This window comes from Nitrospira sp. CR1.1, assembly GCA_014055465.1.
In the GTDB taxonomy this organism is placed as follows: Bacteria; Nitrospirota; Nitrospiria; order Nitrospirales; family Nitrospiraceae; genus Nitrospira_A.
In genome coordinates this window covers 286,447-344,117 of sequence record WIAF01000002.1, presented here as the reverse complement: position 1 = coordinate 344,117, position 57,671 = coordinate 286,447, and the positions used below count along the sequence as shown (strand labels likewise).

The 57,671-nt window shown below is 56.5% G+C and carries 49 protein-coding genes, 1 tRNA gene and 1 pseudogene (2 of these 51 only partly in view); 41 read left to right on the top strand and 10 right to left on the bottom strand.

All coding sequences use genetic code 11. The annotated features are described in order from the left end of the window. A protein-coding gene (locus GDA65_06215) for a methionine adenosyltransferase (protein ID MBA5862284.1) crosses the window boundary here: on the bottom strand, nt 1-76 show its start. The gene continues 1,073 nt to the left of window position 1, outside the view; 76 of the gene's 1,149 nt are visible here — the first part of the coding sequence; it begins with the start codon at nt 74-76; the stop codon falls past the left edge of the window. A 397-nt stretch (nt 77-473) separates the two neighbouring features. Between GDA65_06215 and GDA65_06210 the strand changes: the two genes are divergently transcribed. The 6 genes from GDA65_06210 to GDA65_06185 all read left to right on the top strand — a co-directional run bounded on the left by GDA65_06210 (nt 474) and on the right by GDA65_06185 (nt 6,361). Then, complete coding sequence (locus GDA65_06210; GenBank protein MBA5862283.1) at nt 474-1,910, top strand: hypothetical protein; 1,437 nt, start codon at nt 474-476, stop codon at nt 1,908-1,910. 73 nt (nt 1,911-1,983) lie between these two features. After that, entirely contained in the window at nt 1,984-2,898 is a 915-nt protein-coding gene (gene ccsB, locus GDA65_06205; protein MBA5862282.1) for a c-type cytochrome biogenesis protein CcsB, read from the top strand. Between the two features lie 102 nt (nt 2,899-3,000). Continuing rightward, nucleotides 3,001-3,525, top strand: coding sequence for a redoxin domain-containing protein (locus GDA65_06200; GenBank protein MBA5862281.1), 525 nt, complete (start codon nt 3,001-3,003; stop codon nt 3,523-3,525). A gap of 31 nt (nt 3,526-3,556) precedes the next feature. Beyond that, nucleotides 3,557-4,093 carry a redoxin domain-containing protein gene (locus tag GDA65_06195; GenBank protein ID MBA5862280.1) on the top strand — a complete coding sequence of 179 codons (537 nt, stop codon included), beginning with the start codon at nt 3,557-3,559 and terminating at the stop codon, nt 4,091-4,093. A gap of 1 nt (nt 4,094) precedes the next feature. Then, on the top strand, nt 4,095-4,841 hold the full coding sequence (locus tag GDA65_06190) for a cytochrome c biogenesis protein CcdA (protein MBA5862279.1): 747 nt from the start codon (nt 4,095-4,097) through the stop codon (nt 4,839-4,841). 314 nt (nt 4,842-5,155) lie between these two features. Further along, nucleotides 5,156-6,361 (top strand): geranylgeranyl reductase family protein, encoded by a 1,206-nt coding sequence (locus GDA65_06185; protein ID MBA5862278.1) that lies wholly within the window; start codon nt 5,156-5,158, stop codon nt 6,359-6,361. Between the two features lie 24 nt (nt 6,362-6,385). Here the strand turns inward: GDA65_06185 and bamD are convergent, their stop codons facing one another. Continuing rightward, nucleotides 6,386-7,288 (bottom strand): outer membrane protein assembly factor BamD, encoded by a 903-nt coding sequence (gene bamD, locus GDA65_06180; GenBank protein MBA5862277.1) that lies wholly within the window; start codon nt 7,286-7,288, stop codon nt 6,386-6,388. Nucleotides 7,289-7,494: 206 nt separating this feature from the next. Between bamD and fabH the strand changes: the two genes are divergently transcribed. The 3 genes from fabH (at nt 7,495) to GDA65_06165 (ending at nt 10,339) form a co-directional block, all read left to right on the top strand. Next, nucleotides 7,495-8,487 (top strand): beta-ketoacyl-ACP synthase III, encoded by a 993-nt coding sequence (gene fabH / locus GDA65_06175; protein MBA5862276.1) that lies wholly within the window; start codon nt 7,495-7,497, stop codon nt 8,485-8,487. 177 nt (nt 8,488-8,664) lie between these two features. Next, nucleotides 8,665-9,282, top strand: coding sequence for a DUF47 family protein (locus GDA65_06170; protein ID MBA5862275.1), 618 nt, complete (start codon nt 8,665-8,667; stop codon nt 9,280-9,282). A gap of 64 nt (nt 9,283-9,346) precedes the next feature. Continuing rightward, entirely contained in the window at nt 9,347-10,339 is a 993-nt protein-coding gene (locus GDA65_06165; protein ID MBA5862274.1) for an inorganic phosphate transporter, read from the top strand. On the opposite strand, the gene GDA65_06160 is transcribed toward GDA65_06165, so the two are convergent. Then, the gene (locus GDA65_06160) at nt 10,305-12,164 is read right to left on the bottom strand and encodes a HAMP domain-containing protein (GenBank protein MBA5862273.1); all 1,860 of its coding nucleotides are present in this window, start codon (nt 12,162-12,164) and stop codon (nt 10,305-10,307) included. The two genes, GDA65_06165 and GDA65_06160, sit on opposite strands and share 35 nt — an antisense overlap. Continuing rightward, nucleotides 12,161-12,877: a response regulator gene (locus GDA65_06155; GenBank protein MBA5862272.1), complete on the bottom strand. Its 717-nt coding sequence runs from the start codon at nt 12,875-12,877 to the stop codon at nt 12,161-12,163. Before GDA65_06155 ends, GDA65_06160 begins: the two co-directional genes overlap by 4 nt. 172 nt (nt 12,878-13,049) lie before the next feature. Here GDA65_06155 and ispH point away from each other — a divergent pair, with 172 nt between their 5' ends. The 13 genes from ispH to GDA65_06090 all read left to right on the top strand — a co-directional run bounded on the left by ispH (nt 13,050) and on the right by GDA65_06090 (nt 29,748). After that, the gene (ispH, locus tag GDA65_06150; protein MBA5862271.1) at nt 13,050-14,012 is read left to right on the top strand and encodes a 4-hydroxy-3-methylbut-2-enyl diphosphate reductase; all 963 of its coding nucleotides are present in this window, start codon (nt 13,050-13,052) and stop codon (nt 14,010-14,012) included. Between the two features lie 191 nt (nt 14,013-14,203). Further along, on the top strand, nt 14,204-17,887 hold the full coding sequence (smc, locus tag GDA65_06145) for a chromosome segregation protein SMC (GenBank protein ID MBA5862270.1): 3,684 nt from the start codon (nt 14,204-14,206) through the stop codon (nt 17,885-17,887). Nucleotides 17,888-18,112: 225 nt separating this feature from the next. Continuing rightward, the gene (shc, locus tag GDA65_06140) at nt 18,113-20,284 is read left to right on the top strand and encodes a squalene--hopene cyclase (protein MBA5862269.1); all 2,172 of its coding nucleotides are present in this window, start codon (nt 18,113-18,115) and stop codon (nt 20,282-20,284) included. Nucleotides 20,285-20,290: 6 nt separating this feature from the next. Further along, nucleotides 20,291-21,094, top strand: coding sequence for a hypothetical protein (locus tag GDA65_06135; GenBank protein MBA5862268.1), 804 nt, complete (start codon nt 20,291-20,293; stop codon nt 21,092-21,094). 53 nt (nt 21,095-21,147) lie between these two features. Then, entirely contained in the window at nt 21,148-21,915 is a 768-nt protein-coding gene (locus GDA65_06130; protein MBA5862267.1) for an MlaE family lipid ABC transporter permease subunit, read from the top strand. 83 nt (nt 21,916-21,998) lie between these two features. Further along, a complete protein-coding gene (locus tag GDA65_06125) occupies nt 21,999-22,760 on the top strand; it encodes an ATP-binding cassette domain-containing protein (GenBank protein MBA5862266.1) in 762 nt (253 codons plus the stop codon). 11 nt (nt 22,761-22,771) lie between these two features. Next, nucleotides 22,772-23,215 carry an outer membrane lipid asymmetry maintenance protein MlaD gene (mlaD, locus tag GDA65_06120; protein MBA5862265.1) on the top strand — a complete coding sequence of 148 codons (444 nt, stop codon included), beginning with the start codon at nt 22,772-22,774 and terminating at the stop codon, nt 23,213-23,215. An 87-nt stretch (nt 23,216-23,302) separates the two neighbouring features. Then, the gene (locus GDA65_06115) at nt 23,303-23,917 is read left to right on the top strand and encodes an ABC transporter substrate-binding protein (GenBank protein MBA5862264.1); all 615 of its coding nucleotides are present in this window, start codon (nt 23,303-23,305) and stop codon (nt 23,915-23,917) included. A gap of 33 nt (nt 23,918-23,950) precedes the next feature. Continuing rightward, nucleotides 23,951-25,156: a BamA/TamA family outer membrane protein gene (locus tag GDA65_06110; protein ID MBA5862263.1), complete on the top strand. Its 1,206-nt coding sequence runs from the start codon at nt 23,951-23,953 to the stop codon at nt 25,154-25,156. Between the two features lie 37 nt (nt 25,157-25,193). Next, nucleotides 25,194-26,192: a DUF3187 family protein gene (locus tag GDA65_06105; GenBank protein ID MBA5862262.1), complete on the top strand. Its 999-nt coding sequence runs from the start codon at nt 25,194-25,196 to the stop codon at nt 26,190-26,192. Nucleotides 26,193-26,375: 183 nt separating this feature from the next. Then, nucleotides 26,376-28,319: a 1-deoxy-D-xylulose-5-phosphate synthase gene (gene dxs, locus GDA65_06100; protein ID MBA5862261.1), complete on the top strand. Its 1,944-nt coding sequence runs from the start codon at nt 26,376-26,378 to the stop codon at nt 28,317-28,319. A 51-nt stretch (nt 28,320-28,370) separates the two neighbouring features. Further along, on the top strand, nt 28,371-29,570 hold the full coding sequence (gene ispG / locus GDA65_06095) for a flavodoxin-dependent (E)-4-hydroxy-3-methylbut-2-enyl-diphosphate synthase (protein ID MBA5862260.1): 1,200 nt from the start codon (nt 28,371-28,373) through the stop codon (nt 29,568-29,570). Nucleotides 29,571-29,672: 102 nt separating this feature from the next. Continuing rightward, nucleotides 29,673-29,748: transfer RNA gene (locus GDA65_06090), tRNA-Cys, on the top strand. Between the two features lie 161 nt (nt 29,749-29,909). Here the strand turns inward: GDA65_06090 and GDA65_06085 are convergent. Together GDA65_06085 and GDA65_06080 are read right to left on the bottom strand one after the other, a co-directional pair. Beyond that, nucleotides 29,910-30,893 (bottom strand): annotated as a pseudogene (locus tag GDA65_06085) (tyrosine-type recombinase/integrase). Then, on the bottom strand, nt 30,874-31,590 hold the full coding sequence (locus GDA65_06080; protein ID MBA5862259.1) for a hypothetical protein: 717 nt from the start codon (nt 31,588-31,590) through the stop codon (nt 30,874-30,876). Before GDA65_06080 ends, GDA65_06085 begins: the two are co-directional and overlap by 20 nt. 121 nt (nt 31,591-31,711) lie before the next feature. Here GDA65_06080 and GDA65_06075 point away from each other — a divergent pair, with 121 nt between their 5' ends. From GDA65_06075 to GDA65_06035, 9 genes are all read left to right on the top strand, one after another. Then, nucleotides 31,712-32,005, top strand: coding sequence for a helix-turn-helix domain-containing protein (locus tag GDA65_06075; GenBank protein ID MBA5862258.1), 294 nt, complete (start codon nt 31,712-31,714; stop codon nt 32,003-32,005). Beyond that, the gene (locus GDA65_06070) at nt 32,002-32,715 is read left to right on the top strand and encodes a hypothetical protein (protein ID MBA5862257.1); all 714 of its coding nucleotides are present in this window, start codon (nt 32,002-32,004) and stop codon (nt 32,713-32,715) included. Before GDA65_06075 ends, GDA65_06070 begins: the two co-directional genes overlap by 4 nt. A gap of 2 nt (nt 32,716-32,717) precedes the next feature. Next, nucleotides 32,718-32,969 carry a hypothetical protein gene (locus GDA65_06065; protein MBA5862256.1) on the top strand — a complete coding sequence of 84 codons (252 nt, stop codon included), beginning with the start codon at nt 32,718-32,720 and terminating at the stop codon, nt 32,967-32,969. Nucleotides 32,970-33,139: 170 nt separating this feature from the next. Continuing rightward, the gene (locus GDA65_06060) at nt 33,140-33,868 is read left to right on the top strand and encodes a response regulator (GenBank protein ID MBA5862255.1); all 729 of its coding nucleotides are present in this window, start codon (nt 33,140-33,142) and stop codon (nt 33,866-33,868) included. Nucleotides 33,869-33,870: 2 nt separating this feature from the next. Next, a complete protein-coding gene (locus tag GDA65_06055; GenBank protein ID MBA5862254.1) occupies nt 33,871-35,349 on the top strand; it encodes a HAMP domain-containing protein in 1,479 nt (492 codons plus the stop codon). Nucleotides 35,350-35,452: 103 nt separating this feature from the next. Then, a complete protein-coding gene (locus GDA65_06050) occupies nt 35,453-36,295 on the top strand; it encodes a chlorite dismutase (GenBank protein MBA5862253.1) in 843 nt (280 codons plus the stop codon). A gap of 600 nt (nt 36,296-36,895) precedes the next feature. After that, nucleotides 36,896-38,056, top strand: coding sequence for an AAA family ATPase (locus tag GDA65_06045; GenBank protein MBA5862252.1), 1,161 nt, complete (start codon nt 36,896-36,898; stop codon nt 38,054-38,056). Then, nucleotides 38,016-38,756, top strand: coding sequence for a DUF4276 family protein (locus GDA65_06040; protein ID MBA5862251.1), 741 nt, complete (start codon nt 38,016-38,018; stop codon nt 38,754-38,756). The genes GDA65_06045 and GDA65_06040 overlap by 41 nt, the downstream gene beginning before the upstream one ends. A 1,042-nt stretch (nt 38,757-39,798) precedes the next feature. Then, entirely contained in the window at nt 39,799-41,508 is a 1,710-nt protein-coding gene (locus GDA65_06035; GenBank protein ID MBA5862250.1) for a hypothetical protein, read from the top strand. Nucleotides 41,509-41,646: 138 nt separating this feature from the next. Here the strand turns inward: GDA65_06035 and GDA65_06030 are convergent, their stop codons facing one another. From GDA65_06030 to GDA65_06020, 3 genes are all read right to left on the bottom strand, one after another. Then, entirely contained in the window at nt 41,647-41,958 is a 312-nt protein-coding gene (locus GDA65_06030) for a hypothetical protein (protein MBA5862249.1), read from the bottom strand. Nucleotides 41,959-42,040: 82 nt separating this feature from the next. Continuing rightward, a complete protein-coding gene (locus tag GDA65_06025; GenBank protein ID MBA5862248.1) occupies nt 42,041-42,664 on the bottom strand; it encodes an outer membrane beta-barrel protein in 624 nt (207 codons plus the stop codon). 93 nt (nt 42,665-42,757) lie between these two features. Beyond that, nucleotides 42,758-45,031 (bottom strand): hypothetical protein, encoded by a 2,274-nt coding sequence (locus GDA65_06020; GenBank protein MBA5862247.1) that lies wholly within the window; start codon nt 45,029-45,031, stop codon nt 42,758-42,760. 122 nt (nt 45,032-45,153) lie between these two features. Here GDA65_06020 and GDA65_06015 point away from each other — a divergent pair, with 122 nt between their 5' ends. Genes GDA65_06015 through GDA65_06000 form a run of 4 tightly spaced genes read left to right on the top strand, consistent with a single transcriptional unit; the run spans nt 45,154 to nt 50,200 of the window. Beyond that, complete coding sequence (locus GDA65_06015; protein ID MBA5862246.1) at nt 45,154-46,701, top strand: hypothetical protein; 1,548 nt, start codon at nt 45,154-45,156, stop codon at nt 46,699-46,701. 58 nt (nt 46,702-46,759) lie between these two features. After that, entirely contained in the window at nt 46,760-48,100 is a 1,341-nt protein-coding gene (locus GDA65_06010) for an oligosaccharide repeat unit polymerase (protein MBA5862245.1), read from the top strand. Beyond that, nucleotides 48,101-48,988, top strand: a complete 888-nt coding sequence (locus tag GDA65_06005; GenBank protein ID MBA5862244.1) for a hypothetical protein — start codon at nt 48,101-48,103, stop codon at nt 48,986-48,988. It abuts the gene before it with no gap. A gap of 39 nt (nt 48,989-49,027) precedes the next feature. Continuing rightward, a complete protein-coding gene (locus GDA65_06000; GenBank protein MBA5862243.1) occupies nt 49,028-50,200 on the top strand; it encodes a glycosyltransferase in 1,173 nt (390 codons plus the stop codon). Nucleotides 50,201-50,243: 43 nt separating this feature from the next. Here GDA65_06000 and GDA65_05995 read toward each other — a convergent pair whose 3' ends face one another. Further along, complete coding sequence (locus GDA65_05995; protein MBA5862242.1) at nt 50,244-50,966, bottom strand: methyltransferase domain-containing protein; 723 nt, start codon at nt 50,964-50,966, stop codon at nt 50,244-50,246. Between the two features lie 430 nt (nt 50,967-51,396). On the opposite strand from GDA65_05995, the gene GDA65_05990 reads away from it, so the two are divergent. The 6 genes from GDA65_05990 to GDA65_05965 all read left to right on the top strand — a co-directional run. After that, nucleotides 51,397-52,026, top strand: coding sequence for a sugar transferase (locus GDA65_05990; GenBank protein ID MBA5862241.1), 630 nt, complete (start codon nt 51,397-51,399; stop codon nt 52,024-52,026). Further along, the gene (locus GDA65_05985) at nt 52,023-53,024 is read left to right on the top strand and encodes a hypothetical protein (GenBank protein MBA5862240.1); all 1,002 of its coding nucleotides are present in this window, start codon (nt 52,023-52,025) and stop codon (nt 53,022-53,024) included. The genes GDA65_05990 and GDA65_05985 overlap by 4 nt, the downstream gene beginning before the upstream one ends. Next, a complete protein-coding gene (locus tag GDA65_05980; GenBank protein MBA5862239.1) occupies nt 52,978-54,018 on the top strand; it encodes an alpha-ketoacid dehydrogenase subunit beta in 1,041 nt (346 codons plus the stop codon). The genes GDA65_05985 and GDA65_05980 overlap by 47 nt, the downstream gene beginning before the upstream one ends. 2 nt (nt 54,019-54,020) lie before the next feature. Beyond that, nucleotides 54,021-55,133: a DegT/DnrJ/EryC1/StrS family aminotransferase gene (locus GDA65_05975; protein ID MBA5862238.1), complete on the top strand. Its 1,113-nt coding sequence runs from the start codon at nt 54,021-54,023 to the stop codon at nt 55,131-55,133. Further along, nucleotides 55,130-55,906 (top strand): methyltransferase domain-containing protein, encoded by a 777-nt coding sequence (locus GDA65_05970; GenBank protein ID MBA5862237.1) that lies wholly within the window; start codon nt 55,130-55,132, stop codon nt 55,904-55,906. Before GDA65_05975 ends, GDA65_05970 begins: the two co-directional genes overlap by 4 nt. A gap of 329 nt (nt 55,907-56,235) precedes the next feature. Beyond that, nucleotides 56,236-57,671, top strand: partial view of a hypothetical protein gene (locus GDA65_05965; GenBank protein MBA5862236.1) — the 5' portion only. Its footprint extends 199 nt past the window's final position; only the first 1,436 of its 1,635 coding nucleotides appear in the window; it begins with the start codon at nt 56,236-56,238; the stop codon falls past the right edge of the window.

Sequence of the window (57,671 nt, the reverse complement as noted above, 5' to 3'; positions counted from 1 at the left end):
CCGAAATTTGATCCGCAATCTTGTCCGGGTGTCCTTCAGTGACCGACTCAGACGTAAACAGGTAGTTATGTCTCATTGTTCCCCCTGGAAGTGAAGTGATTCGAGGATGCGGCGGTTAGAGTTAGGCGGCACAACGACCGAGCGTGGAAGATGTTGCACGGACACTGATAAGACAACCCCGCAAAAACGCTACGGCAATAGTAGCTGACCGAGTGGTTTTTGTCTACCGTTCTGACAGAATGGATTGCGTCTTTCGTGAGACCCGCGTCTTGCTTGACAGTCCTTCGAGACGACTTGTAAGATAGCTTACTTTTCGCGTATTTGGAACATTTTTCATCAAGCGCTCTGCCCCGGCACTTCCAACCTCGTGGTATCGGCCTGCGTTGATGCAGGTTCCCACACGCAGCTCGTCATTCGTTATGATGATGGGATCTGTATGACGGCCAGGTCGAAGCAGCGAGGTCTGTTGATTCATGAACGATAAACCCGACGCAGCATCAGAGATGAGCGCATCTGGCCCTTCCACATCCGGCCTCGGGTGGGATGAGTTTTCGCGCGAGGTCGTGGACTTTTTCGCGTCCATTAAACTGGCGATGTTCCTGTTTATTGTGCTCGCCATGACCGCCACCATTGGCACGGTGATCCAGCAAGGCGAGCGACCGGAAACATATGTGCAGGAATATGGGGAAGAGGCCTATCGCTGGTTTCTTCGCCTGGGATTTACGGACGTCTATCACACCTGGTGGTTTACCAGTCTCCTGGGCCTGCTCTGCGTCAACTCGCTCACCTGTTTTCACAAACGGTTTCCCAGCGTCTGGCGCTCCATGCGTCAGGATAAGGTCAGTGTCTCGTTGGCATTCATCCAAGGGATGAAACAGCAGACCACTCTGTCGCTCAATCAACCGAAAGAAACGGTGGCGGAGTCGTTGGTGAGGCTGTTTGCGGAAAAAGGCTACAAGGTATTAGCCAAAAGCGACCCCGGCGAGGTGACCGTCTATGCCACCAAAGGAATCATGGGCCGGGTCGGCGCCCATGTCGCCCACCTCAGTGCGACGGTGATTGTACTTGGAGGCCTGCTCGGCAGCTATTACGGATTTTCAGAGTTCGGGGTGTGCCTCGAGGGTCAGACGTATCATATCCCGAGAGGGAACTTTGACCTGCGCGTCGACAAGTTTTGGATCGATTATCATGAAAATGGTTCAGTGAAATCCTACAACAGTACCTTGACGGTGATTGATCAAGGCGCGCCGACCATGACCAAGACGATCACGGTCAATGATCCGTTGGTCTACAAAGGGATCTGGTTCTACCAATCCAGTTACGGAGATGCCTGGGATCAAATCGAAGCAGCGCGGATCAATATCAAAGACAAGAAGGCGGATAAAGTCGTTGCGACGGTCGATTTGGAGTGGAACAAGGAAAAAGCGGTCGAGGGTCTTCCATTGAAAATGAAGATGACCGATTTCGTGGCCGACTTCGCCTTCAACTCCACCGAAAAGAAAGTGTTTTCCAAAACCGCCGAGCATGCCAATCCCGCCATTCGCCTGGCGGTCGATGAGCGCAGCACCGTGCAATCCACCCCCTGGGTGTTTTATCATTACCCCGACCTGTTTGAGATTAAGGACTCTGCGTATCAGTTCGAGTTTATCGGGTATCAACCCAAGAAGTTTACCGGTCTACAGATCGCCAGAAATCCGGGCATCATGATGGTGTGGATCGGGTGTACGATGTTGGTGGTGGGGATGACGCTGTCATCACTCATTTATCATCGGCGGCTGTGGGCGAAGATCCTGCCCGGTGAATCGGGCGTGACAGTTCATCTCGGTGGAACCACGCACAAAAGTCAGATCGACTTTCAAAAAGAGTTCAAGAAATTGACGGAGAAAATTCAAGCCAAGACTTCATCCTGAAGCCCGTTTCAGCGCTGTGAGGAACTCTTTCATTTCAGGGCGGCGCTGCACAATACGATAGACGGAGGCCCGTATGATGCGATCATTGTTTCTGTTCGATATGACGTTCTGGCTCTATCTGGCTGCACTAGGGCTCTACGTGGCGTATCTGTTCGCGAAGCGTCCCGCGATGCAGATGGCTGCGGCCGGGCATCCCATCGATAACCTTGAAGATCGCGATGGGGCCTGGGCGACTCAACTGGGACAGGTGGCTACCCTGGTGACCGTGTTTGGATGGGTGCTCAATACTATGGCCTTGATGACCAGGGCCTTCGAGCGGATGGAGCATTCCGGAACCTTCGCCCCCTGGTCCAATCAATTCGAGGCCATGGCGTATGTGTCATGGGCGATCATCCTCGGCTATGTGCTCTTGGAGTTTCGTTACCGGATCAAGGCTGTCGGCGCGTTTGTGGTCGGGATCGGATTTATTGCGATGGGGGCAGCCTCTCTTCTGCCCTATCGCTACCAGACGGCAGAACCGCTGGTGCCGGCCTTAAATAGCTATTGGATTTACATCCATGTGTCCGTCACCTTGACCAGCTACGCGGCATTTGCCATGGCCGGAGGGTTGGGTCTGATGTATCTCTTCAAGGAGAGGGCGGTGAATCGGGGCAGCCAGTCCCGGTTTTATGCGGCATTCCCTGATCTCGAAACTATTGATGAACTGGGGTACAAGGCGATCATGTTGGGCTTCCCATTGCTGGCCTTTGGCATCATTCTCGGAGCCATGTGGGCGAATTATGCCTGGGGTGGTTATTGGAGTTGGGATCCAAAAGAAACCTGGTCGTTGATCGTCTGGCTGATCTACGGGGCGTATATTCATGCTCGCATGACGCGTGGATGGGAAGGGCATAAGGCTGCCATTTATGCGATCTTCGGATTTTTGATGGTTATTTTCTGCTTCTGGGGAGTGAATTTTCTGCTCTCTGGTCTGCATGCGTACGCATAGGCCATGAGTGATCACGTGAATCAGAGTTCAGGCGGCCCCGCAGTACGAAGTGGCCCCTCTCGAACGGTGGTTGTGCTTGCCGCCGCAGCCATTCTTGGTGTGATGTTTCTCGTTGTCTGGCTGCAGAGCTCAAAGTATGAGCCGTTGATCGTCGGAAAAGAGGCCCCGGACTTTCAACTGCCTGACTTAAACGACAAGCCCTTACGCTTGTCTGATTACCGAGGGAAAGTCGTCTTTTTAAATTTTTGGGCCACCTGGTGCAAACCCTGCCGGGAAGAAATGCCTTCTATGGAAGTGTTGTACAAGAATTTTGAAAAAGACGGACTCGTGATTCTGGCAGTCAGCATCGACCGGGTCACGACAAAAAAAGAGATTCCACCCTTTGTCAAAGGCCTGAATCTGACCTTTCCCGTCTTGGTCGACTCCTGGGGGCAAACGGATAAACGCTACAAATTGATGGGAGTTCCCGAGACCTACATCATCGATCAGCAAGGTGTGCTGCGCGAAAAAGTGATCGGGCCCAGGGACTGGACGCGATTGGATAACCTCAAAGTGCTGACGCAACTCCTGAAGCCTGCGGACAAGGCGGCGAGTGCAGCCTCTTCCAAAGCGGCTCCGGTATTATAAACGTATGATGAACCGTTGGTCGTTCTTATCGATGATCGGCGTGGGATTAGTGTCCGGCGGAGTCCTTTTTGCCGACGTCTACGGAGCTTCGTCCAATTCGAACCCTGCTCCCCTCACGGTAGTGAGTCGTGCGCCGCAGGTCGATGACGAGGCGCCGAACTTTCTCTTGAAGGATTCCGAAGGATTCAATGTCACCTTGGATCAGTTTCGCGGGAAGGTTGTGCTTCTGAATTTTTGGGCCACGTGGTGTGGTCCCTGCAAAATCGAAATGCCGGCAATGGAACAGCTGTATCGATCCTTCAGCCGCAAGGAATTTGAAATTCTGGCGGTTTCAACCGATGCCCAGGGCACGGCTGTCACCCGGCCTTTTCAGCAGGAGGTCGGCTTCACATTTCCCGTGCTCCATGACGCCGATTTCAGGATCGGGCTTCAGTACGGTGCTCGCCAGCTGCCGATGACATTTCTGATCGACCGCAAAGGCATCATTCGCAACCGGATTCCCGGGGCTCGCGACTGGAGCACGCCGGCAGGGAAACGGTTAGTCGAAGCGTTGTTGCAAGGGTCTTAGCATGACCGACTCTGTGCAATCGATTTCACTGGTGGCTGCGTTTTCTGCCGGGTTGTTGTCTTTTGTTTCCCCCTGCGTCCTGCCGCTGGTGCCGTCTTACATTTCGTACATCACAGGCCTTTCGATCGAACAGCTGACCGATGTTTCTGAACGAAGCCGGTTTCGCAAGGCGATCATTGTGAACTCGCTGCTGTTTATCGCCGGGTTTTCAACGGTGTTCGTGGCGTTCGGGGCTTCAGCGAGCTTGCTGGGCCAGGCCTTGATGACCTATCAAGAACATTTGCGACGGTTTGGCGGAATCGTCGTGATCGTGTTCGGGCTCTATCTCTTGGGAATCCTGAATCTGAATTTCCTCAAAATGGAACACCGGTACCAGTTTCGGAATCGTCCGGCCGGTTTTCTTGGCTCGTTCTTGATCGGGATCGCATTTGCAGCTGGATGGACCCCCTGCGTCGGGCCTGTTCTTGGGACGATCCTCCTCTATGCAAGCACGACTGAGTCGATGTTCAGTGGAGTGGTCTTACTTACATTCTACTCCCTGGGATTGGCCCTGCCCTTGTTCCTCACGGCGTTGGGAGTCGATCGATTCCTCAGTTACTTCAAGGAAGTGCGCGCCTATCTCTGGGGCGTCTCTACGGTGAGCGGGGTATTGCTCATTGTCGTGGGCGTGATGATCTATGCGAACTCGTTGACCATGATCACGAGCTTTCTCGAACGATACGGAATTGGCTGGTACCTCGGGCAGTAGTCAGGATCTCTGGCCCGCCTTATTCATGAGCACTTCTGCTGCGCTCGCCGATCCGCTGCTGCGACAGGCCTTCGGCCGGCGGGCTCGCTCCTCGGCCCCTCGACGTCCTGCAGGAGGACGCCCCGGGTCCTCCCGGCTCCGCGCGCCGGTCTCGCAACGTGACGCGGCGATTGCACGACGACCCGGCATGAATAAGGCGGGCTAGGCTCTTCCCCGTCCGGCTCCTTCTGGCCCCCCCTGCGTAGCAGTCTCGTCTCACTTCGGTTAGATTGGACTTGCTCGGGGAGCGGCATTCCTCAACTGGTGTGCAGCACATGGCTGATGGGCACGGACACACAACCTACGACGTGATCATTGTCGGGATGGGACCGGCGGGGGCGGCCGCTGCGGCGGTCCTTAGTCGCGGTGGGCTAGCGGTACTCGGCTTGGATAAGGAGTCGCATCCCCGATACAAAGTATGCGGTGGTGGCTTATCGGCGCGCATCGACCACGTGCTGGAACCTGGTTTTCAATCCGTGGTCGAGCAGTCTGTGAACGGCGTCAGATTTGTCTACCGTGGACAGGATCCTCTGCTCATCCAATCAACCCATCCGATTGCCTACATGGTCATGCGGGACCGTTTCGACCACTATCTCGTGCAGGAAGCGATTCAGGCCGGGACCCATATCCGAACCGGTCACGGCGTGCTGGAGATTCAGCAGGACCCACAGGGCGTGGAGGTGGCCACCGGCCAGGGGCGCTATCGGGCAAAGATCGTCATTGGTGCAGACGGGGCCAATAGTCTGGTTGCGCGCCGCTTCTTTCCGCAAAGATCGCAGTACCGGGCTCCGGCGTTGGAGAGTGAGGTGTCGATCAGAGGTGATCACCACTTTCCCGCCGCTACAACGATTCTTGTAGATGTGGGGGCCGCTCGTCAGGGATACGGTTGGATCTTTCCAAAGCAAACAGGCCTTTCCGTGGGAATCGGGGAATTCCGTCGCAAAGCGACAAGCCTGCGCGCGACCTTCGACCGTTTTGTCACAGAAGAACGAGGCTTGACCGGCTGGACGGTGCCGCGCCCGGCAGGGCATCCGATTCCTGTCTATACAGAATCCGAAGGGCGGGGTCAGGGAGGGGATTCCCGCTTTGCCGCAGGCCGTGCGGTGCTCGTCGGGGATGCCGCCCATTTGGTGGACCCGTTGTTCGGCGAGGGCATTTATTATGCGATCCGTTCAGGCCAACTGGCGGCCCATGCGATACTGGCGCATCAGAACAATTACAGCGAGTCGCTGGCGGCGTACGAGACGGCGCTAGAACGGGAAATCCTTCCGGATTTCCGTGTGACGGCCAGAATGGCCCGGGTCATCTATGCCTTTCCTCGCCTCGCATTCAAGCTCCTGCGCCGTTACCAGGACGTCGTGCAGGATTATTTCGAAGTCCTGCAGGGACGTACGACGGCCCAGGCATTCCTCCCGAACGCGAAGATACGCCTGAAGGCATCAGTCAACGACCTCCTCCTCGAAGCATTACATTTGCGGTAAGCAGGTGAGCTGTCTTGGGGCGTGTTAGCACCAGGCGCCAAGCCGGCACGAAACGAACGGCTGAGATAGGGCAGCGCTTGGAGCGCGTTTGAGGTCAGGCACGGCCGGCGCAGTAAACGCTGATGGGACCGAGGCCGCGAGCAGCGTGTCGTGCGGTTGGCTCTGCGGCGCCGGCGCTTCCTTGGTGGACGCGATGGCCGGCGGCGGCGATTGTTTCCCCAGTTTGGCCAGCAGCCGGCGGCCACTTCCTGCCACGTCGCTGTTCGGATATTTTTCCGCTAATAGCTGGAGTTTTTCCAACGCCCAATCGTTCGCCCCGAGTTCCTGATAGGTCAAGGCCAGATAGTACAAGGCGTCCGGAGCCACCTTCTTGTCCGGATAATCCTTCACGATCATGTCGAATCGGTGGGCGGCCGCCAGGTACGACGAGCGGCGATAGTAAAACTGCCCGACAAACAGGTGAGTCTGAGCAAGCCAATCATGGCAGTCGGCCAGGCGCTGGAGCGCTTGGGCTTCATATTTACTGTTGGGGAATTCCTTCCGCAATTTCTCAAACGCTGCGATGGCTTTCTGAATCGGTTCCGGATCGCGGTCGATCGATTTTCCCATCCGAAGATGGCTTTCAGCTAAACGGAACTGAGCATACACGGCCAGCTGGTGGCTGCGATGCAATTCCAGAAAATGCTGGTATTCCACGATGGCCTCGGCGAATTCTTCCTTGTCGAAGAAGGCCTCGCCGCGTTTCATGATCACATTGGGATCATAGTTCTTTTCAATGGTGTCACCGAGGAAGATCTGCTCGTCTGTCCCGCTCACCGGTTTGCCTTGAGCGGTGGTTTTCGGTTTGCTGGAACATCCGGACGCAAAACACAGCAGTCCCACCACGACGGCCAGGCGCACATACCAACCCCTCGAATGCCGATGCATTCAGTGACTCCTTCGCACAGAAAGAATTGACGGTGAACAGAACGTAACTACACAATTTTTCTAGCAGATCATGAACCGAAAAGCAACGAATTCAATGTCCGGAGTTGACCCTCCCGGAGCCGGGTCCTATAATCGCGCCGCACTTCTGAGTATGGGTGCGACCCATTGTTAACGACCAATTCCCAGTTTGCTCCAGTAGGAATTCCGTGAAGCGCAGTCGGATTGTCGGGACCGGTTCCTTTGTGCCTCCTCGAGTGGTCCACAACGAGGAGGTGGGGGGGCCGCTTGGGCTGAATTCAGATCACATCATAGCCCTGACCGGTATTCGCACGAGACATTGGGCCGAACCGGGGCAGGCATCCTCGGACCTGGCGGTAGAGGCGGGGCAGCGCGCCTGCGAGGCTGCCGGATTGGCGCCCCGGTCCCTGGACGCGATTCTCGTTTCGACCACCTCGCCGGATAGCGCCTTTCCTTCCACGGCTTGTCACGTGCAGCGGGCCCTAGACGCCGGTTCAGTGATGGCATTTGACCTGTCGGCGTCCTGTTCAGGATTTCTGTATGGATTGTCGATGGCCGATGCCATGATCCGGAGCGGTCACATCCGATCCTGCTTGGTCGTTGCCGCCGAAGTGAAGTCTTGCTCGCTGGACGCGACAGACAGAGAAACAGCCGTGCTGTTCGGTGATGGCGCCGGTGCCGTTGTGGTTGTGCAGGATGAGTCGGTTCGGCCGGAGGCTGCCGGCATTCTTGGTGTGCGCCTGTATGCGGAAGGGGCGGGGCATGGCCTCATCACGATTCCCGCAGGAGGGTCGCGGAAGCCAAGTGGGATGGAAACCGTCCGTGCGAAGGAGCACCTGCTGCGGATGCGGGGGAGCGCCGTGTTTCGCGCTGCGGTCCGTCATCTGGAGCAGGCGATGGTCGAACTGCTGAAGGAATTTGGGCTCTCGGCCGCTGATGTCACCCGGGTCATTGCCCACCAGGCCAACGCCAGAATTTTAGAGCAGCTCCGTCGCCGCCTCGGGCTATCTCGGGAGGTGGTCCATTCGGTGATCGAACGTTATGGGAATACCTCGTCTGCATCCCTTCCGATCGCTTTGGACGATGCGGTCCGGGAACAGCGGGTCGTGGCAGGAGATCTCGTGGTACTAGGGGCATTTGGCGGAGGCTTAACCTGGGCCACAGCATTGATGCGCTGGTAACCACCCTCGGCAAGCAAGTTGACGACGGCATGGCACCGGTCATGTCGGCTCCCGAAGGTGTGTTGGCGCAGGGAATAGCCATCGCAAGGAGTTCAGAAAGGCTGTCCAGCAAGGTCGCATAGGGGCGTGCGATGGAGATACGCCAGGCTTGGTCAACAGCCTGATAGAAAGGACGTTATGTTCGGTCTCATACCTCGGGAAGAAGCGTTTTTCGACCTGTTCAAGAATGCGGCGCATAACATGATCGAAGGGAGCCGTCTATTGAAGGATATGACGGAGGACTTTCGGAATCCGGTTGAGAAAGCGAAGCGCATCAAGGACGTCGAGCATGTCGGGGACGGCATTACTCATGAGATTGCCCGGAAACTGAATCAGACCTTCATTACGCCCATTGATCGGGAAGACATTCACGATCTGGCGAGCGCCTTGGATGACATCCTGGATGTGGTCGAGGCGATTGCCGATCGATTTGTGCTGTATAAGGTGGTGGCTCCCACGGAAGCGGCGATCAGGCTGGCAAATGTGCTGTATCAAGCGGCTGTTGAAGTCGGGGCGACAGTTGATTTGCTCGGCAAGTCCCATCAAGCGGTCACGGAGTGCAGCGTGCGAGTGAATAGCTTGGAAAATGAGGCCGATCGCATCTCTCGCGATGCCATCTCGTCATTGTTTGAGAAGGAGACGGACCCGATCGCCGTCATCAAATGGAAAGAGATCTACGAAAATTTCGAGGCGGGAACCGATCGGTGTGAAGATGTCGCCAACATTCTCGAGCGCATCGCCTTGAAGCACACGTGAGCGACTCCCACATGGTCCTCGAGACTCATCCTGACCAATACTCTAGGGGTAGGAAGCGGCAGTCATGGCTGAACTGAGCGGATTATTGTTAGTCGTGGTGATTCTGGCGTTGCTCTTTGACTTTTCCAACGGCTGGCATGACAGCGCCAATGCCATCGCGACGGTGGTCTCGACCCGTGTGGTCAGTCCCTCCACGGCGGTTCTTGTCGCCGGTGGTCTCAACGTGGCCGGCGCGTTCATGTCCACTGCGGTGGCCAAAATGGTGGGCACCGGGATCGTCGATCCTCAGTCGGTGACCCAGACTGTGGTGGCCTCGGCCCTGGCGGGCGCCATTGTGTGGAATTTCATGACCCTCTTGCTGGGGCTGCCGACCAGTTCATCCCATGCACTCATTGGCGGGTTGGTGGGGGCCGCGCTGACCCATGGTGGAATGGGAGCCGTCAAATTTTCCGGACTACGGTCGGTACTTGAGGCGATGGTCCTCTCCCCGTTTTTCGGGTTTGCGATCGGGCTGGTGTTGATGGTTGTGCTGAGCTGGCTCTTTTTTCGAGTGCCGCGAGCCCTGGCCCTGAGGTTGTTTTCCCGGCTGCAACTCGTGTCCGCGAGTTTTATGGCCTTCAGTCACGGAGCGAACGATGCGCAGAAGGCCATGGGGATTATCACGTTGGCACTCGTCTCGGCCGGGGTGCTTCCTACTGCGGAAGTGCCGACCTGGGTGATCGGGTCCTGCGCTGTTGCGATGGGGCTCGGGACGGCGGTGGGAGGATGGCGAATCGTACGGACCCTGGGCATGCGGATTGTAAAACTCGAGCCGGTCCATGGATTTGCGGCCGAGACCGGAGCCGCAATCGTGTTGATGGCCACGGCCCATATCGGGCTTCCGGTCAGCACGACGCATACCATCACCTCGACCGTGATGGGTGTCGGAGCCGTCAAGCGGTTATCGGCCGTGCGGTGGGGCGTGACCCGTCGCATCCTGTCGGCGTGGCTCTTCACCCTACCGGGAGCGGCGCTCCTCTCGACTATGTGTTACCTGCTCCTGTCGAAATTGTTGTAGGCGATTCCTGCGCCACGGGGAGGTGAACCACAAAACGGCTGCCTCTCGGCGCATTGCCTTCCACCCAGACATGCCCGTTATGAGCCTCGACAATATGTTTGACGATGGCGAGCCCCAGGCCGGTTCCACCCAGTTCGCGCGAGCGGGCCTTATCGACTCTGTAGAATCGTTCGAACACTCGCGGCCGGTCCGCTTCGGGAATGCCGATTCCCGAGTCTGCCACGAGGACCTCAATCATCGGGCGGGCTGAAACCGACCGGCTTTGAGTCGCATGCCGGATGGTCATGGAGATTCGTCCCTGATCCGGGGTGTATTTCACGGCGTTTTCCAGCAGGTTGATAAAGACCTGGGCCAGGCGCTCTTCGTCCCCTTCCACCACGACATACTCCTCCGGAAGCGACAACTCGATCGTATGGTGCTTCTTGTCCGCTAACGGTTTGATGACTGCAACCGTTCGTTCCAGCAAGGCCCGCAATTCCACCGGTTCCCGGCGAAACAGCACCTGTCCGGACTCGATTTGCGATAACTGCAGCAGGTCGTCGAGGATGAGGTTCAGGCGATTGCTTTGCCGCATGATGATTTCCAAAAACGCGGCGGCCGTCGCAGGATCATCCTTGCCTCCGTCCAGCAGGGCCTCCACGTATCCCTTGATGGATGTGAGCGGTGTGCGAAGCTCATGGGACACGTTCGCGACGAAATCTTTGCGGATTTTCTCCAGCCGGCGCAGCTCGGTGATGTCGTGGAAGACGAACACGGCACAGGCTTCCTGCTCGCGACTGCCCCCGGCGATCGACGCTTCCACACGCAGGCAGCGGCCGCTGGGGGAGAGGATAATTTCACCGCCTTGGCCGGAACGCGTCTGCAGCACGCCAGAGACGAGCGTGGTCAGTCCTTCGTGCCGGATGAGTTCGGCATAGTGGCGGCCGCGCGATTCCGTCAGTTCCAAGGCGAACATGCGCTCCAACGCCGGATTGACCTGGACCACCGTTCCTCGATAATCCAACACCATGACGCCCTCGACCATCGCGATGAGCATGGCCAGGAGTTGCGCGCGGTCGTCGGAGACCTCCTTGATTTTCGTTTCCAGCTGATCGGTCATCTGGTTGAGGGTCTGCGCCAGCAAACCGACCTCGTCCGATGAGGAGACAATGAGGCGGATCCCCGGCGTTCCCGTCGCGAGTTGGTGGGCGGCAGCGGCCATCTCAGACAGGGGCTTCGTCAGATTACGCGAGACCCAGAGACTGAGGGCCATGGCGAGGAGAAAGGCGGCGCCGAACGCCGTCACCAGATCTTGCTGAATGTGCCGCACTCGCTCATCAATGGAGGTCAACGACAGGCCGAGGCGGATGACCGGAACGCCCGGTTGCAGGGGCACCTGTTCTGAAAGGAGTCGCGCGACATAATAGGTGCGTTCTCCGGTGGTCTGGCTGGCTCGAATATCCATGCCTCGCCCTGATGCCAGGGCTTGTGCCACTTCTGGACGAGCAAGATGATTGTCGACGTGTGTCAGGCCCCCGGCGGGGACGGCGCTATCCGAAAGCACAGTGCCGTCCTGCTTGATGACGGTGATGCGAAGGTGAGCCTGGTGGCTCAGTTCGTGGACGGTGGCATGAAGCAGCGGTACTGAAACGGCTTGTCCGGGGTGGTCAAAGAGCGGCCGGAGGGTCATGGCGGCCAGGCCGCTGCGCGTCTCCAGCATCTCGGCCATGCGGCTGAGTTCGGTCTGTTCGACCGAGCGGATCACGAGCCAGCCCGCGACCACGAGGCCGACGAGGACGGCGGCGAGCGTGCCCAGGGCGACTTTCCACCGGATGCCGAGGTTCATGCCGGAATGTCGGACTCGCGCAATTTATATCCGAGTGATTTGATCGACACGATGGCGTCATCCAGAAGCGGGAGTTTCTGTTTGAGCCGGCGCACGTGCACATCCACCGTGCGCGTGGTCCCGTAGTAGTCATACCCCCACACGGCGCTGAGTAAGACGTCGCGCGTGAGCACCCGCCCGACATTGCGCAGTAGGTGTTCCAAGAGACCGAATTCTTTCGCGGTGAGCGTGATTTCTTCACCCTCTAGCCGGACTTCATGCCGGGAGAGATCCACGGTCAAGGGGCCGTAATGATATTGGGTTTGAGGACTGTTCGCGTTGCGGTCTAGCCGGCGCAGCAAAGCCTTGACCCGCGCCACCAGGGCTTTGGGGCTGAAGGGTTTGGTCACGTAATCATCGGCTCCCAGTTCTAGGCCAATGACCGTATCGGACTCTTCCGCCTTGGCGGTCAACATGAGAATGGGAAGCAGCGCGGTCTCCTGATTCAGGCGGATCCGCTTGCAAACCTCCAGGCCGTCCAGTTCAGGCAACATGAGATCGAGAATAATCAGGTCGGGATGTTCGGCTTTGACCTGCCGAAGGCCCTCTGTGCCGGTCATGGCGGCAACTGTCCGGAACCCCTCTTTCTCGAGGTAGAGTTTGACGAGTTGCAGAATATCTTTCTCATCTTCAACGATCAGAATTTTTTTATGCGTGCTGGAAGGAGCCGGCATGGCGGGATTGTTGCACAATAGGTCAACAGCCTCAACTGCTTTTCGGCCGGAACGGGCTGGATAACGCGGTTGACGTCACGAGCGGGTCTGACGTAAGGTGACTGGTTAGTGAGATGCCGCGCGTTTCCCGGCGGCCGGGCGGCCCTTCATGAGTGTGAGAGGGAACCAGCAGATGAAGATTTATTTAGCCAATCCTCGCGGATTCTGCGCGGGCGTCGACCGCGCTATCGATATTGTCGATTTGTCCCTGAAAAAATACGGCGCACCGATTTACGTGCGCCATGAGATCGTCCATAGCCGGCACGTGGTGAATTCGCTCCGGCACAAGGGCGCCGTATTTGTGGAAGAGTTAAACGAGGTGCCGGAAGGTTCCGTGGTGATCTTCAGCGCCCACGGTGTGGCGAAGTCGGTGTGGGAAGAGGCGCAGAGCCGCCGCCTGCATGTGATCGACGCCACCTGCCCGCTGGTGATCAAAGTGCATAACGAAGTTAACCGCGATTACACGCAAGGCTACGAATTGATTCTGATCGGCCATGCGGGGCACCCCGAGGTCATCGGGACGCTGGGCCAGATCCCGGACAAGTTTCACCTGGTGTCCTCGGTGCAGGATGTGGAAACGCTCCACGTTGAAAAAACTCAGAATCTTTCCTACGTCACCCAGACGACCCTCAGCGTGGATGAATGCCGCGATATCGTTGAAGCCCTGCATCGGCGTTTTCCGAATATCAAAGGCCCGCATCAGGAAGATATTTGTTACGCCACGCAGAACCGCCAGAATGCGGTCAAGTCGTTGTCGAAGCTGGTCGATGTCATTCTCGTCATCGGGTCGCCGAACAGTTCCAACTCGAACCGGTTGCGTGAATTGGGCGAGCATTGCGGCATTCCCTCCTATCTGATCGATGCCGCATCGGATATCAATCCGGATTGGTTGAAGGATGCGAAGAGCGTGGGCCTATCGGCCGGCGCCTCCGCTCCTGAAGTTCTCGTCACGGAAGTGGTGGCCTATCTGAAGCGCCTGGGCTCTTCGGAAGAGGTCGAGGAATTGACCGTCATCGAAGAGGACGTGGAATTTCTCCTTCCAAAGGAATTGGTCACCATCGAGTCTGCGTCACGCACTGCGGCTTCCGCGAACTAAACTCGTCGGAAGTGCTCATAATTTCCTACAGGTAGATCCGGCCATTCCTCCATATATTGGGGGAGTGGCCTCTTTATTCCCCCATATCAAGGGCTTTTTCTTTGCATTGAATCTATCGCTGTGATAGAAAGTTTTCCGTTTTCTTCCTCACAAGATGTCCCATCTCAACCTTCTTGCTCTGGAGGTCGCCGGTGTATCTGAAGTCCTTGGAAATGCTCGGCTTCAAGTCATTCGCGGAAGCGAAAATACAATTTCCGAAAGGCATCACGGCGATCGTGGGTCCGAACGGCAGCGGCAAAAGTAATGTCGTGGATTCCATCCTCTGGGTCCTGGGCGAGCAAAGCACTAAAACGCTTCGAAGCGAGAAGATGGAAGACGTGATCTTCAACGGAACAGAGGTACGGAAACCGCTCGGATTAGTGGAAGTCTCGCTGGTCATCGGCGGACTGGGCGAGTTGCGGTTGGATGCGATTTCAGGGTTGCCGAGTCAATTGAGCGAATATCAGGAACTGATGATCACGCGGCGTCTTTATCGCAATGGCGACAGCGAGTATCTCATCAACAAGACGCCCTGCCGGCTCAAAGATATTCGCGATGTGCTGATAGAAACCCGAGCCGGGTCGAAGGGCCATACCGTCATTGAGCAGGGCCGAATCGAACAGATTTTGCAAGCCTCACCGCAGGACCGCCGGGAGTTGATCGAGGAAACCGCGGGCATCGTCCGATATAAGAAGCAAAAGGCCGAAGCGCTTCGTAAGCTGGAATCGACACAACAAAACCTCTTGCGGGTGCGCGACATTGTGGCGGAAGTCAAAAAACAGCTGAATTCACTGGAGCGCCAGGCTCGCCAGGCCCGGACGTACCAAACTTTGCAGCAGGAAGCCAAAGGTCTCGAGATCGAGCTGTTGTCCCGTGACTATCGCACGATGCATGCAGACCTGGAATCTGTGGACCACGAAGCGCGGGAAGTAGAAGCGCTGGAGGCTGAGCAGGTGGCGGAGCAGGCTCGCCTGGATTCGGAACAGGAAGCGATCCGGCTCCGGATGAACGACGCGGCCGAGGCCATCTCGCGCGTGCGGGACGCCTTGGCGGGTACTGAGCAGCGCCAGTCGCAGGCATTGACGGCCGCGGAGGTCGAGCGGAACCGGACGGAATTGTTCGAGCGGCAACGAGTCCAGGCATCGCAGGAAATGGAACGGCTGGCCGCGGATCAGGAGCAGGCCCGGGGGGAGATCGAAGAACTTCGCGCGACATTGCTCCAGTTGGAAGGCGACATTGTCGAACAGGACGCGCAGTGGCAGCAGGCGGATGCCGAAGCCAAGGCCTTGGCCGGGCATCGGGCTGCAGCAGTCGGCGAAGAGGAGCGCGCCCGCAAAGATGTTCTGAATCTCGCCGTGCTCGTCGCCAACACGGAGCAGAGTCTCGCGCAGGTGACCGCGCGCCAGCAGGAAACCTCGGCCCGGGCAGAACGGGTCGCTCGCGAGCAGGAGGAAATGGTCGCGCAAGTGGCGGGGTTGGATGAGCAGCGAGAACTTCTTGCGGCGCAGCGGGAGGAGGCGAGTCAGCGGATTCAAGGACTCATGGCTGAACGTCAGGCCGCGATCGAGCGCATTGAAGGGCTGGGCGGGCAGATCACGGGATTGGATCGCGAGATCGTCCGGTTCTCCGAAGATGTGGCCGCGGTAGAGTCACGTCTGGGCGCGCTGCAAGGGGTCGTGCGGGAGGAAATGGGATACGGTCGCGAAGGGGAGGAAGAAGGCACCGCGCTGAAAACCTGCGACGGCGTGCGGGAGGCACTCGCAGAGTGGCTCGTGATTCCGCCGGGCCTTGATCGTGCCGTGGAGACCATCCTGGGTGAACGGGTGCGTGGTTGGTTGGTCGATCAGCCCTCAGCCGCCAGCCGCGCAGTGGAGTTTTTGAAGGACAAAGAGCTTGGTCGCGGAGCGTTTATCCCGCAGCATATCCGGTGGTCGCCCGACCAGACGTCAACGGATTCCTCAGCCTCCTGGTGGCCTGCGCTCAATGGCCAGCCGGGAGTGGTGGGGCGCGCCGCGGACGTCATCCGCGCGGAAGGCGCGTCCGCTCCCACCTTGAGTTATTTGTTTGACGGCATCGTGATTGTCGAATCGCTCGCTGTGGCTCTGCAGCTGTGGGAGCAGCATCAATGGCCGGCACCTGCAGGCCCGACCTATGTGACGTTATCGGGTGAAACACTGGATGCGGCAGGCGTGATCACCGGCGGTGGCTCCAGTGTCGGTGCGGGGCTCCTGCAGCGCCGGCGAGAAGTGCTGGAGTTGGAAGCCCGACGGACGGAGGCGGTGCAGGCGCTGGAACTGGCTCGCGTTGCGCGTGAGGAGGCGGCGTCGGCATTGGGCTTGGGTCGGGAGGAAGAACAGCAGCTTGGCAGGGCCATCCGCGAGGCGGAGATGTTGGAGTTGTCGCTGCAAAAAGACGATGCAAACATTGAACGCCAGCGCGGCGAGTTGCACCGGCGCATGGACATGTTGGGTGAAGAACTGCAGCGTGGGTTAGCTGAACAGGCGCGGTTGCAGGAACAGTTTCAATCCGGTCAGGCCCAACTTGCCCAATGGGTAGCGGAAAAACTCGGGCAGGAAAACGGGCTGCTTCAGGTGCGTGAACGGCTGGTGGTGATCGAGAGCCAAGGACTGGCGATTCAGCAGCGGCTGACCGAAGTCCGTTTGTCGCTCGAAAGCATGCGTGGACGCCGAGAGCATGCCAACAGCGATATTGCGCGTTTCACGCAACGGCTGGACGCCGCGCAGCGACGGGCGACCGACCTTGAAGAGCAGGTGACCGGGTTGGCGCAGTCGACGGAGAGCAGCCGGGAAGAGCAGACCAGGCAGGAGGCGCTCTGCCGCGAACTCGGCGCCGAGGTTGACGGGATCAAGTCGGAACTCATTGCGGCTCAGGAGCGTCAGGCGCAGGAAATGACCGGATTGCATGCGGTGGAGGAAACCCTCACCACGGTGCGGCAGAGTCTGTCGGCGTTGCACGATCGCCGCATGACGGCCGAGGTGCGCAAGGCCGAAGTCAAGGCGCACCTGTCCACCATCGAAAGCACGCTGGCCGGCACCTATCAAATCGATCCGGCGACTCTGCTGGCATCACCAACAGAGGAGCAGCCCCTATCGGAAGGGGAAGGGCTGGCCGCACCCGTGTCTCTGCTCGAGACGCCGCAGTTGCGGGAACAGATTCAGAAGATTCGCGAACGGTTGGACCGCATGGGCGCGATCAATCTGGCGGCGATTGATGAACATCGTGAGCTGGAAGAACGGTATCTGTTTCTAACGACCCAGGAGCAGGATCTGTCCACCTCCATTGCGTCGCTCAAGGAAATTATTCAGCGGATCAACCGCACGACCAAAGACATGTTCGTGGAGACCTTCAACGAACTGCAGCAGAAGTTTCGTGATGTGTTTGCGCAATTTTTCCCCGGCGGCCGCGCGGAACTGCAGTTGGTCGAAGAGCCGTTGGAGGAAGGTGCGGAGGACAATGGCGCCCGAGAACCGGGCGTGGAAATCGTGGCTCAGCCGCCGGGGAAACGGTTGAAGAGCATTACGATGCTGTCCGGCGGCGAAAAGACCCTGACGGCGATGGCATTGCTGATCGCCAGCTTCTTGATCCGTCCGACCCCGTTCTGCATCCTGGACGAAATCGATGCGCCGCTTGATGAAGAAAATATCGGGCGATTCACGGCGGTGCTGCGTAGCCTGTCGGCGACGGCACAATTCCTCGTCATCACGCACAACAAGCGCACGATGGCGATGGCCGATTCGCTCTTCGGCGTGACCATGGAAGAGCCCGGCGTGTCGACCTTGATCTCCGTCAAGCTCGGCGACCTTCAGCCGGCCTGACGGAGGAAGGTTTGCGGATAACTAGAGACGCTCTGTCTTCAGTTCAAACGCGCACTTAGACTCCAAATCGGCGCTGCTTCCCTTGACTGGCTTTCAGCAGTTTGTTATACAGTCCTGCTAATGATTATGCGTGGTACTGCGCGGTTTCATATGATCGCTGCTTGATCGATGGAACCGTCTCGACTATCGATCCCGCCGTCTCTGTCTGATTCACGGCAACAAGCTATGCGACTTCTCAAGAATCTATTCAATCGTCTGTCCGATAGTCTTCTGGTGTCGGTGCCCAGCCGGATCAGGGCGGCGCGCGATTTTGCCTCCGCTCCGGTGCTGCGCCTCGTCTCCAGCAAGCCTGACGCTCCGGCCGGTGAGAGCACCAAGCGGGCTCCTTCACATACGACAGGTCAGTTAGAAGCTCTGGAAGAGGCGATTCGGAAGAGTCAGGCCTGGTTTCTGGCCAGGCAGGATGCGGCGGAAGGCTTTTGGGTCGCCGAACTGGAAGCCGATACGACGCTGAGTTCCGAATACCTGATGTTGCGCCGGTTCATGAACTGCGTCGACCCGGAGCGTGAGCGCAAGGTCATCCGTTATCTGAAGTCCGCGCAACTCCCGTGCGGGGGCTGGCCCATTTATCATGGGGGGCCGGCGGATATCAGCGCCTCCGTGAAGGCGTACTTTGCCTTGAAGCTTTCCGGCGTTTCGGCCGCTGAACCATTCATGGTCAACGCGCGAACCTGCATCCTCGACAAGGGCGGGGTGGTGGCGGCGAACGTCTTCACAAAAATCGCCCTGGCCTTGTTCGGCCAGTACGATTGGCGCGGCGTCCCCAGCATGCCGCCGGAAATCATGCTGTTGCCGAAGCGGTTCTATTTCAGCATCTACGCGATTTCCTACTGGTCGCGCGCGGTCTTGATTCCGCTGTTGATCATTTTCGCCAAACGGCCCCAGTGCTACGTTCCACCGGAACAGGGTATCGACGAGCTGTATACGCATCCCCCGGCGGAGATCGATTACAGCACGGTACCGCCTTTCAAGAAGGACCGGACCTGGTTTACGGCCCGAAACTTTTTCATCAATCTCGATGCGCTGCTCAAAATCTACGATCGCTCGCCTGTCGAGTGGGTCCGTCAGAAAGCGCTCAAGTGCGCCGAGAACTGGATGCTCGATCATATGAAGGGGAGCGGTGGACTCGGCGCCATTTATCCCGCCATGGCCAATTCGGTGATGGCCCTGAATTGCCTGGGGTTTAAAAATGACGATCCTCTGGTCATGAAAGCGATGCGGGAGATCGAGGAACTGGAAATTCACGATACCGTGATGGAGAGCGGGCAATGCGTCGATGCGTTGCATCTGCAACCCTGCCATTCCCCGATCTGGGACACCGCCTTGCTCATCAATGCGCTGTCCGAGGCAGGTATGTCGCAGGATCATCCGGCGTTGCAAAAAGCGGCCACTTGGCTGCTATCCAAACAGACAAAGACCGTCGGCGACTGGATTATTTCGTCCCCCGGCGCAGAACCGGGCGGCTGGTACTTTCAGTTTGAGAACGAGCTGTTCCCCGACGTAGACGATTCGGCGGTGGTGCTCATGGCCTTGGCTAAAGTGCGCCTGCCCGATGAAGACCAGCAGCGGCTGGCTATTCGCCGGGGGTGCCGGTGGGTCACCGCCATGCAAGGGTCCGACGGCGGGTGGGGCGCATACGATGTCGACAATAATCGAATCGTGTTCAACTACATTCCGTTCGCCGACCATCGCGCGTTATTGGATCCCAGTACGGCCGATCTGGCCGGACGTTGTCTCGAAATGCTCGCGACCCTGGGCTATGACTGGACGCACCCGTCAGTGGCGTCGGCGCTGGCCTTTGTCAAAAACGACCAGGAGCAGGACGGCAGTTGGTATGGGCGTTGGGGCGTGAATTACATTTACGGCACCTGGTCGGTCCTGTCCGGGCTGCGCGCCATCGGCGAAGATCTCTCTTCTCCGTATATCCGCCGCGCGGTCAGTTGGATCGAATCGAAGCAAAATCCAGACGGCGGATGGGGTGAGTCCTGCCTCTCCTATGCGGATGTTGCGGAGAGTGGTTGTGGCGAAAGTACGCCGTCGCAAACCGCCTGGGCGCTGTTAGCCCTCATGGCCGGCGGAGTCACCGACTCCTTCAGCCTGGCCAGAGGTATTCATTACCTCATTCGGAATCAGCGGAAGGACGGGTCATGGGAAGAGGTACGCCATACCGGAACCGGTTTCCCTCGCGTGTTCTACCTCCGTTATCATTGGTATTGCCAATACTTCCCCCTCTGGGCGCTGGCCATGTACCGCAATCTGAAGACTCGTGGAACGACGAGGGCAGATGAATTGCGACAGTTGGCCTATCAATCAGGACAGTTCCGGTCGCCCCGCTGACCGTGGATGTTCATCGAGTCCATTTTCCCTTGTCAGCCGTCATCGGGAGCAGCTGTGACCACGATCGGTGTTTTTGTCGCCACCCGATGGGAGTTGGCCGCCGTGCGGCAGGCCTTTTCCGCGAGGGAAGTCCGGGTCGTCGGCGGAGTCCGGTGTGTGGTGGCACGCCAAGCGTCAGTCGAGTGGTGGATGATTCCTATGGGGGTCGGTCTGGAGCGGGCTGCAGCAACCGCCCGACGCGTGCTCGCGGCGCAGCGTTTGACGGCCATCTGGTCCACAGGATTTGCCTGTGCTCTGGGACCGGCCGGCATCGGGGATGTGTTGATCGGCACTGAGGCGACCCTGGAAAACAGCGCACAAGCGGGACGTCCTGTTCCGTGCGCACCCGCGATGGTCGAGTGGGTGAAGCAGGCAGTTCGCACGCAGGTTCTGCCTATGCAAAGTGGAAGGTTTGTCACGGTTCCGCGGGTGCTCTGCCTGGCGGAGGAAAAGCGGGAGATCGCCGGACGGGTTGGAGGCATCGGCCTCGACATGGAAAGCGCGGCCTTGGGGCGGGTGGCTTTGGAGCAGGGGATTCCATTTGCGATCGTGCGTACGGTGTCGGATCTCGTGGATGAGAGCCTGCCGCTTGACTTCAACCTGTTTCTCAGGCCATCTGGATGGGCAAAGGGTGTGGTTGCGTGTGTGACCCATCCAGCGAGCCTGGTCGGGCTCAATCGTCTGAGGGTACAAAGTCAGGTCGCAGGGGCGCAGTTAACGGCCTTGTATCGATCCTGTGCCGACCGGGCCCTGCGCGAAGGACTCGACTGAGCGGGAGCGACGGGAGGCCGGGTCCGGTTCGGGAGACAAAAGGAGGGCGAGGCGTGGACGGTATTGCTCGCATCGGACGGTTTACCATCGATCTGACGGAGCAGATGGGGCGGATGATGATGTTCGTTCTCTCGTCCTTTGCCTGGCTGACCCGTCCGCCGTTCAGGTTGTATCAAATCGTCAAACAACTGAATTTTATCGGCTACAAATCCACTTTCGTGGTCGTCCTCACCGCCGTCTTTACGGGCATGGTCCTGGCCCTTCAAGGCTACTACACGCTGCGGAAATTCGGATCCGAGGCGGTGCTGGGTTCAGCTGTGGCGCTCAGCATCATTCGTGAGTTAGGGCCGGTCCTCGCAGCCTTGATGGTGACGGCCCGTGCAGGGTCTGCCATGACGGCCGAGATCGGCATCATGCGGATTACCGAGCAGATTGATGCGCTGGATACCATGGCCATCAATCCGCTGCAATATCTGATCGGCCCCAAGCTCGTGGCCAGTGTGATCGCCGTGCCGCTGCTGGTGGCCCTATTCGACGTGGTCGGAATTTACGGCGGCTACGTGGTTGGTGTGCAGTTGCTGAACGGGAATGAAGGCGCCTACTGGAGTTCAATCGAGTCGGCGGTGGAGTGGAAGGATGTGTATGGCGGCATTCTGAAATCCATCAGCTTTGGGCTGTTGATCAGTTGGGTCTGTTGTTATAAGGGCTTTCACACCAAGCACAGCGCAGAAGGTCTCGGAACTGCGACCACCGAAGCCGTGGTGCTGTCCGCAGTGCTGATCCTGGTGTGGGATTATTTCCTGACGTCGGTGTTGTTATAGAGCTGTCAGTCATCAGCCTTCAGCATTCAGCGTTAGAATGCGAACTGATTCCTGAAAGCTGATCGTATCTTTGCTGGATTCACATGATTAAGCTCGTCGGTGTCGAAAAAACGTTGGGGAAACAGGCCGTGCTGCGCGGCGTGGACCTGGCCATTCCCACAGGAAAACTGACGACCATCATCGGGCGCAGCGGCGAAGGCAAAAGTGTGCTGCTGAAGCACATCATCGGCCTGATGCAGCCGGACCGCGGCGAAGTCTGGATCGACGGGACGGACATTGCCCGCCTGAAAGGACAAGCTCTGAACGAGGTCCGTAAGAAGTTCGCGATGCTCTTTCAGGGGGCGGCCCTGTTCGACTCCATGACGGTGTTTGAAAATGTCGCCTTTCCGCTGCGGGAGAAACTGCGCCTGAAAGGCGACGTCGTGACCAGGCGGGTCGAGGAAAAGCTGGAGCAGGTGGGGCTGAAGGGCATGGGGCATAAATTCCCCGCGGAGCTGAGCGGCGGTATGCGCAAACGCGCCGGATTGGCTCGCGCACTGGTGATGGAGCCGGAGATCATTTTGTTCGATGAGCCGACGACGGGACTCGATCCCTTGATGGCGAAGGCCATTCACGACCTCATCGTGGCGATGCAGCAGCAATTCCGGTTCACGGCCGTGATGGTCAGTCATGAGATTCCTGAAATTTTTGGAATTTCCGATTACGTGGCGATGCTCAAGAACGGCCGGATTGCCGAGATGGCTCCTTCGAGCGAGTTTGTGAACACGACCGATGAAGAGATTCGCGAGTTTATTTTTGTCGGAGGCACGGTCGCGCCCAAAGCGTTGTCGACCGGGGGTCGCTGATAGGAGACGTTATGGAGCGTGCAAAACTGGAATTGATGGTCGGGATTTTCGTGCTCGTCGGGATTGCCTGCCTGGGGTATCTGTCTATCAAGCTGGGCAAGCTGGAAGTCATCGGCGGACACAATTACCCGGTCGAGGCGGAGTTTACATCGGCCTCGGGGCTCAAGCCTGGGGCATCGGTGGAAATTGCCGGGGTTGAGGTCGGCCGGGTCCGCACCATCGGCCTCACCAGCGATCGGGCACTGGTGGCGCTGGCGATTCAGGATGGCGTGAAGCTGTATTCGGACACGATTGCCTCCATCAAAACCCGCGGAATTATCGGGGATAAGTATCTCGCGCTGTCCGTGGGCGGGGGCGGTGATCTATTGAAGCCCGGCGACAAAATCCGTGACACCGAATCAGGGCTTGATCTGGAGGAACTGGTTAGCCAGTATGTACATGGTAAGGTCAACTAGTCTCATCGGCTCATGCGTCGGAGGACGGCAATAGGCAAACGGGACCGGTTGGGCGAGGAGATCCTCACTCACAGGAGAGGTGTTGAAATGCGTGTAAGGCGATGGATGGTCGTGGGTGTCTTCGCGGCGCTGCAACTGTTCATGGGCGGGTTGTCGTCTGCCATGGCCGGTCCGGCGACCGAATCGATCAGGGGGACTATCGATGAGGTGCTCAAGATCTTGAGCGATAAGGAATTGAAGGCCCCTGCCCGGCATGAAGACCGACGGCAGCGCTTGGAAAAAGCTGTGGCTGCGCGATTCGACTATTCGGAAATGTCGCGGCGATCGTTGGGTGCACAGTGGAATCAATTGTCGGACAAGGAGAAGCAGGAGTTCGTCGACCTGTTCCAGACCCTGTTGACCAATACCTATGCTGATCGGGTGGAGACCTATTCCGGCGAGGGTGTGCAATACCTCAATGAACGCACGGAAAAAGAATATGCGGAAGTGCGCACCAAGGTCTTGTCCGGCAAAACAGAAATTCCCATGGACTATCGGTTGCTGAATAGAAGTAACGATTGGCATGTGTACGACGTCGTGGTCGATGGCGTCAGTCTGGTGAACAATTACCGCGGGCAATTTACGAAGATCCTTCACACCTCCTCGTATTCCAACCTCGTTGATCAGCTCCGCAAGAAATCCGACAAGATCAAAGCTCCGTAGCGTCAAGAGAGAGCGACCGTTCCGGCGAGCGCCATGCAGCGACATTATTTTTCGTCGATCCGTATTCTCCTGGCGCTGGCCGGACTCCTTTTCGCGGGTTCTCCGTCCCCGGCAGGGGCTGACACGCAAATTTTTCCGGTTCCGTCGGTCTCTACCAGCAAGAACGATGGGAACGACGTCGGCTTGATTGCCCCGATTTTGATTTCCGATCCAGACGGCGAATTGAAGTACCTCATGGCGCCGATGCTGATTCAGAACTCGATCGTCGGCAGCCGCGCGGTGTTCAATCTCTTCAAGTACGATCTGGGCGGCCGACAAATGAAGCTGATCGCCTCGCTGACCGAGAAGATCGAGCGCAAGGTGCTGTTCGACTATGTCGATCCGGCCTTCGGAAACGGGCAGTATTTTCTGAACTTCGGCGGGACCTTCTTCAAAAACGCGACCTCGCGGTTCTTCGGCTTGGGGCAGTCGACCGTACAGGCGGATGAATCGAATTACACGGCCAGAGAAGCGCGTGCCTACTGGCGGCTTGGCCTCTATGCGAACGAGGTGACGCAAGTTTCGGTCGGGCAGCGGGTCCGGCAGGTGCAACTCCAGCGGGGCGCCACGGACCTTCCCTTCTCGGTCGAGCAATTCCCCACCGTGGACGGTATTCAAGGCGAGTCCATCATTGTCGGGCATCGGGCCTCATTTTATTACGATACCCGTGACAGCCTGATCACGCCCACTGACGGCATGTCCGTCATGGCCTACGCCGAGCTGAATCAAAATGTGAAAAACGGCGACCATCCCGTGTATTCGCGTTACGAAATCGAAGTGAAAAAGTTATTTCCCAGCGAATCCAAGCGTGCCATCCTCGTTGTCCGGGCCGATCTGCAGGCCACGATTGGCTCGCAAGTGCCGTTCTTTGAACAGTCGTCGCTGGGCGGCCAGAACAATCTGCGCGGGTTCGGGATGGATCGCTATATCGACAAACATTTGATCGCCTTCAGTATCGAGGAGCGGATTCATATCTTGCGCACGAAGCTGGCCGGGGTGACCGCGGATTTCGAACTGGCTCCGTTTCTGGATACGGGCCAGGTGTTCAACTCATTTAAGGATGTGAGCTTTCAAGATTACCGAATGACGCCGGGCGTGGGCTTTCGAGCGATTGTCCGTCCGAACGTTGTTGGCCGTCTGGATTACGGATATAGCCGCGAAGGCGGGGCGATTTTCGCCGGGTTGGATTTTCCCTATTAATCGCCTCAACGCCTGAGTGAACGGCCGGGTATGACTCATGCGGCAGATCGTCTATTTGTGTTGCCTCCTCGCGCTTTCGTGCAGCCTGCCGCTCCCGGCTGGCGCGGAAGGGTTTGGTCCCTTTCCCGTCAGAAACTTCCAGGCACTGGATCAATTGGTGCTGGCGATGCCCGGCGAGCGGGCGGCCGTGCTGCGCAAGGGCGATTTCGACATCCGTCTCGAAGCGGCCAATACCGCCTCGATCGCCCGTGACCAGAGCGAGCAGGCCGACGTGACCATGAAGTTTGAGACCGTCCGGGCCGGGTTGTTCTTGCGGTATGGTCTGACCGACCGGCTGGAAATCGGGGCGGAAGTGCCGGGCTATCACCGGTATCGCGGGTTCATGGAGGAGCCGATCCTCGGGGTAGAGCGGGGGACGACCGGGATTTCTCCGGCCCGCAAAGCACTGAGGGAAACGGCCTACGCCTTCAATGTGACCAACGGCGGCCGGACCCTGTTTCAGGGCGCCAAGGGCGCAACGGGGCTGGGCGATATTTCGTTCTACGGGAAATATCAACTGCTGAAAGAAACCTCGACGCTTCCGGCCCTGTCGTTTCGCGTGGGGGTCAAAGCTCCGACCGGAGATACGGAACAGATCTTCGGCAGCGGACATCCGGATGCGGGCATCGGTCTCGCGCTGGATAAGACCTTCGCGACCGGGTGGATCGTCTATGCCAACTTAAACGGGGTGTTTCCTACAGGACAGATCGCCGGGCTCGCCCTTCAGCCGGTCATCAGCGGGTTGGTGGCCGTGGAATATCTCTGGACGGACAATTTTTCCATCACCGCGCAGTTCGATTACTACTCACCGCCTTTTCACGGCACCGGAACCAGGGTGCTGGACAAGGGTGTGACCGAATCGGTGATCGGCGTCAGTTATCGGATTCTGCCCGGTCTGCTCTGGCAGGTGTACGGAGTCGAAAATTTGGATTTCATCACCGGGAGTGCGGCTGATTTTACCCTCTCAACCGTCTTCACCTACCGGTTCCGGTCGTAACGACATGGGCGGATAGCAGTGGAGAGGGAACAGAATCTTGACACAGGCGTTTCCATATGTGAGGATGAGGCGATTTGTACGAAACTTCTTTCGCTGCTTCGCCACGACCTTCTCAAGACGATTGTTTTCCACGAATATGAATACCTGCGTCCAATTGTCATGCTTTGACAAGGAGATTGTGCAATGTCTCTGCTAAAAAATATCCACAGTCCCGCTGATTTGAAGCGTCTGTCCCCTGAACAGTTTCCGGAACTATGCCAGGAGATTCGTGAGCAAATCCTCGCGGTGGTTTCGAATGTGGGGGGGCATCTGGCCTCCAATCTGGGTGTCGTGGAGTTGACGGTCGCATTGCAATATCTTCTGGATACGCCCAAAGATAAAATCGTCTGGGACACCAGCAATCAGGCCTATACCCACAAGCTCCTCACCGGACGCCGGGAACAGTTCCATACGTTACGGCAATACGGCGGGTTGAGCGGGTTCTGCAAGCGCGAAGAAAGTGCGTACGATACCTTCAATGCCGGACATGCCGGCACCGGCGTCTCAGCCGCCTTCGGAATGGTGGAAGCGCGGGAGCAACGGGGCGAGAAACACAAGGTGGTCTGCGTCGTCGGCGACGGAGCGATGACGGCGGGCATGACTCTGGAAGGGTTGCACCACGCGGGCGGGACGAATAAGGATTTCATCGTCGTCTTGAACGACAATCAAATGTCGATTTCCCGAAACGTCGGAGCCATTTCCGCCTACCTGAACCGGACGTTCACTGGCGAATTCTACGCCCGGATGCGTGAAGAAACCGGCCAGCTTCTGCGGAAGATTCCCCACATTGGCGCCGAAATGCAAAAGATCGCCCGCCGGGCCGAGGAGTTGGCCAAGGGCGCAATTTTGCCAGGACTGTTATTCGAGGAATTAGGCTTTCAGTACGCCGGGCCGATCGACGGACACAATTTCGAGCACCTGCTGCCGACATTGGAAAACGTGCTGAAAATGAAGGGCCCGGTCCTGCTGCACGTGATCACGAAAAAAGGCTTGGGGTATCAGGCGGCGATGGATAACCCCGTCTGGTTCCATGCCTGCCCGCCGTTTGTGCGTGAAACGGGCGTGCCGGCGAAGAAAGCCGTGCGCCCCAGTTACACCAGTATGGCCGTGGATGCCTTGATCAAGGTTGCCCATCAAGACAAGCGCGTGGTCGCCATTACTGCCGCGATGTGTGAGGGCACCGGTCTGAATGCGTTTGAAAAAGAGTTTCCGGATCGGATTTATGACGTGGGTATCGCGGAGCAGCATGCGGTGACCTTCGCGGCCGGTATGGCGGCGCAGGGCATGAAGCCGGTGGTGGCCCTGTACTCCACCTTCTTGCAACGGGCCTACGACCAGGTGGTGCACGATGTGGCCACTCAGAACCTGCCGGTCACCTTCTGCATCGATCGGGGCGGACTCGTGGCCGAAGACGGCACCACTCACCATGGCGCGTTCGATTTTGCGTTCCTGCGCCATGTGCCGAACATGGTCGTGGCCGCGCCCAAGGACGAAAACGAATTGCAGCATATGATCAAGACTTGCGTGAGTTTTGATGGCCCCGCTTCCGTGCGGTACGCGCGGGGCGTGAGCCTCGGGGTGCCGATGGATCCTGAGCCCACTGCATTGCCGATCGGCAAGGGTGAATTGTTGCGGGAGGGGACGGATGTAGCGATCGTGGCGATCGGCGTCACTGTCTGGCCGGCCATGAAGGCTGCCGAACGGTTGGCCCAGGACGGTATTTCCGCCGCCGTGGTCAACGCCCGATTCGCCAAGCCGCTGGATACCGAACTCATCCTCAACACGGCGAAGAATGTGCGTTGCCTAGTCACGGTGGAAGAAGGCTGCAAGATGGGCGGATTCGGTTCCGCCGTCTTGGAAACCTTGTCTGATGCCGGACTGATGTTGCGCACCAAGGTGCTCGGGTTGCCAGATTGGTACATCGAGCAAGGGCCGCAAGATCTGTTGCGCGAACGGTACGGCCTGACAGCCGACGGCATCTACAACAGCGTGAAGACGCTATTCGGCGCCGGCGTGGTGGCGGACGATGCCGCTCGCTTGGCCTCGCTTGTCGGCAGCTTGCCGCACGGCGATGAGCAGGGCAGCTAAGGTCGATCACCCGAGGCAGATCGAAGGTCAACGCGACAGGTCGAAACACTGATGCATATCACCAGGAAAAAAACGCGGCAGATTCAGGCGGGATCGGTCAAGATCGGCGGCGATGCGCCGATTTCGGTCCAGTCGATGTGTTCCACCGATACGCGTGACGTGAAGGCGACGGTGGAGCAGATCCAGCAGTTGGAAACCGCCGGCTGCGAACTCATTCGCGTGGCCGTGCCGGACGATGAGGCGGCGGCGGCGCTGCCGAAGATCAAGGCGGCAATGACGGTGCCGTTGATTGCCGACATTCACTTCGATCACCGTCTGGCGCTCAAGGCGGCCGAAGTCGTTGATTGCGTTCGTATCAATCCCGGCAACATCGGGGCCTGGTGGAAAGTGCAGGAAGTGATCAAGGCCGTCAATGAGCGGGGCATTCCTTTGCGCGTGGGCGTGAACGGCGGCTCGCTTGAGCGTCCTTTACTGGATAAGTACGGGTGGCCTTCGCCGGAGGCCCTGTCCGAATCAGCCTTAAACGCCGTGCATGCGCTCGAAGACGAAGGCTTCACCAACATGAAGGTGTCGCTCAAGGCATCAGACGTCCATCACGCGATTGATGCCTACTATCTGTTCTCCACCCAGTCCAACTACCCGCTGCATATCGGCATTACTGAAGCCGGCACCGCCATGACCGGCGCGGTCAAATCCGCGATCGGCCTCGGTTGGTTGCTCTCGCAGGGCATCGGCGACACGCTGCGCGTCTCGCTTGCCGCCGATCCGGTGGAAGAGGTCAAAGTCGGCTTCGAAATCCTGAAGTCGCTGGAGTTGCGGCATCGCGGCATCAATGTCATTGCCTGTCCGACCTGCGGCCGGGTCGAAATCGATGTGGTGCGGATGGCCAACGAGTTGGAAAAGAAATTGGGCCATATCAAGACCCCATTGAATGTCTCCGTCCTGGGTTGCGTCGTCAACGGTATCGGTGAAGGGAAAGAGGCCGACATCGGCATCGCGGGCGGCGAAGGCAAGGGCATTCTCTTCAAGAAGGGCAAGCTGATGCGCAAGGTGCCCATGGACGAACTTATGGATACGCTCATCTACGAAGTCGAGCAACTGGCCAAGGAAAAAGAAGCCGAAGCGTCCGGCGTCACGCACAACGGGTTGTCGGATGGGCAAGCGGAAGCGGGCTGGGAATTGATGGGCCACACGCCGGATGAGCAGTCCACCATCGTTCGTGACATTCCCGTGCTCCCAAGCAAGCCGTAATCAACTGCATAAGACCATCGGCTGTGTTGTTCGAAGATTCCTCCATTTCGCCGCTCTTCGCGGTTGAGTTCCAGAACCTCCCCCTTCTATAATCCGACCCGTGGCGCCGTACCCAAGTGGCTAAGGGAGCAGTCTGCAAAACTGCGATGCGGCGGTTCGAACCCGCCCGGCGCCTCCAACCATTCCTGTAAATATCTCAGAGGGTTCGGTGATTCTGACCGGACCCTGTTCAACCCGCTGATTATCGCTACTCCCGGTTTTACTCCCGGTTCCACTCGCACTTTTCGCGGCAATTGCCCCCAAACTCGCTCGATTCACTGCTGTGCGTAAATGAGCCGGGGAGAGATGCGCATAGCGCATGGTCATGGTGATCGTGGAATGGCCCATCAATTCCTGGACGGTCCGGATATCGACTCCTGCCATCACAGCCCGAGACGCGAAGGTATGCCGGAGGGTGTGCCAGGTCACTCCTTCGATTTTTGCTCGTTTCAAGGCAGGTTCATAGATCTTCACCACAAAGTTTCGCCCCTGCATCGGTTGTGCGGAGGTGAGGGGACTCGGGAAAAGAAAGGGGCTGTGCATCCAGGAGGTGAGACCCTTGACGATGTCCAGCGCGGCATCCGTCAGAATGACGTGGCGGGTCTTGCCTGACTTACTCAATGGAATGGTCAAGATGCCCTGTTCCGTGTTCAGGCAGTCCCAGCGGGAATGAAACTGCTCGGTCAGGCGTAGGCCTGTTTCGAGTGCAAAGGCCACAATCAACCAGTGCTCCGGAGGCAAGGTATCCCGGAGGCTGGAGATTTCCTTATCACTCAGGAAGCGAAGCCGCCCACCAGGCTCGGAAAAGAACTTCACGCCTTTGATGGGATTGGCGGAAAGCAGACCATCGGCAATCGCCAAGTTCAGGATACGTCGTAGGGCTCCAAAGTAGCGATTAATCGTTCGGGCGGTGCGTGTGCCCTTGTGCTTCATTTTGGCTTGGATATGCCGTAAGTCGTCGGCGGTAATCTCGGTCAAAAGCTTCCGCCCTAGGAGCTTCGACCAGAACTTTCCATAGCGATGCACATTCCGAAGACCTGGCGAGGTCACTCCTTCCAGATACCGCGCAATCCATGCTCGGAGGGTCAACTCTTTGGAAACGGCATACTTCTCGGGAAAATAGCGATTCTCGCGCGCCTCGGACCGCAACCGACCGTACAGCGTCTTGGCTTGGCTCTTGGAGTCCGCCCGGAACCATTTCTCCCGGCCATTCACATACAGGCGAACCCACCAACCGCCTTGTTTAAACACCACTCCACGGTCTTTACCGTTTCGCCTTGCCATCGGACCCTCCCTTTCGCCCTTTTCTGGCCGAATCGGCCTTCGTGCTAGTCGTATCTCCAGAGGCTTTTTGTTTCTTCGGTAGATGTTTCTCTCGCCATTTCCGAGTGGCCACTCGTGTCTGGCACCGAGGACCGCAGTAGGTTTGATCAAATCGAATGGCGAGGTAAATCCGTTGGCATTCTGGACAACGCCGAATTCGCCCGGAATAGTCGACCAATAAATGGGCGAACCGATATTCAAACTCCTTCACTTTTCGCTTTGTGGCAACAAACACACTCCCTTTGCGTTCATGGTCCGCGCCCGGCAACGTGACAATGATCGTGAATTGGGGAAACGTGAAGGCAGCCACTGCCTTTTTCCATAAGTTCTCTAAGCTGCGGAGGACCATGGTCTGAATCTCTTTGGCCTCTGCGCGGCTTGGAATAGTGCCACGAAACTTCTCTCCTGGGATAGATTGGACGCTCCATCCTCCTTCCGTCGCGATTTCTTCCCCATGGCGATTCGCGACGTCATCCACAAAGCTGGCTACCTCGAAAGCCAGAACCATCCATTCACTTGGCGTGAGCGCTTCTAGGTCGGTCTGGACAAACTTCAAGAGCCAGCCGACTTCGCCGTCTGCTGTGGTGAGAATCCGCTCTCTGGCCTTCTTCATCTCGCCGTAGAACTGCTCAAAGATTGCGGCTCGGTCTATGTTCATCTGACCTCTCCTTCTGTAGCTGGCTTCGGCAGCTTCATTACTCCATCCCATTTCATACGAAAAAACTGGAGGTGAACGAGCCACTTTCGGACTGAAAACTCTTGGGAAGTGTACCTCGTCAATGGTAATGCGTGTCAAGACACGTTATGCATCACGTATACAAGGCATAACACTAATGATTCGCTCATTACCAAGGAGGTGCCCGATGGTCCCGAGTACAAAATTGATCACCATTCGAGAAGCGGCCGAACGCTTAGGACTCAAAGAAAGCACGATCAGGAAATACATCCTGAAACGGCAGATTGCCTATGTGAAGCCGTCCGTGCGTGCCGTGCGGATTCCCATTGAGGAATTGGAACGGATTCTCGCTGCCGGCCTGAGGCCGGCCATTCCTCAAGCGGAGGCTGCCCGATGAGCCGCTGGAAGGAGTTCCGGCGGGAGCCCGTCGCCGGGGAATGGACGAGGAAACAGAAACGAGGCTACCACCGGGTGCGGTCGCTCTTGTGGTTCTGGGAGTGCCACCAGTTCCAAGTCCTCTGGGTGACGCTCTCCACGGCAGAAGGCGGGGATGCGGAAAAGCTGACCTATCACCACAAGCAGCTGCGCCAGCGGATTGAACGCCAGCTGGGATTTCAGGGGTTGGAGTATTACCAGGTCCGGACGGAAGAGGGGCATGGCGTGCTTCATATCTTCTGGGCCTGGCGGGTGCCGGATGGGGAACGTGCCCGAAGGTTCTGGGTCTCCCAGGAATGGCTCTCGTCCCAGTGGCAAGCTCTCCACGGGGCTCCGGTGGTCTGGATCAAGGCCTATCAGCCGAGTCATCGGTCCCGCAATCGACTCAGCCGGTACGTCATCAGCCAATATGTCCAGGATCAATGCGGCTACGTGAATATGTGCTGGTCCTGGAAGCGCTCCCTCGGGTTCCCAATTAGCCGACTGTGGGAAGAGATGCGGCACCAATGGTCCACCCGGAACGCCTATCGCCGGATCAGAGGCGAGATTGAGATCCCGCGGATCGTGTTCATCAAGACCTGGGAGGATCTGCTCTCGGGCCATCCCATTTGGTTCAGCGGCACGATTTTGCAACTGGTGCTTGGGAAGGGACTCGTCTATCAGGAGGTGTGAGGATGATCTGGCATCGATGTGATCTGAAGCTGCCGAGTCTGTTCGGTCCAGCCTGTTGCGGACGGGAAGCGACCACCTATGACCGGGCGCGCAAAGCTTGGCTCTGTCCTGAGCATACGAAGGAACGGCTGTGTGAGTTCTGCCAATTTGAACGGTCGTGGGTGCGGTTTTATTATAGGGAGCATGACGTCACATGCGAAATCTGGCTCTGTATCGACTGTGCGGGGCTGACCACTCGTAGTCTCGCTTCTTAAAATTCTCGGCTACCGACACATGGAATATTCGCGCGATTAAACCAGGCCTTGGCATTGAAAGCGGACATTTCCTCAGCATGCCCGGCTTTCTTCAGTTCGGTCTATAAACTATGGCTGTGATGAATTTGTGACGGACGCTATGCTAAAGGCATTCCTGCTGCCTCGAATATATGGTTTTCATGGCTAAACAAATTCTTGTCGTAGAAGACGACTTAGATATTGGTCGGCTCTTGGAGATGCACCTGACCGACACCGCATATGCCGTAGAGATCGCCAAAACCGGAGAGGATGGCCTTCAATGTGTGCTCTCGAAGAGATATGACCTTATTATTCTTGACGTGATGCTGCCTGGCATCGACGGGTTAGAGATATGTCGGCAGCTTCGATCGCTCCCCACCTATACACCCATCCTCATGTTGACTGCGAAATCCTCAGAAATAGACAGGGTCCTTGGGCTGGAAGTTGGTGCTGACGACTATGTTACTAAACCATTTAGTGTTCGAGAACTGCTCGCACGTGTAAAGGCCCTCTTCCGCCGTTCTGAAGCATTTAGAGATAAGACGCAGGACGTTCAGAAAACTATCCGCGCAAAGGGCCTCTTCATCGATGTTGAAAAACGGAAGGTCACAGTGAGAGGCAGCTTGAGGGATCTCACGGCCAAAGAGTTCGATTTGCTCCTGCAGTTTGCATCCCATCCAGGCAGAGTTTATACGCGCAGTCAGCTTCTCGATTCGGTCTGGGGCTACGGTCACGACGGCTATGAACACACGGTAAATTCCCATATCAACAGATTGCGCGCCAAGATTGAAAAGGATTCGGCCAAGCCCGACTTTATTCTGACTGTGTGGGGCGTCGGATACAAATTCTGTGAACTAGAAGGATCCGGCTTAAAGGACTGACCATGTCGCGGTCACTTTACGGCAAACTCGCCCTTGTGTTGCTCTTCCTGTTTTGTGCGGTTGGGGTTCTATACACCCTCCTAATGGTCTTCACGACGCGCATGTATCAGCAAGAAGTGAATCAGAAGCTGAACCGTGCTCTGGCCAGAAACATTGTTACTGACCAGTTACTAAGCAGCCAAGGAGAGGTGAGTCCGTACGCTCTGAAAGAACTGTTTCACCTACTTATGGTTATCAATCCGAGCATTGAGATGTACTTGCTTGATGAGAATGGGGGCATAGTCAACTTCTCCGCTCCCACTGAGAAGGTCAAGCGCTCGGCTGTCTCGTTAGAACCAATACATCGTTTTCTCACCGAGGCGGACGCATTTCCTATTCTTGGTGACGATCCCCGTGATGCGACTCGACAGAAGGTCTTTTCTGTTTCAGCCATACCCTTACACGGACAACCAACAGGATATCTGTACATTGTTCTTGGCGGAGAGGAGTATGACTCCGTCGCCGATATGCTGAATCGGAGCTATATCTTCCGGCTGAGTCTCTGGGCAGCACTTACCGGCTTACTGTTCGCTCTTTTGGGCGGCCTCTTTCTATTCAACATGCTCACCAGAAGGCTAACCAAACTAGCATCGACGATGGAAACGTTCGCAAAGAGCGATTTTTCAGAGGCGCTCGTGCTGCATCCTCAGGATTTTATTCCTGAGCGGAATAGTGATGAAATTGATCGGCTCCGGTCCACATTCAATGGGATGGTAGAACGAATTCTTCAGCAAGTGGCCACTTTGAAGCAGACGGACATCCTTCGGCGTGAGTTGGTGGCCAATGTGTCCCATGATTTGCGTACCCCCCTGGCATCCTTGCATGGGTATCTGGAAACGTTACTGATGAAAGAAGGGACGCTTACACGAGAGGAATACCGGACGTTTCTCGACGTTGCCCTCAAGCAAAGCCAACGGCTTAGGGAGCTTGTGGGGGAACTCTTTGAATTGGCTCGCTTAGATTCGCGTGAAGCTCGCATTCAATGCGAACAATTTTCGTTAGCCGAGCTTGTCCAGGATGTGTGTCAAAAGTTTCAACTCACCGTCGCAAATAGGGGGATAGCCTTAAAGAGCAGTTTTACAGATGATCTGCCATTTGTGGAGGCTGATATCGGCCTCATCGAGCGGGCGCTAGAAAACATAATCAATAATGCTACTCGCTATACACCGAGCGGAGGGACCATTGCGATTTCGTTAAGCCACGAATCCGGCTCGGTTATGATACGAATTTCTGATACTGGCTGTGGTATCGCTGATCACGACTTGCCTTATATTTTTGATCGTTTTTATAGGGCGAATCGACAAAATCAGCCTGGAGGAGCTGGGCTCGGGCTGGCCATTACTAAGCGAATTCTAGAGCTACATGGAAGTACAATTCGAGCGGAGAGTACACCAAACATCGGAACCATCATCAGCTTTGAACTGCCCACCGTGCACTTCTAGTCTCTATTGTTCTCGACCGTTACGGGCCGCTCGCCACATCAGGCGTGATAAAAATGTGACAATTTCGTGAGATCGATGTAAAGGGGCAGGGCTATGCTTGACCATGCATTGGGTTGTACCAGCCCTTTTAACCGAAAAGGAGAACGGACTTATGAAGAGAATCAGGCAGATTTCGATGGTTGCGCTTCTATTATGCTTCCTTCCCATGTTGTCTGTAGTGAGTGAGGCGGCCATGGATCACGACAAGCTCTTAAAGGATCCTGGTGTCTACGCAACGTTTGCTGTGTTCAAGATGGGGGAGCACTGGTGGCAGATGGATCATGAAGCGCGTGTCAAGGCGGCCTCCGAAATGAAAAAGGTGTTCGAAAAGCACGCCGATAAGTTAATAGTCGATACGCATTTGCTTCGTGGTCTGTCTGAGAGAGCTGATGTACTTGTCAGGATTCACTCGAAAGAGATGGTTCATAATCAGAACTTCTTGTTAGACCTCATGGGGACCACTATGGGGATGGATATGAAAAATACTGACACCTTCAATGGCATCACCAAAACCCTAAATTATGTCCCTAGCTTCCCAGAAGAACTGAAGGGGGAGTTGAAGACACCGCCACCTCAGGGCAGCCCATACGTTATAGTGGTTCCTATACGCAAGGACGCAGAATGGTGGATTTCTGGACAAGACACCCGAACAGGCCTGATGAAGGAACACACGGATGCGACGGTCGCATACTTGAAGACGGTGAAACGGAAGCTCTATCACTCCAGCGGGTTGGATGATTGGGATTTTATTACCTACTTTGAAACATCCAAGCTGGATGATTTCAACAATCTTGTGACTGGATTGCTCAAGGTCAAGGAGAACCGTCATAATAGGCGTTTCGGTGATCCTCTCCTGTTGGGGACCATTCGACCATTGGATGAAATCCTCGATATTCTCAGTCGCTAGTCTATTCGCTCGCGCGTTCCAGAACACGGTGACCACCTGGGAACAGGTGGTCACTTCTATGCTGGTACTCACAAATCTTTACTTCTAATACTTAGTTATAGGCTCTATATGGCCCCACCCTGTCACCACCTGTTGGCTTCTCAGGGGGTGAGAGGGAGGAAATGCAGGGTTATTTTCAAGTGGTGACGGCGATGCGTCAGCTTGGCCGCTATTCTGTTGGATCGTTGCTTACAAAGACAGAGCAGACAAGAGGAATACTGAAACTATGAGGAGATTAGGAACGCAAAGACTCCGCCCAACGAGGCCGCCCGGCCGTTCCGGACCACTGGACCGGACGGCCGGGGGGGATCGGGGGCGCAGCCCCCGCTTCACTTGATCTATATGGTCAAAGTAGGACGAAACTCATTCTGTGCATTGGTGACATATCAGCTCTCAGCTTTGTCGAGGGTTTAGGTGTGCGCAACCCTAGTCTATGATAGGCATTCAGTCGGAAAGGTAGTAGAATTCTCCGGCACTCAATCTTCCCCAGGAAAACGCCAGTCTTTAGGATAAACCCAAGAGTAGAGCGTTCAACTCTCACTGCAAGGCAGGCTTACCACTATGAAGCTTAAATCTCTGCGTTACTCCCAGCATGAGGGGAGGCCAAACACCTGGAGGGTTAATGGTCTCACCTTTGACGAGATAAATTTATTAGTAGGAAAGAACGCTAGTGGAAAGACTAGAACTCTTAACGTGATCAATGGCCTAGCCGGTCTTCTATCTCAAGATAGCCCACTAAAATATATTTCGGGTGATTACGAGGTTGTTTTCGAAGATGGCCATAAATTATTGACCTATTCACTGAAATATTCAGACCAAATTGTGACAAGTGAGGAATTTGCTATTGACGGGAAAAAGTTTCTAGAACGAGGGGCCGAGGGTATAGGTAAAATTTATGCTGTAAAAGAAAATAAGTGGATTGAGTTTCAGACTCCTCCCAATCGGTTAGCTTCCGCGGCTCGAAGGGATTCAATTCAACATCCGTATTTTGAGAGTCTGTTTCAGTGGGGGAATGACTTGAGATTTTTTGCCTTTGGAACATCCATGGGGAAGGATCACTTAGCGCTGATCGTGAAGGAAGGAGCCCCAATCAGTTTCAACCCCAAGGATCCCAATCAGGTAGCAGGAGTCTATAGGAGAGGGTATACGAAACTTGGCCAGCCATTTAAACAAAACATTATTAAAGACATGGCGACCGTTGGTTACGAGATCGAGGACGTTGGGTTGGCGCCACCACTATCTATTCAGGTAGCTCCGGAAATACAAATCCAGGGGGAGATGGTGGCATTGTACGTAAAGGAGCGAACTCTCCTACCAATGATTTATCAGCACGAAATGTCCCAAGGTATGTTTAGGGTTCTGTCTATGATCATTCATCTGAATTATGCAGTTATGGATAGCCGCCCAAGTTGTATTCTCGTGGATGATATTGGGGAAGGATTGGATTTCGATAGATCCTGCCAGCTAATTAAATTGTTGATTGAAAAGGCTACCCACACTTCCGTTCAACTCATTATGGCGACAAATGACCGTTTTATAATGAATGCAGTGCCTTTAGAGTCTTGGTCGCTTCTACGTCGAGAAGGGGGGGATTGCAGAGTCTATAATTATCGAAACTCAAAGAAAATATTTGATGATTTTAAGTTCACCGGGCTGAACAATTTTGATTTTCTTGCTGTAGATTTTGTCGGTGAGGCTGGCGAGGCGAACGCAAGTGACTAAGATTGCGATATTCGTCGAAGGGCAAACCGAACAACTCTTCGCCGAACGTTTGATTGAAGAAATAGCAGGGCGGAAGAGGGTGACCATTACCAAGCGGCGTGCTGTCGGAGGCGGACAATCCGGCGCTCGTAAAATTACTACCCTTGAGACTTCAAATGGGGTGAATAATCGTTATTTCGCGGTGCTCGTGGATTGCGGTGCAGATAATCGCGTCAAATCTGACATTCGAGACAATTACGACAAACTGGTAGACGCTGGCTTCGGTTTCATAATTGGGATCCGAGATGTCTACCCGGATTTTTCACATAGCGAAATACCAAAACTTAGGAGTGGCCTCAATTATAAGCTGAAGACAGTACCGGTACAGGTCTTGTTTGTCCTGGGGATAATGGAGATCGAAGCATGGTTTATGTCTGAATACACGCATTTCGAAAGATTGAATGCCGAACTGACTATTCCTAGGATTAGAACGCAGTTTGGTTTCGATCCTAGTCACGACAATCTGGAATTGCGGGACCGACCAGCCGAGGATCTTAAGCGGATATACAGTCTAGCAAATATCTCGTATGATAAGAAAAAAGCAAACACCTCTCTTACCCTTAACACTTTGAGTTATGAGACGCTCTACCTCACCCTTCCAGCGCGGATTCCAGACCTCAAAGCTTTGATTGAGCATGTCGATCAGTTTCTCAGCGAATGAACATCGTATACATCCGGAGCATCGTTAGACGTTAAGCGTTGACGATACGTTGTAATGCAAATTGAGGCGCCAAAGGGATACGGTCCTAGTCTATATAAACAGGTACAAACCCTGATCCCGGTTTTACTCCCGGTTCCACTCCCGATTTTGCTCCCGGTTCGGAGTCCTAGTCAGTCTCAGTAGGGCGCAGTCAAAATGCCATAAGTCATTGATCTGCTTGATTGTTTGTATCTACCACTCTCTGTTGGTCTTCGTCCGTCATAGAGCGCTCGGGCAAGCTGCAAAACTGCGATGCGGCGGTTCGAACCCGCCCGGCGCCTCCAAACCCTGCGTGATTCGACTGTGCGCCTGTCGCGTGTGTCCGGTTACGAAGGCGAGCGGATAAACCCCGCCAGTAAGTTTGCTTGCCTGCTCGCCCCGAAGCCTATCGAACTGTTCGTTGCTACGGGATAGCCTCCTCCTTCTCGGCGCCATCAGCACATTGTGTCACGCCAACATGACGCGGGGAGCAGCCGGCGTTGAACCCGGTTACGTGTCCCTCGACCTGACTCCAGAAGCGACTGCTACAACAGGCTCCAGGCGCATGTTTTCATGCAATGATTCCCGAGCTCGCTCGAGCCGATGCGGTTCGTGTAGTCAGGACTCCTTCAGGCTGCAGGTAGCCTGGTCCGCAAGGATTCTCAGCTGGCTAACGGTTCGACAAAGAACCATACGGCCTCAATCGGAAAATGGTTAGAATACCTGACTTGGCTCACTACTCAGAGGTGAGAATGGTCCGCTGAGACAAATGCAGGCGTCTAGTTTGGTATAGATACATGTGTCGAGAATCTTCACTTCCTGCTCATCATCTGTGGCAGCATGCCGGGAGTTAGAAGGTGGTGACGTGTATGAGCCGAAAGGATCCGCATCACGGGATGAGTTCGGTTCAAGACATTCCGTTTGAATCGGATTGTATGGATAGCCCCTTCGGCCAGATATCCAAAATGTTTATGCCCGCTCCTTGCTAGGTGGCAGAAGCCGATCCCCTTGTCTAAGAGGATGCATGACCCCGGATCCCATTTTCTTTCGAGATCTCGCCTATGTGTTCATCGCCGCGGTCGTCGGCGGGACCTCCGCCTATCTGCTTCGTCAACCGTTGATTCTGGGGTATGTCTTCGGCGGCATTTTGATCAGCCCCTTGACGCCGGGTCCCTCCATTTCGGACGTCCATAGTTTCGAATTGTTCGCTGAAATCGGCGTGATCCTCCTAATGTTCTCCATCGGCATTGAATTTTCCTTGAACGATTTGTTGCGAGTCCGGTGGGTTGCCCTACTGGGAGGCCCGATGGGCATCGTCCTCTCCATATTGCTCGGGGTCGGTGCGGGCCATATGGTGGGGTGGACTTTCATCCAAAGCGTGGTGATCGGCGCAGTCGTGTCGGTGGCGAGCACGATGGTCCTGGCCCGCTTGCTGCTGGACAGCGGAGACCTGCGTGCCAAGCATGGCCGGGTGATGATCGGGATCACGCTGGTGGAAGACCTAGCCGTGGTGGCGCTTACCGTGCTGCTTCCGGCGCTCGGGGCTCTGGAACCTGGCCGCTTCGTCGCCATTGGAAAAGCGTTATGGCTGGCGGCCCTGATTCTGGTTCCCTTCTCGTACCTCGCTGCGAAAGCGATTCCTCCGCTGTTGACACGCATTGCGAAGACACAGAATGCCGAACTCTTTCTGCTGGTCTCGCTGTCCCTGGGCATCGGAACGGCGGCAGTGACGCAAATGGCGGGATTGTCCCTCGCCCTTGGCGCGTTCCTGGCCGGGCTGATCATTAGCGGTTCGGAATATGGGCACGAAATGCTCGCCCGGCTCCTGTCGCTACGTGATGCGTTCGTCGCCCTCTTTTTTGTGACGATCGGCATTCTGATCGATCCGCGCGTCGTCTGGGCCAATTTGCCCTTGCTGGGCGTCATGCTGGGATTGATTATGGCGGGGAAATTTATCATTTGGACGCTCGTCGTACGGTTCTTCCGCTATGCATGGGGAACGGCACTGCTGGTGGGCGTCGGTCTCACGCAAATAGGAGAATTTTCTTATGTGTTGGTGCAGGTCGCCAAAACGGCCGGCCATGTGGGCGAGGATGTGTACAATGCCATTCTCGCCGCGTCGCTTCTGAGCATTCTTCTCAACGCCCCACTCGTCCGGTATGCGCCGAGGTGGATCGCGGCATTGCATTTGCGAATGGGACGCGCTTTCGTGCCGGTCCAAGGAGGAGTCCAGGATGAGCAAGCAGGGCATGTGGTGGTCTGCGGATTCGATCGCGTGGGCAGTACGGTGGGGTTAGCCCTCGATCATTTTGAGATTCCCTACACCGTGATAGAGCGCGACCCGGATCTTGTGCGACAGTTGCGCCGTCGCGGCATTTCGTGCGTGTACGGGGATGCCTCGCAAACCGAACTGTTGAAAGCCGCCGGTGCTCAGCGCGCAGCGCTGGCGATTGTTGCCCTTCCTGTGATTCACGAGGCATCACTCACCCTGCGGCGACTCCGCGGCTTGAATGAACACATACCCGTGCTTGTCCGGGCGCATGGATTTAAGGAGGCAGAAGACCTGAAGGGCGTGGGTGCGACGGAAATCATTCTGCCGGAAGTCGAGGGAGCGCACACCTTGATCCGGCATGCATTTCAGGCCTTGAAGGTCCCGAAATCCAGCATTCTCACGTATCTGAAATCGTGCCGGGAATTCAGACCGTCTAGCGCAGGAACAGACGTGCAGAGCTAACAAGAGGCCTTTCGCAGAGCATCAGGGTAGCAAGAGAAAATTAGGATGCAGCGCAGAAATAGCTGAAGCGAACGCCGTTCCATCCCCACTGGGTTCCGCGCGATAACGTAATTCCCGATCACCAGCGCATCGACGCCACTATTGAGACACGCCGCGGGCGCCTGCTCCGGCGTGCAGGCAACAGGTTCCTGAATGTTGGAAGGCCGTGTTGAGCAGATATACAGAGAGCGGTTCAAATCGGTCGAGCAGGTTCCAGTAGCGTGGATGATCGGCTCGACGCACGGTGTGTAGTCTGGCTGATCCATCGATGCGGGTGACGGTGGGAATCCTGTCGCGTTGGTCGGCGAGAACGGAGCGCGTTCCGCACGCGCGTGGCCCGCATTCCCTGGCGATCAGAAACCATCCTGGCAGCGATCCGGCGCTGAGCGCCTCAACCGCCGGGTGGAGCAACCTGCCTTGCCGGTCATCGGTTGGCTTTTAGTCCGCTGTGCCAGGGGCCGATGCGAGGGGATCCTATCTCGGCTGGCGACCGTTAGCGGCCGAAGTGGTAGGCGATGCCGAACATAAAGAGGTTCGCGCGGTAGTCAGCGGTGACATTGCTGCGGTCGAACTTGAATTGGGCGAAGTTGTATTTGTACTCAATAAAGGGGGCAATCGACTCGGTCATGTAGTAGCGGATGCCGGCGAGGACATTGAAGCTCGGCGCGAACGAGGCCTCAGGCCTGAAAGTCCCATTGGAAATATTGCCCACATTGAGGCCGATTCCAAGACCCGCATAGGGCTCCACTTTGTACTGATACCCGGTGACCCGGACCAGTGCATTGAAGGCCAGCGAGTGCACCTGAAGATCAGCCCCCGGGATTGGCCCCGATAGCCGTGGATTGCTGGAGGTTGGCAGGGACTGTTGTTTGATGCCGGGCGTGGATCGATACATGTCCACCTCCAGGCCGAACCAATTGTACCCACGGTCATTGAAGTAGTGGCCGATCTTGCCTCCATAGAACAGATCTTTCTGGAGCGAGACCTTTCCGGCATCCGTGGTATCAAAACTAGGAGCGTTCATGCCGATCCCCGCGGCCACATAATTTTCGGCTTGGATAACAGTGGGAATGCACGGCAGGACTAGAAACAGAAGACCGATCGACCAACGGCGCATGCGCCCTCCTCATACAGACAACAGACGGCCTTTAGAGCACTTACGGTGCTACTCTAACGGGCTTGGCGCGGGGTGGCAAGCGAGAAGTGTATCTCAGAATTGACCGCATGAAGACTCGCTCCGGTGCAATAGCGTGGGGCGCTGACAGAATCCGCGCCAAGGCGACTGATCCCAGGACCAGTTCAGCAGCGCGTATTCGGTATGGGTGAGATGCCGTTCGATTGTGCGCCCGAATCCGCCGAGTCGTAAGGAAAAACCGGCGGGCAGGATGAAATCTTTGAATAGGCCGAATTCGGTGAAGTCGCCCGCGTAGTAGGCCGGGTCGCCTCGCTCCGTGACAAAATGTTCCCCCCGCCAAATGGTGACATAGGGGCGCCAACCATCGAGATTCACCCCGGCGGTGAGTTGATAGCCACGGCCCCGCACGATTGGTGAACCGCTTTGCGTGGGTTCGTTCTGGCTGGTCAGATAGAGCGCCAGCACATCGATTTCTCGCAGCCAGGACAATTGCGGCCAGTATTGCCTGGGCTGAACGGTGAATTGAGGGCCGAATGCCGTGAGAAAATTGTTGCCGGCCGGGCGATCGCGGGGTAGTCCAGATCCGAAGAATGTGCGCGCCTCGGAATATTGTGCGCCACCGGAATGGGTCCAATACACCTGGCCGTTCAAGGCGAAGGGGCCCGCCGCCACTCGGCCGGCATAACCCACATCAAACCGTTCTGCCTTCTGAAACGTTTCGATCTGGTTCCAGTTGATAAAGAGATCCTGTTGGTACTGTTCTCGATCGACCAGTAGTTGGAAGCCCTGCTCGATCGGGCGGGTCAAGAGCATCGCGTCATTGAAGAGCGCATCCACGAACGGGTGGTTGCGGTGCAGCGTGCCGGCCACCAAGCGGACAGCCGGAACCATTTCGTATTGCGCGGAGAGAATCGGTTGCACCGTGTGAAACCGTTGGGTCTCGCCCACCGGCAGACCGGCAAACAGGCCGGCATCGAGTGTCAGCTGAGGGCTTGCCCGGTATTGAAGCACCGGCGAGAGATATTGCCCGGCAAACGTCTGGGTTGAAACCGGGACCCCGTTGATCTGGCGAATGCCGGAATAAGCAATACTGTAAACATAGGTCAACGTGTCCAGCTTGGCAGTGAATTGGCGTCCCGCCGGCGCGTCCTGCCGATCCCCGAACGGCCGGGACAGCGAGGCCCACACATCACCGATCAGGTCTGCGTGGTTCGTATCCCAATTCCAGTTGAAGACCAGATATTCCTGGTTCACCCATTTAAAGGTGTCTCGATTCTGGTAATTCACGCCGTCTTCCGTGAAGAAGGCTCTGATACGCCGTGCCTGCGCCCCGAATTCGATGGACGCGCGATCCCCCAGCCTGATCGTTTTTGCGAGGCCAATTTCCGGAAAGCTGCTCGTCCTGTATTCCGGATCTCCCTGTTGACTGAGGAAATTCCGGCCCTTCCAGAAGGCAAGGTAAGGGCGCCATCCGGCCAGGTCAAGCCAGGCGTGGAGTTCATAGCCTCGCCCACGGGTAGCTTCAACGCCGGCGTCCGTTTGGTTGTAGCTCGTGAGATAGGTGAAGCGGACTCCGAGCTGATTCCACCAGGGGAGGGATGGGAAATAGCGGGAGGGTTCCATGACCAACTCAGGGCCGGCGGCGACAACGAGGTTGTCGCCTGCCTGGAACGACCGGTCGAGTTTGAACAACGCTTGCCCGTTGCGCACCCAGTGGGTTTGTCCGTTGAGATGCAGGGGGCCAAACTTCAGTTGTCCGGCATACCCGACGTCGAAACGGTTGGTCGCGGAGCCTCGAAAGGCCTGTTCCCAGTTGATAAACAGGTCTTGCCGATAGAACTCGGAATCCACTAGCATTTGAGCCCCTTGCTCGATGGGGCGCAAGAAACGGTTGCCGTTGTCGAACACCGCGTCGTGGAAGTCCCGATGAGGGGTGCGAAGCGTGCCGGCGACAGCCGTAATCTGCTCGACCGGTTGATAGGTCAGGCGGACGATGGGCCGGATCTGGGAGAGCTCCGTGTCATGGCCGAACGGCATGTTCGCGAAGAGGCCCAACTCGGCTTCCAGACCGGGAAGCAGCTGCCGGTAGAGGGTTGCGTTGACGAGGTTGCCGATCAACGTCGTGTCGCGCCCCAATCCGTTGGTAAAGGTATTGTCTTCCAGGCCCTGCTTCTCCAGATTGAGCAGGAAAGTTGTCGTGGAGAAGCGCATATCGAGGAGATGGGAGACATCGGACGTGCCGAGCTCTTCCGCTACAAGCGGGCTGTAGAATGCCGACAGGACCAGAGCGAGGAGCAGGGCTACTCGGGTCGAACCGTGGCCGAAAGAATTGGCAAGCAAATGCTTCACGCGTGGGGGCTGATGATATGAACTCGGCAGGCGTGGCGTCAATCACTTTACCCGAGATGGAGTGGCTTCCACGGGGATGCGGCATTCTCGTCATGAATTGACGAAAAACCCCTTTGAGCAATATGAGCAAGGACGTGAGAAGTGGCTTGTCGGTTCAGAGTTGGGCCTCGGCGTCCTTGCTATTGATCGCTGTTGCTTTTCTGAGCAAGGGCCTTGGCTTTTTTCGTGAACTGCTCATCGCCAAATACTTCGGCGTCAGTGGTGAGGTGGATGCCTTTATCGTCGCTCTTACCGTGGCACTCCTTGCGGGCAGCGGAATAGGGGTTGCTCTGTCGACCATGCTGATTCCCGTTGTGCACACCCTTCACGCAAAGGAGGGCGAGGAACGCGCCGCGAGGTTTGTGGGGAAGATAATAGTTGCCACACTTGTCATATCGGCATTCGCGATGGTTCCGCTCATTGTCGCTCCCGAATCAATCATCCGCATGCTTGCTCCCTCCCTGTCCCGGCGGGTGGTGAGTCTGGCGACAAGCTTTGTTCCATGGCTAGCCCTCTATGCGCTATTGCTCAATCTGGTGTTCGTCTTGTCTGCGGCGTTCAACACGCACGGCCACTTTTCAATTCCTGCATTCAGCGATCTTGGCTTTAACGTGGTGGCCATTACCATATTACTGATGTTTGCCAGCGTATTAGGTGTTGGCGCTCTCGTGGCTGGCAGCATTCTCGGTCTGGCAGTCTGCGGGGGGATCCTGTTCGTTCTACTTTGGCGACATCATTTGGCCAGGTTTGGCAGACAGCAATCGGAGGAAGCGATATGGCCTTTCCTCTATCTGTGCATGCCAATACTCTTGTTGGAGTTTTCGTGTCAGGTTCTTGCCACAGTAGAGAATTATTTTGCCTCCGGGCTGGCAGAAGGTAGCATTGCGGCCCTCAATTATGCGCGCCGGGTGAACATTGTACTGGTTGCACTGGTCGCCTTAAACGTATCGCGCGGGGTATTCCCAACCTTTTCGGCACTTTGGCGCGAGGGAAAGCGGCAGGAGGCAGGGGAGATTCTGACGCGAATTAGTAACACGGTCATCATCCTCTTTATCCCGACTGCAGTCTGCTGTGTGGCATTGCGCGATCAAATCTTAGCTCTGCTCTACATGCGAGGGGCATTTGATCACCATGGGCTGGAGATGACGGAAGCGGTGTTTATATTCTATTGTGGAGGACTTGTCGCTGCGGTCCTTGAGCCGGTGTTCATCAAGGCGTGTTACGCCTTTCGAGATACTTGGACCCCGCTTGTCTCGATGGCTCTCAGTGCCGTATTGGCGACTATCGGCTCCTATCTGCTCATTCCCGTTTATGGGCTCATCGGGATTGCGTTCGTGGTAAACCTTGCGGTTGCGTTCCGTGCCTTCATCATGGCCTTCGTGTTGAGCAGGGCACTAGAATATTTTGATCTCAGAAAGTTAGGCGCATGCAGTGCAGGTGCATTGATATGTGCAGGTTTGGCCTATGCGGCCAGCATCGGTATTCCTCGTGACACTCCGTTTGGGCTGTTGGCGTGGAGTCTGGTGTTTGCCGTAACCTATCTGTTGGGCGGTTGGTTTTTCTTGGAAGGATCAATCCGACCGCTAGTGTGGAGGTTCGCGAGATTCGGAACCGAGATGCGGAGTCGTTGATTCTTTCGGGCTGGGCTGTTGTTGCTCATCCGAGATTCGTGTGCAGGCAGGCGGGACAATGAACGTGGCTGTCAATAATACGTGGTGGATCTGCATGTTGCTCGCAATCCCTATCGTTCTGATGGCGGGGTGGGCCAGAATTGAGCAAGGCAGCTGGTTTGCGCCGGGAGCCTTTTTTTCTCTCCTCTGGGTGATGTACGCGGTAGGTCCCTTAATGTTAGCCCCGGATCTAGAGGTGTGGCCTGGGGCACTTGTCATGATCTGGACAATCACGTTGATGGTGTATGTGGGGACTGTGACGGGATTAGGTCAGTTCGGACAGGCCAGTCATCAAGTGAACATGACGAGCCGAAACACCTGGCCCGCCAGGGACAGGTCTAACAACGCGGCCGTTTCTCTCGGGCATGCCACCATGTTTTGTGGGATTCTTGGCTGCATAGCGGTGGTCGCGCTTGTTCAGTCCGGGGGCTACAGTATTGGAGATCTGTTGTCGACGGATGCAATTGCCGCGATGGCTCAATTTTTCTCGACGGCTCGGTATGCCGAGGAATATCGTCCTCCGGCAATTGTGCAGGTATTCTTGGTGTTTATGTATGCCAGCGCGCTGTTGGGCGGGTCTTGGTTTGCTTGTTCAACCGGGACCTATTCACGCGTGTTCGCGTTGTTCCCTTTTGTCCCAGCAATGCTGGTTACGGTCGTGCAGACAACACGGGCCCCACTGTTGTTTCAGATCGTGTTTTGGCTTTCGGCTTATTGGGGAATGAAAATATTTCAAGATGGCCCAGGAAGACCGTTCTTTACGCGAAAAAGCATTGTTTTTGTCCCGTTCGCCGGGTGCGTGCTTCTTCTGGGTTTTTCAATGGTTCTACTTGTACGGTACGGCCTCACGTTGGATTCGCTCATTCCAGTCATAGGACCTCGTTTTATTAGAGGGGATGTGGTTGGATATCTTGTTGCGTTTGGTGAATGGCTTAGGTCGGGAAGGCATCTCGATCTCGCTCCCTCGTTTGGTGCCATCACGTTCGGAGGAATCTTCGAGATTCTTGGTATCAAAAAACGAGTGTTGGGGATTCATGAAGATGTCACCGACCTAGATCTCGGAGAATTTTCGACTGATACAAACATCTATACCGTTTTCAGAGGGCTTATTGAGGATTTCACCCTCCCAGGCACCCTCGCAATCCTCTTCTGTATCGGCTTTGTTGGTGGAACCGGGTACAGAATGGTGGCACGGCGAGCTGTCGCCGGACTTCCTCTCCTGATCTCGTTTTACTGGTTTGCTTTGTGGAGTCCTATCGCCGCAGTCACGACCTATAACACGCTGATCGTCGCATTCTTCATGTTTGCCATATACGTGGTGTTTTGGGTGAGGCCGCCTCATACGCCAAGGTCACAGTAAATGAATGGCCGCGACGGACTGCACCGGGGTGCCCATCCTCATTTGCCGATGGTGGTCATTGGTGTCACCTATAGAAGTAATTCTGACGCGCTCCGTCTGGCGCGACAGATCAGTCGAGAGAAGGTAGCGGAACGGCCAGTTCTAGTCCTCGTCGACAATAGCGAAGTATCTGATCTCGCGGCGGCGCTTTCTGATCTGGATCCTTGGGAGGCGGGCATCAGTATCCATATCCCAGGACGCAATCTCGGCTATTTCGGTGGGGCGGCTTCGGCGCTGGAAGAATTTGTGCTGACTCATGAATGGCCCGAGTGGGTCATCGTGTGTAATGTGGATTTAATTTTGGAAGGCAAGAAGTTTTTCGTGCGGCTGATGCAGTACGGAGAAAGTCATGCTCACACCGTGATCGCACCGGCCATTATTTCAGGCGTGTCAGGCAGAGACCAAAATCCATTCATGTTGGCACGTCCGACTCGTCTTCGGATGCGTTTTTATAAGGCCATTTTCCAGTGGTACCCTGTGCTGTGGCTCTACTCCGCAATGCATCTGATGAAAGAGCGGTTGCGGGGGGTATGGAGGCTCTTAGGAACCGATACCATGGTGTCCCGTTCCTATGTTGAACCATTGCCCATTTATGCAGGCCATGGTGCGTTTTTGGCGTTCCGAAAAAGCTATTTTGAGTCGGGCGGTACGCTGCATCATGGTTCATTCTTGTTCGGGGAAGAGGTGTTCGTAGCCGAGACCGCCCGGCGTGCCGGCTCAAGCGTTGCCTATGACCCGCGACTGCGTGTTCGTCATGAAGAACATAAAACAATAGGGATGTGGCCTACGAGATTGATGGCGGCCCGCATGAAAGAAGCGGCCACGTATTGCGCAGACACATTCTTCTAAGCCATAACGCGCATTCGAACTGAGTCACTCCTTCTCGCTATGAGCACTGATTGCGGGACAGCAAAGCCTTCGCAGACGACACAGGCCCACAACTATCCTATCGTCTCAATTATCATTCCCTGCCGGAACGAACAGGCTTTCATCGGCGGCTGTCTCGATTCTATCCTTGAAAATGATTTTCCCAAGGAGCAGTTGGAGATTCTGGTGGTGGACGGCATGAGCGAGGATGGCACCAGGGAACTCCTTAATGCCTACTCCCGTGAGTATGCCTTTCTTTTCGTGCTGGATAATCCCAAACGCGTAACTCCCGCGGCGTTGAACATGGGGATCCAGCACACGCGTGGCCCCATCGTCATGCGAATGGACGCCCATGCCCGATATGACAAACACTATATTTCCCGTTGCGTGGATGCGTTGGGGAAGTACAAAGTGGATAATGTCGGGGGGATCTGGAAGACCCTGCCTCGCACGGAGACGCTGGCGGGATGGTGCATTGTCAAAGCCTTGTCTCATCCGTTCGGGGTCGGGAACTCGCATTTTCGTCTGATCCATGGCGGAGAGCCCAAGTTCGTCGATACGGTTCCGTTCTTTTGTGTGAGGCGATGGGTGTTTCAGGAACTCGGCGAATTTAATGAACGTCTGGTCCGGGGCGAAGACATGGAATTCAGCCTTCGGCTGAATCAGCCGGGCGTATTCAATGAGCGGTTGACGCGAGGACAGGATATGGAATTCAGTCTTCGCCTGCGGAAGGCTGGAGGCCGTACCCTCCTCGTGCCCGATATCGTCAGCTACTATTTTGCTCGATCGGACCTCAAGTCCTTCTGGTGCCACAATTGGATCAACGGCGTATGGGCCGTCATGCCTTTTGCCTATAGCCGGGTGATTCCGGTGAGCCTGCGCCATCTCGTTCCGCTGTTTTTTGTCGGCAGCCTGTCGGTGACCATGGCCTTAACGGCGTGGTGGCCAGCATTCGGGTGGATCTTCATAGGCATTTTCGGCGCCTATGTATTCGCGAATCTTCTGGCATCACTCCATGCCGCCTGGGAGGCGAGGAACCCGAAGTATGTGCTGATGATGCCGGTTATTTTTGCCATGCTGCATGTGGGATACGGGTTGGGCTCTCTATGGGGAGTAGCACGACTTTTGAGTGCCAAGGAATTTTGGAGGAAGGTATTAAGGGGGGACCCGGAGCACACAGCCCCTGTGGCCTAGAAATGGCTCCACAAGGTGCAACCCATGTTCCAGGACGAAGCCCTTATCTGTCTTGCCGATCGGTTTGCTTTTGGAGAACTGTAACGACCTGTCCTACACAAAACGGCAACGTTTTCTGGACAATGAAATATAAAGGCTGCAAGTAAGTAGACAGAAACCGGCCGATTGGCGGTATTAAAGCACCATACGTTCGGCAGTGTTGGGTGGTTTCTAGGCCTACTCCGAATAAAGAGGCAATTCGCTTTTTTGACAAGGCCTTGTATTCTGGGTGCCGTAAGCTATATCGCCAGTCAATCAGCATCACGTAGCCAGATGGCTTTACCACTCGGAGCATTTCCTGGGCAATTCTTCGAGAAGAGGCGTCATCGGCCAGCTGGATAAACATCGTCGACTCCATAACTATGTCAAAGGAATCAGAGTCATAGTTCATTCTTGATGCATCGCCCCAGGTGAGATTGAGGTTGGGAAAACGTTTTTTCCCTTCGTGCACTCTTTCTTGGATAATATCAATTCCGAACAAACAGTCTGGTGCGAATCCAAAAGCCAGAAATTGCAGCAAGCTTCCTCCAGTACCACATCCGACATCCAAAACTTTCCAGCTCCTGTTAATGGGTAGCGCCCGGAGTGCTTTGACGACCGACTGTTGAATTGCCAGTATTTGAAACAGTACTCCTGGATTGGTAAGAATATCGTTTCTATCCTTTCCCTTCCGAGAGTGATACTCATTGTACCAGTCAGAGGTTTGTTGCTCGGTGGCTTCTTTCATCTGTATGAAATTTTGGGCCTGTTGCGAGTTACTGTTTGAACGAGAAGACTTGGTTGTTGGTGCAATGTACTCAATTTCGTATAATCGCAGCAAATGTGGCCTTTCCCACTAATTCTGAGAGGAGTGGAATACCGTGCATGCCATCGGCAAGACCCTTGTCTTGGCGCAAGCAAGGGGCCGATTCCGATCCCCGAAACTTCCAATCCAAGACGTTGGGATCGGAAACGATCTTGCTGAGTCTTGCGGTGATCAGCCAGGAGTCTGGAAAGTTTGACGAAGGCACCGTTGTTATGGAAGACATCTTTGAAGCAGTAAGGTCTCAGCAGCCTAATGACCAATAAGATACTGTTCGTAGTAGGATTAGGGTACATTGTCCAATCGAGGCAGCGGCATTAGCACAACGGTGGGTTACAGCGCCTTTTTTCTTAGGATGAAACGACTGTTTGATTTCGTGTGCGCCGCTGCGGGGCTGGCCCTCCTCGGTCCACTGTTCACTATGATCGCGCTCATGATTGCGCTGTACGACGGTGGGTCGCCGTTCTTTCGAGGATGGCGTGTTGGGTTCGCCGGCAAGCCCTTTCGCATTCTCAAATTTCGAACCATGCAGCCGGATGCGGAACGGCTTGGGGTGAGTTCCACCGCCAATGACGATCCTCGAGTGACGAGGATTGGGACGGTGCTGAGACGGTATAAATTGGATGAACTCCCACAGCTTTGGAACGTGCTCTGTGGCGAGATGAGTCTGGTTGGGCCGCGACCAGAAGTACAGCGGTTTGTGGATCTCTATACTGAGGAAGAGAAAGCCATTCTCACGGTGAGGCCCGGTCTCACCGACTGGGCCAGTTTATGGAACATCGATGAAGGCGCCGTTCTTGAGGGGAGCGCTGACCCGGATCGGGCCTATTGCGAACTCATCAGACCGAAAAAGATTCGGCTCCAGCTGGCCTATGTGCGCCGGGCCGGCTTCTGGACCGATCTCGGAATTCTGTTTCAGACCATTGGTGCGGTTCTGTTCCGTGTGAAATTCCGCGAGCCACAGGTTGTGGAGCTGGGAGCATGAATCTTCAGACGAAGGGCGGTGGGACGTTGTTGCGTGATCAATTAATGTCGCTCTTTCGCGGGATGCAGCGAATCCGTCTGGCCGAGGAGCGCATCGGGGAACTCGTGGCGAGCCGGGAGGTGCGGACCCCCTGTCATCTCTCAATCGGGCAGGAGGCGATTCCGGCCGGTGTCTGCGCTGCGCTCAACGAGGACGATACGGTCTGGGGCGGCCATCGCTCGCACGGCCACTACCTGGCGAAGGGCGGGGATCTGCGCGCCATGATGGCGGAGATTCTTGGGAAAGCGACCGGTTGTGCTCGCGGGCGTGGAGGCTCCATGCATCTCGTGGCTCCGGCGCAGGGTATTTTCGGGACGGTTCCACTGGTGGCTGCCACGATTCCTATGGCCGTGGGTGCTGCCCTCTCGGCCAAGTTGCGAAGGTCCGATCAGGTCGCCGTGGCGTTTTTCGGGGATGGTGCAACCGACGAGGGGCACTTCCACGAATCGCTGAATCTGGCGGCCTTGTACCGTCTCCCGGTTTTGTTTGTCTGCGAGAATAATTTCTACTCCACGCATCTGACGCTGAAAGAGCGACGGGTCAAGGACAATATCGTCGAGAGTGCGGCCCTCCATGGACTGCCTGGTGTGGTGGTGGATGGGAACGATGTGACCGCTGTATATCAGGCGGCGCATCAGGCCGTGCATCAAGCGCGGATCGGCGAGGGCCCCACTCTGTTGGAATGTCGCACTTATCGATGGCGCGGACATGTCGGTCCCGCGGCCGATCTCGAGGTCGGCGAGGATCGGCGGCGCGAACTCGATGAGTGGCAGCCTCGCGATCCGATCGCCCGGTGCCGTGGCCTCCTGCATGCGCTCGGCCTGTCGCCCGAAGTGCTTGATCGGCTTGAGGCTGACGTACAGGAGGAAATCGACGAGGCCGTAACATTCGCCCGCCAATCGCCGGCTCCCGATGAGAGCGACGTGCTGCAGCACGTCTATGTGCGGGGAGGGGGCTAGGCGTATGCGCACACTCAGTTATGCGCAGGCGATCCGTGAGGCCCATGCGCAACTCCTTGCAGCGGATCCGCGGGTGTTTTTGATCGGGCAGGGCGTTTGGAATCCCTGGTATGCGGGAACCAGCCTGCAGGATCTAGATAAGGAGTTCGGCAAAGACCGCGTGATCGATTCTCCGGTGTCGGAGAATGCCACCACCGGCGCCGCGATTGGCGCCGCCATCACCGGGATGCGCCCCATTGTGTTCCATCCGCGCATGGATTTTATGTTACTGGCCGTGGATCCCATCATGAACCAGGCAGCTAATTGGTCGTACCTCTTTGCCGGCCAGGTGTCTGTGCCGGTGGTGATACGCGCGGTCATCAATCGAGGCGGCGAGCAAGGCGCACAACATTCCCAAGCCCTGCAGGCGCTGTTTGCACATGTGCCGGGGCTGAAAGTCGTCATGCCCGCAACCCCCTATGACGCGAAGGGGCTGCTCGTGGCCGCCGTACGAGACGGAAATCCTGTACTCTATATCGACGACCGCTGGCTCTATGATCTGCAGGGAGATGTGCCTGAAGGCCTCTATGAGGTACCGATCGGGTCGGCAGCCCTTCGGCGGACCGGGAGAGATGTGACGCTCGTGGCCACGTCCTACATGGCGGCTGAAGCGGTCAAGGCGGCTGCAACGCTGGCTCAGCGAGGCATCGATGTGGAGTTGATCGATCTGCGTTCGATCAAACCCTGGGATCGCAATCTCGTGTATTCTTCGGTGGGGAAAACCGGCCGATTGGTCATTGCCGATGCGGCCTGGCTGAGCGGCGGCATTGCGGCAGAAATTGCCGCCTCGGTGGCAGGGGAGATGTTTCACGCTTTGAAGGCGCCGATCAGCCGCGTCTGTTTACCGGATGTGCCGGCGCCGACCTCTGCCGTGCTTGAACAAGCGTACTATGTCGGCGCGGAGGACGTGGTGTCCGCAGTGGAGAAAGTGCTTGTGTCGAGTACCCGATCCTAAGTATGGCCTATCACGTTCCCTTCATCGACCCGCGCAGTCACTACGCGAAACTCAAGTCTGAGATCGATCGGGCGATCATCGACTGCCTGGCCAACGGCGATCTCGTCAATCGGCACCAGCTCAAGGATTTTGAGCAGCACCTGGCCGAGTTCGTCGGTGTGAAGTACGCCGTCGGGGTCAACAGCGGCTATCACGCACTGTTGTTCGCGCTGCTCGGTGCAGGAGTCGGACCGGGACATGAAGTCATTACGGTGGCCCACACGTTCGTCGCAACGGTTTCTGCCATCGTCCATTGCGGGGCGCGTCCGGTACTGATCGATGTGGGCCCTGACTTCAATATGGATGTCGATCTGATTGAGCGTGCCGTCACGGCGAAGACAAAAGCGCTGCTCCCTGTACATCTCAATGGGCGAGTCTGTGAGATGGACCGTATTCTGGAATTGGCCGACAAGCATGGATTGGCCGTCATTGAAGATGCGGCCCAGGCGCTTGGGGCCACCTTCGACGGCAAATGCGCCGGGAGTCAGGGACGCGCCGGCTGCTTCAGTTTTTATCCCTTCAAGGTGCTCGGCGGGTTCGGCGACGGCGGGGCCATTACAACGAACGATCCCGAGCTCGCCCGCATGGCGACCCTCCTCCGCTATAACGGGGAGGACCGCGCGACCGGCGAATATCACTACCATGGGCAGACGGCCTTGTTGGACAATGTCCAGGCGGCGGTGCTGGATGTGAAGCTGCGCCATCTTCCGGAATGGATCGCGCACCGGCGGCGGATTGCCTCTGCCTACCATCGGGGGTTGTCCGGAATCACACAACTGCGAATTCCTCAGTTCGACGAGGCGCGGCGCAAGGACATCTTTCAGAACTATGTGATTCGCACCAGGGCCCGCGATCAACTGCGCGTGTTTCTGAAAGAACAAGGAATCGAGACGCTGGTCCATTGGCCGAAGCCGATGTGGGAACACCGGGGGCTGGCGCTCACGGCGCCGGATGTGCCGGAAACCGAGGCCATGTGCCTGGAAGTTCTGTCGCTTCCAATGAGCGCGGAAACGACGGAGGCGCAGGTCGACATCATCGTCGCCGCGCTTCGGACATTTTTCTCAACGCAGCCGTGACCCTCCCCGATTACAGTCCGGTGACGGAAAAGGCGGGTGATTGGGTAACGCCTGAGGCGTTGTCCATGGTGTATACCCGCTATCGCTTCGCGGCCGACTTCTGCCGAGGCCGCCGGGTGCTGGACGTCGCGTGCGGCCCTGGCGTCGGGCTCGGCTACCTGGGACGGCATGCCGAGGCGATCATCGGTGGGGATCTGACGGACCCCTTGCTCCGTCAAGCTTGGAAGCATCTGCAGGGCACGATTCCTTTGGTGCAACTCCAGGCCGAAGCCTTGCCGCTGCGGGCTGCATCGTGCGACGTGATTGTCTGTTACGAGGCCCTCTATTTTTTTGAGGACGCCGGGAAATTTTTCACGGAGTGCCGGAGGGTGTTGACTGCTCAGGGACTTCTGTTGCTTTGCACGGTCAATCCGGAATGGTCGGAATTCAATCCGAATGCTCGCAGTTGCCGCTACTATTCCGCCCGTGAACTCTCGGCCTTGCTGCGGGAGGCCGGGTTTCAGCCGGACATCTTCTGCGCCTTTCCCGTTGCGCCGGCTTCGATTCCTGCGGTCTTCCTGTCGTGGATCAAACGCGTCGCTGTCCGGCTGCGCCTGATCCCTTCGAGCATGTCGGGGAAGCGGTTGCTCAAGCGGCTGTTTCTCGGGAAACTGGCCCGCTTCCCAGAAGCCGTCGATGACAGCATGGCCCCCTACGACCAACCTGTACGGATGTCGCTGGAGTACCCGGTTACCGGGCACAAGATACTGCTTGCTCTTGGGCGACTCGCCTGAATCCATTGTCGTATGAATGAGCTCGCGGGTTTTCCCCGGTTGTCCTTCGTTTTTCCGGGGCTGGATTCATCTATCGGGGACAAGGTATCCTTCCGGTCTGAAGCGGCGGAACGTGAAGCCGCAGGAGTCGGCTCAACTGGGATAGGTCATGGCGTGTCCGTTCACCACATCAGTTACCCTTGGCCAACCATGTCCACTGCTGTTGGTCGTCCACGTAGGGCTAGCTGTACGCAGGCAGGATTGATGGGCCGCCATGCTGCTGAGTGGGAGACCGGCTGTTCGCGACGGATTCGCACCACCATGACTCCTTGTTTTGCCCGGCCTGTCTTGTGAGCCCATCTCGCGTCTCATTTGGTCTTGCCCTCGGGTTGCTCCTGTGGATGGTCTGGAGCGGGCCGGCCTTCGCGTCCAGCAACCTCCCGCTGCACCACTGGGGATATGACGCCATTGAGCGCCTCATTGCTCTGGGAGTAATCGACCGGGCCTTGGTGGGCGCGAAGCCGTTCACCCGCATGCAAGCAGCGCAGTATGTGGCGCGGGCGATCGAACGGGTTCGCGCCGACGAGGTCGAGCTCGACGGTCGCGAGGCCATTGCCGAGCCGCTTTTGGAACGATTGCTGGCGGAGTTTCGTCCGGAGCTCATTCGCCTCGGCACCATCCGCGCACGTCCTGACGACAAAACCGGTTCGCTACGGTTCGGGGCCCGGGTCACTTCTGAGGTCGATGCCTCGTCTATCGGCGGCGGACAGACAATCCGGTTTCGTGAAAACCGCGGCGGGGAATATTTCGTCAACGGAGTCCAAAATCAAACCGATGTGCGCGCCTGGGCGGAGTTGAACGAATGGGCCGCCGTGATGGTCCAACCGAAATTCATCAGCAATCGTCATCTTCTGGGATTGGGGCCTACCAATAACAGCGACAATTTTTACCTGCGGGAATTCAGCCTGAAGTTGAGCTATGCCAACATCGCGTTGGAGGCGGGGCGAGGGACGCAATGGTGGGGGCCCGGCTACCATGGTTCCCTGTTGCTGACCGATCACGCGTTTCCGATGGATATGATCAAATTGGGCACGGAGCGACCGTTTCAATTGCCGGGATTTCTGAGCGGCCTGGGCGATTGGAAGGTCAATGCCTTTCTGGCTCAGCTGGAACGCAATCGCGATTTTTCGCGCGCCAGGGTCTTCGGATTACGCATCAGTTACCTGCCGGTCTCCTGGTTGGAGTTCGGACTCACGCGCCTGACACAGTTCGGCGGGCGCGGGCGCGATCAGTCTTTTCCGGAAACGATCGTCGATACCTACATCCACCCGGCGAACCAGGGATCCGACAAGGAGGTGAACGAACAAGGGATGGCCGATTTCCGGCTCAGGTTGCCATCGGTTCCGTACCTGATTCCCTTTCCTGCCGGTCTTCAACTGTATGGGGAGATCGGGACGGAGGACAAGTGGTCGCAACTGCCGATCCCGAGCCGGGCCGCGTTTTTAGGCGGCATCTATATCCCACAGGTGTTTCAGGGCGATACCATGGACCTGCGCATCGAATACGCCGATACGGACTACGGACGACGGCGGCATCCCGAACTGGGAGGTGTGTGGTACAACAACGGGACTTACACCAGCGGCATGCGCTACCGAGGATTTCCATTGGGTCACCATATGGGAACCGACGGGATCGACGTGTTTGTGCGCAGCACCCGATATCTGACCGACACCGTGCAGTTGGGCGCGAACTTCAATATTCAGGAGCGGGACCGGGGCCAGCCGGT

Excerpts from the sequence above, each read along its gene's own strand:
- GDA65_06065 (MBA5862256.1), top strand. The coding sequence starts at position 32,718 with ATGATCTGGCATCGATGTGATCTGAAGCTGCCGAGTCTGTTCGGTCCA.
- GDA65_05990 (MBA5862241.1), top strand. The coding sequence starts at position 51,397 with ATGAAACGACTGTTTGATTTCGTGTGCGCCGCTGCGGGGCTGGCCCTC.
- shc (MBA5862269.1), top strand. The coding sequence starts at position 18,113 with ATGCGACTTCTCAAGAATCTATTCAATCGTCTGTCCGATAGTCTTCTG.
- GDA65_06165 (MBA5862274.1), top strand. The coding sequence starts at position 9,347 with ATGGCTGAACTGAGCGGATTATTGTTAGTCGTGGTGATTCTGGCGTTG.
- GDA65_06185 (MBA5862278.1), top strand. The coding sequence starts at position 5,156 with ATGGCTGATGGGCACGGACACACAACCTACGACGTGATCATTGTCGGG.
- GDA65_06035 (MBA5862250.1), top strand. The coding sequence starts at position 39,799 with ATGACCCCGGATCCCATTTTCTTTCGAGATCTCGCCTATGTGTTCATC.
- GDA65_06080 (MBA5862259.1), bottom strand. The coding sequence starts at position 31,590 with ATGAACATAGACCGAGCCGCAATCTTTGAGCAGTTCTACGGCGAGATG.
- ispH (MBA5862271.1), top strand. The coding sequence starts at position 13,050 with ATGAAGATTTATTTAGCCAATCCTCGCGGATTCTGCGCGGGCGTCGAC.
- GDA65_06210 (MBA5862283.1), top strand. The coding sequence starts at position 474 with ATGAACGATAAACCCGACGCAGCATCAGAGATGAGCGCATCTGGCCCT.
- GDA65_06110 (MBA5862263.1), top strand. The coding sequence starts at position 23,951 with ATGCAGCGACATTATTTTTCGTCGATCCGTATTCTCCTGGCGCTGGCC.
- GDA65_06015 (MBA5862246.1), top strand. The coding sequence starts at position 45,154 with ATGAGCAAGGACGTGAGAAGTGGCTTGTCGGTTCAGAGTTGGGCCTCG.
- ccsB (MBA5862282.1), top strand. The coding sequence starts at position 1,984 with ATGATGCGATCATTGTTTCTGTTCGATATGACGTTCTGGCTCTATCTG.
- GDA65_05975 (MBA5862238.1), top strand. The coding sequence starts at position 54,021 with ATGGCCTATCACGTTCCCTTCATCGACCCGCGCAGTCACTACGCGAAA.
- GDA65_06115 (MBA5862264.1), top strand. The coding sequence starts at position 23,303 with ATGCGTGTAAGGCGATGGATGGTCGTGGGTGTCTTCGCGGCGCTGCAA.
- GDA65_06070 (MBA5862257.1), top strand. The coding sequence starts at position 32,002 with ATGAGCCGCTGGAAGGAGTTCCGGCGGGAGCCCGTCGCCGGGGAATGG.
- GDA65_05995 (MBA5862242.1), bottom strand. The coding sequence starts at position 50,966 with ATGAAAGAAGCCACCGAGCAACAAACCTCTGACTGGTACAATGAGTAT.
- GDA65_06200 (MBA5862281.1), top strand. The coding sequence starts at position 3,001 with ATGTTTCTCGTTGTCTGGCTGCAGAGCTCAAAGTATGAGCCGTTGATC.
- GDA65_06160 (MBA5862273.1), bottom strand. The coding sequence starts at position 12,164 with ATGAACCTCGGCATCCGGTGGAAAGTCGCCCTGGGCACGCTCGCCGCC.
- GDA65_05980 (MBA5862239.1), top strand. The coding sequence starts at position 52,978 with ATGAGAGCGACGTGCTGCAGCACGTCTATGTGCGGGGAGGGGGCTAGG.
- GDA65_06050 (MBA5862253.1), top strand. The coding sequence starts at position 35,453 with ATGCATTGGGTTGTACCAGCCCTTTTAACCGAAAAGGAGAACGGACTT.
- GDA65_06135 (MBA5862268.1), top strand. The coding sequence starts at position 20,291 with ATGTTCATCGAGTCCATTTTCCCTTGTCAGCCGTCATCGGGAGCAGCT.
- bamD (MBA5862277.1), bottom strand. The coding sequence starts at position 7,288 with ATGCATCGGCATTCGAGGGGTTGGTATGTGCGCCTGGCCGTCGTGGTG.
- ispG (MBA5862260.1), top strand. The coding sequence starts at position 28,371 with ATGCATATCACCAGGAAAAAAACGCGGCAGATTCAGGCGGGATCGGTC.
- dxs (MBA5862261.1), top strand. The coding sequence starts at position 26,376 with ATGTCTCTGCTAAAAAATATCCACAGTCCCGCTGATTTGAAGCGTCTG.
- GDA65_06000 (MBA5862243.1), top strand. The coding sequence starts at position 49,028 with ATGAGCACTGATTGCGGGACAGCAAAGCCTTCGCAGACGACACAGGCC.
- GDA65_06155 (MBA5862272.1), bottom strand. The coding sequence starts at position 12,877 with ATGCCGGCTCCTTCCAGCACGCATAAAAAAATTCTGATCGTTGAAGAT.
- GDA65_06075 (MBA5862258.1), top strand. The coding sequence starts at position 31,712 with ATGGTAATGCGTGTCAAGACACGTTATGCATCACGTATACAAGGCATA.
- GDA65_06170 (MBA5862275.1), top strand. The coding sequence starts at position 8,665 with ATGTTCGGTCTCATACCTCGGGAAGAAGCGTTTTTCGACCTGTTCAAG.
- GDA65_06060 (MBA5862255.1), top strand. The coding sequence starts at position 33,140 with ATGGTTTTCATGGCTAAACAAATTCTTGTCGTAGAAGACGACTTAGAT.
- GDA65_06195 (MBA5862280.1), top strand. The coding sequence starts at position 3,557 with ATGATCGGCGTGGGATTAGTGTCCGGCGGAGTCCTTTTTGCCGACGTC.
- GDA65_06105 (MBA5862262.1), top strand. The coding sequence starts at position 25,194 with ATGCGGCAGATCGTCTATTTGTGTTGCCTCCTCGCGCTTTCGTGCAGC.
- GDA65_06045 (MBA5862252.1), top strand. The coding sequence starts at position 36,896 with ATGAAGCTTAAATCTCTGCGTTACTCCCAGCATGAGGGGAGGCCAAAC.
- GDA65_06190 (MBA5862279.1), top strand. The coding sequence starts at position 4,095 with ATGACCGACTCTGTGCAATCGATTTCACTGGTGGCTGCGTTTTCTGCC.
- GDA65_06010 (MBA5862245.1), top strand. The coding sequence starts at position 46,760 with ATGAACGTGGCTGTCAATAATACGTGGTGGATCTGCATGTTGCTCGCA.
- mlaD (MBA5862265.1), top strand. The coding sequence starts at position 22,772 with ATGGAGCGTGCAAAACTGGAATTGATGGTCGGGATTTTCGTGCTCGTC.
- GDA65_06125 (MBA5862266.1), top strand. The coding sequence starts at position 21,999 with ATGATTAAGCTCGTCGGTGTCGAAAAAACGTTGGGGAAACAGGCCGTG.
- GDA65_06055 (MBA5862254.1), top strand. The coding sequence starts at position 33,871 with ATGTCGCGGTCACTTTACGGCAAACTCGCCCTTGTGTTGCTCTTCCTG.
- GDA65_05985 (MBA5862240.1), top strand. The coding sequence starts at position 52,023 with ATGAATCTTCAGACGAAGGGCGGTGGGACGTTGTTGCGTGATCAATTA.
- GDA65_06005 (MBA5862244.1), top strand. The coding sequence starts at position 48,101 with ATGAATGGCCGCGACGGACTGCACCGGGGTGCCCATCCTCATTTGCCG.
- GDA65_06025 (MBA5862248.1), bottom strand. The coding sequence starts at position 42,664 with ATGCGCCGTTGGTCGATCGGTCTTCTGTTTCTAGTCCTGCCGTGCATT.